This is a genomic window from Streptomyces sp. NPDC093089 (assembly GCF_044754405.1).
Lineage (GTDB): Bacteria > Actinomycetota > Actinomycetes > Streptomycetales > Streptomycetaceae > Streptomyces.
Map to the genome: position 1 here is coordinate 112,693 of NZ_JBIVPA010000006.1, position 56,806 is coordinate 169,498.

At 72.0% G+C, this 56,806-nt stretch carries 48 protein-coding genes and 2 pseudogenes (2 of these 50 running past the window's edge); 20 read left to right on the forward strand and 30 right to left on the reverse strand.

Going from position 1 to position 56,806, the window contains the following annotated elements:
• The 7 genes from ACIQFX_RS15750 to ACIQFX_RS15780 form a co-directional block, all read right to left on the reverse strand.
• On the reverse strand, positions 1-425 hold the 5' end (the start) of the coding sequence (locus ACIQFX_RS15750) for a S8 family serine peptidase (protein ID WP_402463154.1). It extends 2,905 nt beyond the left edge of the window; the window shows 425 of its 3,330 coding nt (coding positions 1-425); it begins with the start codon at positions 423-425; the stop codon falls past the left edge of the window.
• A complete protein-coding gene (locus tag ACIQFX_RS15755; RefSeq protein WP_402463157.1) occupies positions 422-769 on the reverse strand; it encodes a sulfurtransferase TusA family protein in 348 nt (115 codons plus the stop codon). Before ACIQFX_RS15755 ends, ACIQFX_RS15750 begins: the two co-directional genes overlap by 4 nt.
• A 95-nt stretch (positions 770-864) precedes the next feature.
• A complete protein-coding gene (locus tag ACIQFX_RS15760; RefSeq protein ID WP_402463159.1) occupies positions 865-4,092 on the reverse strand; it encodes an ATP-binding protein in 3,228 nt (1,075 codons plus the stop codon).
• Between the two features lie 177 nt (positions 4,093-4,269).
• A complete protein-coding gene (locus tag ACIQFX_RS15765) occupies positions 4,270-5,346 on the reverse strand; it encodes a zinc-binding dehydrogenase (protein ID WP_402463162.1) in 1,077 nt (358 codons plus the stop codon).
• 28 nt (positions 5,347-5,374) lie between these two features.
• On the reverse strand, positions 5,375-6,832 hold the full coding sequence (locus tag ACIQFX_RS15770; protein WP_402463164.1) for an aldehyde dehydrogenase: 1,458 nt from the start codon (positions 6,830-6,832) through the stop codon (positions 5,375-5,377).
• A 177-nt stretch (positions 6,833-7,009) separates the two neighbouring features.
• Complete coding sequence (locus tag ACIQFX_RS15775) at positions 7,010-7,873, reverse strand: 3-hydroxybutyryl-CoA dehydrogenase (protein WP_402463167.1); 864 nt, start codon at positions 7,871-7,873, stop codon at positions 7,010-7,012.
• Positions 7,874-7,890: 17 nt separating this feature from the next.
• A complete protein-coding gene (locus ACIQFX_RS15780) occupies positions 7,891-8,268 on the reverse strand; it encodes a Zn-ribbon domain-containing OB-fold protein (RefSeq protein WP_402463169.1) in 378 nt (125 codons plus the stop codon).
• A gap of 272 nt (positions 8,269-8,540) precedes the next feature.
• Between ACIQFX_RS15780 and ACIQFX_RS15785 the strand changes: the two genes are divergently transcribed.
• The 5 genes from ACIQFX_RS15785 to ACIQFX_RS15805 all read left to right on the forward strand — a co-directional run bounded on the left by ACIQFX_RS15785 (position 8,541) and on the right by ACIQFX_RS15805 (position 14,458).
• Positions 8,541-9,698 (forward strand): acyl-CoA dehydrogenase family protein, encoded by a 1,158-nt coding sequence (locus ACIQFX_RS15785; protein WP_402463172.1) that lies wholly within the window; start codon positions 8,541-8,543, stop codon positions 9,696-9,698.
• 43 nt (positions 9,699-9,741) lie between these two features.
• Positions 9,742-10,908, forward strand: a complete 1,167-nt coding sequence (locus ACIQFX_RS15790; protein WP_402463174.1) for a thiolase family protein — start codon at positions 9,742-9,744, stop codon at positions 10,906-10,908.
• A gap of 12 nt (positions 10,909-10,920) precedes the next feature.
• Complete coding sequence (locus tag ACIQFX_RS15795; protein WP_402463177.1) at positions 10,921-11,838, forward strand: acyl-CoA thioesterase; 918 nt, start codon at positions 10,921-10,923, stop codon at positions 11,836-11,838.
• Between the two features lie 39 nt (positions 11,839-11,877).
• Positions 11,878-12,642: a crotonase/enoyl-CoA hydratase family protein gene (locus ACIQFX_RS15800; protein WP_402463181.1), complete on the forward strand. Its 765-nt coding sequence runs from the start codon at positions 11,878-11,880 to the stop codon at positions 12,640-12,642.
• A 124-nt stretch (positions 12,643-12,766) separates the two neighbouring features.
• Complete coding sequence (locus tag ACIQFX_RS15805) at positions 12,767-14,458, forward strand: AMP-binding protein (RefSeq protein WP_402463184.1); 1,692 nt, start codon at positions 12,767-12,769, stop codon at positions 14,456-14,458.
• An 88-nt stretch (positions 14,459-14,546) separates the two neighbouring features.
• Here the strand turns inward: ACIQFX_RS15805 and ACIQFX_RS15810 are convergent, their stop codons facing one another.
• The gene (locus ACIQFX_RS15810; protein ID WP_402463186.1) at positions 14,547-15,533 is read right to left on the reverse strand and encodes an esterase/lipase family protein; all 987 of its coding nucleotides are present in this window, start codon (positions 15,531-15,533) and stop codon (positions 14,547-14,549) included.
• A 329-nt stretch (positions 15,534-15,862) separates the two neighbouring features.
• Here ACIQFX_RS15810 and ACIQFX_RS15815 point away from each other — a divergent pair, with 329 nt between their 5' ends.
• On the forward strand, positions 15,863-17,731 hold the full coding sequence (locus ACIQFX_RS15815) for a hypothetical protein (RefSeq protein WP_402463188.1): 1,869 nt from the start codon (positions 15,863-15,865) through the stop codon (positions 17,729-17,731).
• A gap of 89 nt (positions 17,732-17,820) precedes the next feature.
• Here ACIQFX_RS15815 and ACIQFX_RS15820 read toward each other — a convergent pair whose 3' ends face one another.
• From ACIQFX_RS15820 to ACIQFX_RS15860, 9 genes are all read right to left on the reverse strand, one after another.
• Entirely contained in the window at positions 17,821-18,189 is a 369-nt protein-coding gene (locus tag ACIQFX_RS15820) for a hypothetical protein (protein WP_402463191.1), read from the reverse strand.
• Between the two features lie 83 nt (positions 18,190-18,272).
• On the reverse strand, positions 18,273-20,141 hold the full coding sequence (locus ACIQFX_RS15825) for an alkyl/aryl-sulfatase (protein ID WP_402463193.1): 1,869 nt from the start codon (positions 20,139-20,141) through the stop codon (positions 18,273-18,275).
• Positions 20,142-20,146: 5 nt separating this feature from the next.
• Positions 20,147-21,145, reverse strand: a complete 999-nt coding sequence (locus ACIQFX_RS15830) for an acyl-CoA dehydrogenase family protein (RefSeq protein WP_402463196.1) — start codon at positions 21,143-21,145, stop codon at positions 20,147-20,149.
• Positions 21,142-22,263, reverse strand: coding sequence for an acyl-CoA dehydrogenase family protein (locus ACIQFX_RS15835; RefSeq protein ID WP_402463199.1), 1,122 nt, complete (start codon positions 22,261-22,263; stop codon positions 21,142-21,144). Before ACIQFX_RS15835 ends, ACIQFX_RS15830 begins: the two co-directional genes overlap by 4 nt.
• A gap of 38 nt (positions 22,264-22,301) precedes the next feature.
• Complete coding sequence (locus tag ACIQFX_RS15840) at positions 22,302-23,084, reverse strand: enoyl-CoA hydratase/isomerase family protein (protein WP_399524014.1); 783 nt, start codon at positions 23,082-23,084, stop codon at positions 22,302-22,304.
• Positions 23,085-23,098: 14 nt separating this feature from the next.
• On the reverse strand, positions 23,099-24,640 hold the full coding sequence (locus ACIQFX_RS15845) for an AMP-binding protein (protein ID WP_402463203.1): 1,542 nt from the start codon (positions 24,638-24,640) through the stop codon (positions 23,099-23,101).
• A 78-nt stretch (positions 24,641-24,718) separates the two neighbouring features.
• Complete coding sequence (locus ACIQFX_RS15850) at positions 24,719-25,486, reverse strand: SDR family oxidoreductase (protein ID WP_402463206.1); 768 nt, start codon at positions 25,484-25,486, stop codon at positions 24,719-24,721.
• 33 nt (positions 25,487-25,519) lie between these two features.
• Positions 25,520-26,284, reverse strand: a complete 765-nt coding sequence (locus ACIQFX_RS15855; protein ID WP_399524011.1) for an SDR family NAD(P)-dependent oxidoreductase — start codon at positions 26,282-26,284, stop codon at positions 25,520-25,522.
• Between the two features lie 47 nt (positions 26,285-26,331).
• Positions 26,332-27,489: an acyl-CoA dehydrogenase family protein gene (locus ACIQFX_RS15860; protein ID WP_402463210.1), complete on the reverse strand. Its 1,158-nt coding sequence runs from the start codon at positions 27,487-27,489 to the stop codon at positions 26,332-26,334.
• Positions 27,490-27,664: 175 nt separating this feature from the next.
• Here ACIQFX_RS15860 and ACIQFX_RS15865 point away from each other — a divergent pair, with 175 nt between their 5' ends.
• Positions 27,665-28,837: a thiolase family protein gene (locus tag ACIQFX_RS15865; protein ID WP_402463213.1), complete on the forward strand. Its 1,173-nt coding sequence runs from the start codon at positions 27,665-27,667 to the stop codon at positions 28,835-28,837.
• 76 nt (positions 28,838-28,913) lie between these two features.
• On the opposite strand, the gene ACIQFX_RS15870 is transcribed toward ACIQFX_RS15865, so the two are convergent.
• The 7 genes from ACIQFX_RS15870 to ACIQFX_RS15900 all read right to left on the reverse strand — a co-directional run bounded on the left by ACIQFX_RS15870 (position 28,914) and on the right by ACIQFX_RS15900 (position 35,540).
• Positions 28,914-30,023, reverse strand: a complete 1,110-nt coding sequence (locus tag ACIQFX_RS15870) for a CaiB/BaiF CoA transferase family protein (RefSeq protein ID WP_402463216.1) — start codon at positions 30,021-30,023, stop codon at positions 28,914-28,916.
• A complete protein-coding gene (locus ACIQFX_RS15875) occupies positions 30,020-31,177 on the reverse strand; it encodes an acyl-CoA dehydrogenase family protein (protein WP_402463219.1) in 1,158 nt (385 codons plus the stop codon). Before ACIQFX_RS15875 ends, ACIQFX_RS15870 begins: the two co-directional genes overlap by 4 nt.
• Positions 31,178-31,245: 68 nt before the next feature.
• On the reverse strand, positions 31,246-32,049 hold the full coding sequence (locus ACIQFX_RS15880) for an SDR family NAD(P)-dependent oxidoreductase (protein ID WP_402463222.1): 804 nt from the start codon (positions 32,047-32,049) through the stop codon (positions 31,246-31,248).
• A 26-nt stretch (positions 32,050-32,075) separates the two neighbouring features.
• Positions 32,076-32,468: a MaoC/PaaZ C-terminal domain-containing protein gene (locus ACIQFX_RS15885; protein ID WP_402463225.1), complete on the reverse strand. Its 393-nt coding sequence runs from the start codon at positions 32,466-32,468 to the stop codon at positions 32,076-32,078.
• Positions 32,465-32,923 carry a MaoC family dehydratase N-terminal domain-containing protein gene (locus ACIQFX_RS15890; protein WP_402463229.1) on the reverse strand — a complete coding sequence of 153 codons (459 nt, stop codon included), beginning with the start codon at positions 32,921-32,923 and terminating at the stop codon, positions 32,465-32,467. The genes ACIQFX_RS15885 and ACIQFX_RS15890 overlap by 4 nt, the downstream gene beginning before the upstream one ends.
• Positions 32,924-32,926: 3 nt before the next feature.
• The gene (locus tag ACIQFX_RS15895) at positions 32,927-34,114 is read right to left on the reverse strand and encodes a lipid-transfer protein (RefSeq protein WP_402463232.1); all 1,188 of its coding nucleotides are present in this window, start codon (positions 34,112-34,114) and stop codon (positions 32,927-32,929) included.
• Positions 34,115-34,211: 97 nt separating this feature from the next.
• Complete coding sequence (locus ACIQFX_RS15900) at positions 34,212-35,540, reverse strand: MFS transporter (RefSeq protein ID WP_402463235.1); 1,329 nt, start codon at positions 35,538-35,540, stop codon at positions 34,212-34,214.
• Positions 35,541-35,692: 152 nt separating this feature from the next.
• Here ACIQFX_RS15900 and ACIQFX_RS15905 point away from each other — a divergent pair, with 152 nt between their 5' ends.
• Both ACIQFX_RS15905 and ACIQFX_RS15910 read left to right on the forward strand, forming a co-directional pair.
• Positions 35,693-36,952: a PucR family transcriptional regulator gene (locus ACIQFX_RS15905; protein WP_402463238.1), complete on the forward strand. Its 1,260-nt coding sequence runs from the start codon at positions 35,693-35,695 to the stop codon at positions 36,950-36,952.
• Positions 36,953-37,064: 112 nt separating this feature from the next.
• The gene (locus ACIQFX_RS15910) at positions 37,065-38,288 is read left to right on the forward strand and encodes a TetR/AcrR family transcriptional regulator (RefSeq protein ID WP_402463241.1); all 1,224 of its coding nucleotides are present in this window, start codon (positions 37,065-37,067) and stop codon (positions 38,286-38,288) included.
• Between the two features lie 106 nt (positions 38,289-38,394).
• On the opposite strand, the gene ACIQFX_RS15915 is transcribed toward ACIQFX_RS15910, so the two are convergent.
• The gene (locus ACIQFX_RS15915; protein ID WP_402463244.1) at positions 38,395-39,312 is read right to left on the reverse strand and encodes a helix-turn-helix transcriptional regulator; all 918 of its coding nucleotides are present in this window, start codon (positions 39,310-39,312) and stop codon (positions 38,395-38,397) included.
• A gap of 221 nt (positions 39,313-39,533) precedes the next feature.
• Here ACIQFX_RS15915 and ACIQFX_RS15920 point away from each other — a divergent pair.
• The 4 genes and pseudogenes from ACIQFX_RS15920 to ACIQFX_RS15935 all read left to right on the forward strand — a co-directional run.
• A pseudogene (locus ACIQFX_RS15920) lies at positions 39,534-39,967 on the forward strand (aldo/keto reductase); the annotation flags it as partial.
• Positions 39,968-40,092: 125 nt separating this feature from the next.
• A complete protein-coding gene (locus tag ACIQFX_RS15925; protein WP_402463247.1) occupies positions 40,093-41,121 on the forward strand; it encodes an alcohol dehydrogenase catalytic domain-containing protein in 1,029 nt (342 codons plus the stop codon).
• Positions 41,122-41,156: 35 nt separating this feature from the next.
• The gene (locus ACIQFX_RS15930; RefSeq protein ID WP_401902808.1) at positions 41,157-42,008 is read left to right on the forward strand and encodes an aldo/keto reductase; all 852 of its coding nucleotides are present in this window, start codon (positions 41,157-41,159) and stop codon (positions 42,006-42,008) included.
• Positions 42,009-42,105: 97 nt separating this feature from the next.
• The gene (locus ACIQFX_RS15935) at positions 42,106-42,807 is read left to right on the forward strand and encodes a flavodoxin (RefSeq protein ID WP_402463250.1); all 702 of its coding nucleotides are present in this window, start codon (positions 42,106-42,108) and stop codon (positions 42,805-42,807) included.
• Between the two features lie 56 nt (positions 42,808-42,863).
• Here ACIQFX_RS15935 and ACIQFX_RS15940 read toward each other — a convergent pair.
• A pseudogene (locus tag ACIQFX_RS15940) lies at positions 42,864-43,272 on the reverse strand (Tn3 family transposase); the annotation flags it as partial.
• Between the two features lie 374 nt (positions 43,273-43,646).
• On the opposite strand from ACIQFX_RS15940, the gene ACIQFX_RS15945 reads away from it, so the two are divergent.
• Genes ACIQFX_RS15945 through ACIQFX_RS15965 form a run of 5 tightly spaced genes read left to right on the forward strand, consistent with a single transcriptional unit; the run spans position 43,647 to position 48,741 of the window.
• Entirely contained in the window at positions 43,647-44,510 is an 864-nt protein-coding gene (locus ACIQFX_RS15945) for an ABC transporter ATP-binding protein (protein ID WP_402463253.1), read from the forward strand.
• The gene (locus ACIQFX_RS15950) at positions 44,510-45,379 is read left to right on the forward strand and encodes an ABC transporter ATP-binding protein (protein ID WP_402463835.1); all 870 of its coding nucleotides are present in this window, start codon (positions 44,510-44,512) and stop codon (positions 45,377-45,379) included. The genes ACIQFX_RS15945 and ACIQFX_RS15950 overlap by 1 nt, the downstream gene beginning before the upstream one ends.
• Positions 45,376-46,266, forward strand: coding sequence for a branched-chain amino acid ABC transporter permease (locus ACIQFX_RS15955; protein WP_402463256.1), 891 nt, complete (start codon positions 45,376-45,378; stop codon positions 46,264-46,266). Before ACIQFX_RS15950 ends, ACIQFX_RS15955 begins: the two co-directional genes overlap by 4 nt.
• Positions 46,259-47,482: a branched-chain amino acid ABC transporter permease gene (locus tag ACIQFX_RS15960; protein ID WP_402463259.1), complete on the forward strand. Its 1,224-nt coding sequence runs from the start codon at positions 46,259-46,261 to the stop codon at positions 47,480-47,482. The genes ACIQFX_RS15955 and ACIQFX_RS15960 overlap by 8 nt, the downstream gene beginning before the upstream one ends.
• Positions 47,479-48,741, forward strand: a complete 1,263-nt coding sequence (locus tag ACIQFX_RS15965) for an ABC transporter substrate-binding protein (protein WP_402463262.1) — start codon at positions 47,479-47,481, stop codon at positions 48,739-48,741. Before ACIQFX_RS15960 ends, ACIQFX_RS15965 begins: the two co-directional genes overlap by 4 nt.
• A gap of 373 nt (positions 48,742-49,114) precedes the next feature.
• On the opposite strand, the gene ACIQFX_RS15970 is transcribed toward ACIQFX_RS15965, so the two are convergent.
• Positions 49,115-50,101 (reverse strand): esterase/lipase family protein, encoded by a 987-nt coding sequence (locus tag ACIQFX_RS15970; RefSeq protein WP_402463266.1) that lies wholly within the window; start codon positions 50,099-50,101, stop codon positions 49,115-49,117.
• Between the two features lie 361 nt (positions 50,102-50,462).
• Positions 50,463-52,178: a class I adenylate-forming enzyme family protein gene (locus ACIQFX_RS15975; RefSeq protein WP_402463269.1), complete on the reverse strand. Its 1,716-nt coding sequence runs from the start codon at positions 52,176-52,178 to the stop codon at positions 50,463-50,465.
• Between the two features lie 441 nt (positions 52,179-52,619).
• Between ACIQFX_RS15975 and ACIQFX_RS15980 the strand changes: the two genes are divergently transcribed.
• Positions 52,620-52,937, forward strand: coding sequence for a hypothetical protein (locus tag ACIQFX_RS15980; protein ID WP_402463272.1), 318 nt, complete (start codon positions 52,620-52,622; stop codon positions 52,935-52,937).
• Positions 52,934-54,517, forward strand: coding sequence for a transporter (locus ACIQFX_RS15985; RefSeq protein ID WP_402463275.1), 1,584 nt, complete (start codon positions 52,934-52,936; stop codon positions 54,515-54,517). The genes ACIQFX_RS15980 and ACIQFX_RS15985 overlap by 4 nt, the downstream gene beginning before the upstream one ends.
• Before the next feature lie 66 nt (positions 54,518-54,583).
• Here ACIQFX_RS15985 and ACIQFX_RS15990 read toward each other — a convergent pair whose 3' ends face one another.
• Together ACIQFX_RS15990 and ACIQFX_RS15995 are read right to left on the reverse strand one after the other, a co-directional pair.
• On the reverse strand, positions 54,584-56,494 hold the full coding sequence (locus tag ACIQFX_RS15990) for an alkyl/aryl-sulfatase (RefSeq protein ID WP_402463278.1): 1,911 nt from the start codon (positions 56,492-56,494) through the stop codon (positions 54,584-54,586).
• Between the two features lie 251 nt (positions 56,495-56,745).
• Positions 56,746-56,806, reverse strand: the end of a protein-coding gene (locus ACIQFX_RS15995) for an ATP-binding protein (RefSeq protein ID WP_402463281.1). The gene runs 3,299 nt beyond the window's last position; 61 of the gene's 3,360 nt are visible here — the last part of the coding sequence; its start codon lies beyond the right edge, outside the window; it ends in the stop codon at positions 56,746-56,748.

A 56,806-nucleotide genomic window follows, 5' to 3' on the forward strand; every position in this document is an offset into this window, starting at 1 on the left:
GCTCCGGCGCGGCGCACGATCAGCGGCAGCGTTCCGGCGCGGGAGTCGTCGTACCCGTCGCGGATCAGGCCGTCGACGTTGAACAGCTGCGGGTCCAGGACGGATCCCACCCTGCCGATGACGTCGCTCGGGTAGAAGTACGCGTCGCCGTCGATGTCCGTACGGGCGAGGATCGTACCCGGCGCCGAACCGTCGGCGGGCTCCGCGCTGTACGACTTCCTGCCGTCAGAGGTGGTGGTGACGGTGACCCGGTCACCCGTGACGAGGGTGACCGTACGGCTCATCGCGGCGCCGGACGGGGAGACGGCCGGGGTGACGGCCGCGTCCGGCACGGGCCCCGCGGCCGCCGACGGCAGGGCCGCGGGCGAGCACAGGGCGGCGACGGTGATCGCCGCCACGAGTCGGGCACGGGCGGGGTGTCTCATGGGGTCTCCGGGTTCTGGAGGGGGGAGGAGGTCGGCGTGCCGGGCGCGGGAGACGACGGCAGCTTGATGCAGTACGCGCTCCGGTCGTCCGTCTCGTCCTCCTGGAGCAGCACGGTTCCGGTGAGCCGGCACCACGCGCGGAGGGAGGGACGGACCTGGGGGTTGGCGCTGTGCAGTTCCAGCACGCTGCCCTCGGGCAGCTCGCACCGGCGCCGTTCCAGGAGGTCGAGGATGCGCTCCCACGGCTCGCCCCCCGCGTCGACGACGGCGCGGACCGAGTCGTCCGGAGCGGACGACTCGGGGAAGGCGGCGCCGGACGACGCTCGGGACGGGGCAGCACGCATGGGGCGGTTCTTCCTGGACGGGCGGGAGTGCGGGCACGCTCACCCCGGGGTTCCGGGGCTGGCCAGGACCGTAGGCAGCCCCCGTTACCCGCGCATTACCGCTTGTCCAGGACGGCGGGCGAACCGGCGCTCCGGGCGACGGTCCGTGTCGCGGCCATCTCCTCTCTCAGTCGTCGCATGCCTTCCAGCACCTGCGGGTCGCGGGCGAGCGGCATCGCGTCGGCGCAGGCCCTCAGCGCCTCCTCGGCCCGCGCGTGGCGCCCGCACCGCAGTTCGACCTCTGCGAGACCCACCAGCGCGTACGGCAGCACCCACGAGGCGCCGAGCGAACGGGCCAGCCGCACCGCCGCGTGGGACAGGGCCGTCGCCCGGCGGTGGTCGCCCACCAGCAGCTCGGCGCCCGCCAGATTGCTCTGGTCGAAGGCCAGTACGGCGGGGTCGCCGGTGCGCCGGGCGACCGAGACGGCACGCCGCGCGAAGTCCCGCGCGGCCTTCGGCCGGCCCTCCTCGCGGGCCAGTTCGCCCACGACGGAGAGCGCGCTGGAGATCAGCGCCGCGTCGCCGGTCCGCTCGGCCGTGCTCAGCGCCGCCTCGGCCGCCTCGCGGCTCTCCCGTACCTGCCCGGTGACGAGCAGGGCGGCGGCGCGGGTGGTGAACGTGCGGGACAGCAGCGGATCCCGCTCCCCAGCGGGAAGCCGCGCGGTCTCCGACTCCGCGCGGCGCAGGGCGACGAGCGTCTCGTCGAAGTGCCCGGCGTGGAAGCCCAGCGCGCCGAAGGCGAGTTGGAGCCGGGCACGCTCACCGGCCGTCGACCGGCCGCGCGGAGCGTCCCGGAGCACGGCGAGACCGTCGAGCGGGCGCCCGGCACGGCCCAGGGCCTCGGCCAGACCGACCGCGGCGCGCAGCGCGCCGGAGGAATCCCCGGCCGTCGTCAGATCCCGCAGCGCCCGCCTCAGCACGTCCTCGGCCTCCGGATAGCGTGCGGCCCGGCGCAGGACCTCGCCCCAGGCCAGCCGCGCCTCCCCCGCCGCCGCCCCGTCGGTGGTGTCCAGCCGGGCGACCAGTTCCCGGTAGTAGTCGCAGGCGCTGTCGTTGGCGTACAGGGCGGCCGCCCGGTCGGCGGCCGCCCGGAGGAAGACCGGTGCCCGCTCGTCGTCGGCGACCGCCATGTGGAACGCGAGGGCGTCGACGGCGTCGGGACGCAGCCGCAACACCGCGTCCGCGTACGCCTGGTGGATCCGCCTGCGCGCGGCTCTGCCCAGCTGTTCCGCGCAGGCGAGACGTACGAGGGGATGGCGGAAGGCGTAACCGAGAACGGCCCGGCCGCCGAGGACGACATCGCGTTCCTCCACGATGCCCGATCCGGCCGCCGCGTCGAGGGCCGCCGTGACTTCCGGGCCCTCCAGCGGCGGATGCAGACCGGCGGAGGCGACGGCCTCGATCTCGGTGAGCGTGACGGCGGTACCGCCGGCGACCGCCACGGCGGCCAGGGTGCGGCGGGCGTCACGGGGCAGGCGGGCGAGCCTGCCGGCGACGAGACGGCGGATGCCGTCGGGAACGGCGTCGGCATCCGGTTCTGCGGTGGCGCGGTGCCGCGGTTCCATGCGCTCCAGGTCCTCTCCCGGGGCGCTCGTCAGTTCCAGGGCGAACAGCGGGTTTCCGAGCGAGAGCCGGAAGATGCGAGAGGCCGCGCGACGCGCGTCCGCGGACTCGGCGGAGCCGAAGCCCGAGCGGCCGGCGGAGTCCGTGCCGGCCGCGGAGTCCGTGCCGACGGGGCGGCCCGCCGCGGCGGCGGCCAGTCCCGCGCAATCGGCTCGGCTCAGACGCAGGAGGTCGACCTCCACCGCCATCCGTTGCCGCAGGATCCCGTCGAGCACCTGTCGCCGCACGTCGTCCGCTTCGAGGGTGTCGTCGCGGCAGGTGGCGATGAACCGCCAACGTCTGGCCTGGGTGGTGCGGACGAGATGGTGGAGCAGGCTCAGCGAACCCGGGTCGGCGGCGTGCAGATCGTCAAGCACCACGAGGACCGGCCGGGCCGCCGCCAGGTCGGTGAGGAAACCGGCGACGGCGCGGAACAGCCGCGCCCGCTCCTCCTCGGGGCTCGCGGCGGCGGCCGGTCCCCCGCCCAGCGAGGGCAACAGGGTGGCGAGCCCCGTGTGTTCGGCGCCCACCCGGGAACGCTCCTCCGCACCGCACCCGGCGAGCAGGCCGTCGAGCGCGTCGACGAAGACCCCGTACGGCGTCTGCCCCTCCGCCTCGTGGCTCGTGCCCCACAGCACGCACACACCCTCGGCCGCCGCACGGCGTGCCGCCTCCGCGACGAGCCGCGTCTTGCCGATGCCCGCTTCGCCGCGCACCACGACGAGGGGGGCCGGCCCGGCCGCCGCCGCCACCCCGGGGTCCGGCGCGGGCCCGCGGGCGTGCTCGACGAGGAGCTCCAGCGGGCGCTCCCGACCGAACAGCGGCAGGCGTTCGGGGCAGCGGATCGCGGGCGGCAGCGGCGCGGGTTCCGGCAGGGTGCGCGCGGGCGGTGGGACGGTCCGGGCGTCGAGCGCCGCCAGGGCGGACCGGTGCAGCGCCTCCAGTTCGGCGCCCGGCCGCACGCCCAGTTCCTCGGAGAGCGCCTCGCGACAGGCGTGGTACTGCCGGATGGCCTGGCGTGGCCGGCCCATGGCGCACCAGGTCCGCGCCAGGAGCAGGTGCAGCCCCTCGTCGGCGGGGAATCGGTCCAGCGCCTCGCGCAGCACACCGACGGCGTCGTCGGTGCGGCCGTCGGCCAACAGGCTTTCCGCGAGGGCCCGTACGAGCTGTTCGCGGAGCACCTCGATGCGGAGGCGACGTTCCCGCGCCCAGTCCGCGTACCGGTCCTCAGGGAGGAGCTCCCGGTCCAGGGAGGCCAGCGCCGCGCCGAGCGCGTCGGGCGCGCCCGAATCCAGCGCGGCCCGGGCGGACTGCTCCGCCTCGTCGGCGTCGACCCGTACCCGGTCCGCCGCCAGGAAGAGCGCCTCGCCCTCCGCCACCACGTAGGAGGACGGAGTCCGGGGCGCGAGTTCCGGTTCCAGGGCGTGGCGCGCGGCGTGGAGCGTGACCCGCAGGTTCCGTACCGCCGACTCCATCGGGACGTCCGGCCACAGCAGCTCCATCACCTCCTCGCGATGGCGCCTCCGCCCCGGGGCCACGGCCAGCAGCTTCACCAGCGTCTGCGCGGTGCTGCGGCGCCAACGCCGGGGAATCTCCACGCCGTCGTCACGGACCGCCCCGAACCCTCCGAGGAGGTGCAGGGTCAGCCGTGGAGCGCGCGGGGTCTCGGCCGGTCCTGACATGGCGCACACCTTAGCGATGAACGTCCTTCCGTACGACGGTGCTGTGCGCCCCTGCCGTCGCGGGCGCGACACCGTGGGCGGTGCGTCCGGACGACGTGCTTCCGGACGTCCGCGCGACCGGGGAGCCCGCTCGTCCCTCCGTGGAGTCCCCGGTCGTGCCGCCGCCGCTGGAGCGACTCAGGCGATGTCGACGATCGTGCGCAGGGCCTCGCCGGTGTGCATCTGGCGGATCGCCTCGTTGATGTCCGTGAGCGGGACGTGGTGCGTGATCATCGAGTCGAGGTCGATGCGGCCCGCGCGCCACAGGTCGATGATCGTGGCGTACGTGCGGCGGATGTCGCCGCCGCCGTAGAACGAGGGCAGGATCGCCTTCTCGTTGAGGACCAGTTCGGCCATGCTGATGTCGGTCATGTCGGTGCGCGAACCGGCGCCGACGAGGCAGACCGTCCCCCCGAGGCGGGTGGCGTCGTACGCGGCGCGCAGCGTGCCGGCCTTGCCGACGGCCTCGAAGGCGTAGTCGACGCCGAAGCCTCCGGTGCGCCGCTTGACGGTCTCCGCAAGCTCCTCGGGAGCGATGGCCTCCGTCGCGCCGAACTTCAGCGCCCACTCGCGGCGGTTCGGCGTCGGGTCCACGGCGATGATCCGCGCGGCGCCCGCGACCTTGGCTCCCTGGAGGATGCTGATGCCGACGCCGCCGAGACCGATGACGACGACCGACGAACCGGGCTTGACCCTGGCCGTGTTGAGGGCCGCGCCGATGCCGGTGGTGACGCCGCAGCCGATGAGGGCGGCGATGTCGTAGGGCACGTCGTCGGGGATCGGGATCGCCGCGTAGGCCGCGATCACGGTCTCCTCGGCGAAGGTGCCGGCGCCCAGCATCCCGGGGACGATCGTCTCCCCGCTGCGGAAGTTGGGGTGGGCGAGGTTGCGGTAGCCGCTGCGGCACAGATGTCCGTCGCCGGCCCTGCAGGAAGGACAGGCGTCGCACGGCGGCATCCAGCAGACGATGACGCGGTCGCCCGGCTTGACGTGCGTGACGCCCTCACCGACCTCGACCACCTCGCCGGCGCCCTCGTGGCCGGGAACGAACGGGGCGGGGTGGGCGAGCACACCGCTCATGGCCGACAGGTCGGAGTGGCACAGGCCGGCCTTGTGCATCTTGACTCGGACGCGGCCGGGGCCGAAGGACACCGATTCGACGTCGACGACGTCCAGGGTCCCGTCGCCGGTCTTGTGCAGGACTGCTGCGTGCATCGTGGGCTCCTCGTGGGTGTGGCGGGGGTCAGGATCGGGCCGGGGCGGGCAGGTGGATCGTCTTGGTCTCCTGGTACGCGGCGAAACCCTCGGGGCCGAACTCGCGGCCGATCCCGGAGTTCTTGTAGCCGCCGAACGGGCCGGCGACGTCGAAGCGCTGGCAGTTGACCGAGTACGTGCCGGTGCGGATCAGCCGGGCGATCTCGGTGCCGTGCTCGTCCGTGCCCGCCCAGACGGTGCCGGCCAGGCCGTAGGGGGACTCGTTGGCGATCCGGACGGCGTCGGCCTCGTCCTCGTAGCGGATGAGGCAGATGACCGGCCCGAAGATCTCCTCCTGGGCGATGCGCATCCCGTTGTCGACGTCGCCGAACAGGGTGGGCTCGATGTACCAGCCGGTGCCCAGACCTTCGGGGACGCCGCCGCCGGTGAGCAGCTTGGCGCCCTCGTCCTGGCCGATGCGGATGTAGTCGAGGTTCCGCTGCCGCTGCCGCTCGGTGACCATCGGACCGATCTGCGTGGCCGGGTCGGACGGGTCGCCGACCCTGAGCGAGGCGACGGCCGCGGTGAGCTTCGCGGCGATCTCGTCGTAGCGGCTCGCCGGGGCGAGGACGCGGGTCAGGGCGACGCACGCCTGGCCGCTGTTGGCGAAGGCGCCCATCACGAGGTTGGGCAGGGCGGCGTCGAGGTCCGCGTCCTCCAGGAGGATCGCCGCGGACTTGCCGCCGAGTTCCAGGGTGACGCGGGTGAGGTTCCGGGCGGCGGCGGCCATGATCTGCTTGCCCGCGCCGACCGAGCCCGTGAAGGCGACCTTGTCGATGTCCGGGTGGGCGACCAGGTAGGCGCTGGTCTCGCGGTCCGCCGGAAGGACGCTGAGCACGCCTTCCGGAAGTCCGGCGGCCTCGCACACCTCGGCCAGGAGGTAGGCGTCCAGGGGCGTTTCCGGGGAGGGCTTGAGGACGACGGTGCAGCCCGCGAGCAGGGCGGGCGCGAGCTTGCCCGCGATGGTCAGCTGGGGCACGTTCCAGGGGGTGACGGCGGCCACCACGCCGACCGGCTCGCGCCGGATCAGGAGGGGACCGGTGAGGCCGGGCCGCTCCTCCTCCGTCGCGAGGCCGGCGGCGACGGCGAGGGTCGCGCCGAAGGTGGCGACGGCGCTGAGCGCCTGCGCGCGGACGGAGACGGTGACGGGGCAGCCGTTCTGCAGGGTGATCAGTTCGGCGAGCTCCTGATGACGCGCGAGGAGCCCGTCCTTGATCCGGGTGACGATCTCGATGCGCTCCGCGGGCGTCATCCGGGGCCACGGGCCGTGGTCGAAGGCTTCACGGGCCGCCGCGACCGCGCGGTCCACGTCCTCGGGCGTGGCGTGCGGCACGCGCCCGACGACCTGCTCGGTCACCGGCGACACCACCTCGATGCTGTCCCGGCCCGCGGGCTCGGCCCACCGGCCGCCGATGAAGAGGGTGCGGCGTTCCAGGATGTCGGTCATGTGCGGGGTCCTCGCTGTCATTGCGCAGGCAGGGTGATGCCGGAGGGCGGTCGGTCACACGATCGGCAGGATCCGCCGAAGTGAACGACAACTACTCGCCCAACAGGTATTACGCCTCTAAAATCCGGCTCCATCGCGGGATAAGTTAATTCACACTAACGCGACTGTCCAGAGACTTCAGTCCGTGTAGGCATAGAAGCCGCACCCCGCCTTCCGACCGACGGCGCCGGCCGCCACCATGCGCCGCAGCAGCGGCGGCGGGGCGTACAGCGGCTCCTTGAACTCCTCGTACATCGATTCGGCGATCGACAACGCCGTGTCGAGGCCGATGAGGTCGAGCAGCCGGAGCGGCCCCATGGGGTGGGCGCAGCCGAGCACCATGCCGGCATCGATGTCCTCGGCCGAGGCCACCCCGGACTCGAGCATCCGCACGGCGGAGACGAGGTACGGGACGAGCAGGGCGTTGACGACGAAGCCCGCCCGGTCGCGGGCCAGGACGACGGTCTTGCCGAGCGTGCGCTCGATGAAGGCCGTCACGTCCGCGGTGACCTCCGGGGCGGTGAGCTGGGTGGGGATGACCTCGACCAGCCGCTGCACCGGTACGGGGTTGAAGAAGTGCACGCCGACGACGCGCCGCGGCTGTCCGGTGACCGCGGCCAGGTCGATGATCGGGATCGACGAGGTGTTGGAGGCGATGACCGCCTCGCGACCGGCCAGGACGCGGTCGAGCCGCTTGAAGACGGACGTCTTGACGTCGCGGTGTTCGGCAACCGCCTCGACGACCAGGTCGCGGTCGGCGAAGCCGTCGAGGTCGGAGGTGAACGAAAGCCGGCGAAGCGCCGCCTCGCGTTCCTCCTCGGTCAGCTTGCCGCCCCGGAGCCCCCGGTCGAGCGAGGCGGTCAGCCGGGACCGGCCGGCCGCGAGGGCTTCGGCGCCGCGTTCGGCGACCATGACGTCGAGGCCGGCGCGCGCGCAGACCTCGGCTATCCCGGAGCCCATGAGGCCGCAGCCCACGACCCCGACTCGACTGAATTCACGCATCCGACGGATGTCCTCTCTCACTGTTGACGGCGCCACCGTTCACGGTCGTCGGTGTCGCACACCCCGAACACCTCGAAGACGAGCTCGCCGGCGGCGGGGTCCGTCCCGGCCACCGGACGCACCCGGGTCCCCTCGCGCACGAGATGCGGCGGGGCACCGACGACCCGACAGCGGAGCGTGAAGCCCTCCGGGAACCGCACGACCGACTCGCTGCGCATCGCCCTTCGATAGCGACTCACCACGGTCGACCGGACCACGACGCCCCGGCCGTCACTCCGGTGGGAGTCGAGGTCGCTCGACGCGCACGCCGGGCACAGCAGCCTCCGGAAGGAGGCCGTTCCGCACCACCGGCAGCGCTGGTAGACGAGCTCCCCCGCCACGAGATCCACGCTCACCCCTCGCTCTCCACCGCTGCCACCACCGCACTCCAGGGAACCGGGCCCCTCTCGTCGAGGGGCTCACTGCCGCCTCCCGGATCGGGCTCCGCCTCCCGGAGGGTACCGGGAGGCAGCGAACAGAAGCGGCAAGCGTTGCATCACCTATGCGGCCACCGAGTGCGGAAACTCAAGGGATCATGGCGCGCCAGATCTAGACTCCAAGGTTAATGCAGATTAACTTATGGGCGTCCGGTGAGTCTGCCGGACGTGCCAGGAAGGATGGGCGGACCGTGCGCCGTACCGTGTTCACCGAAGACCACGAGGCTTTCCGGGCGACCCTCCGGGCGTTCATCGCCGAGGAGGTCGTCCCCCACTACGCGGACTGGGAGCGGCAGGGCCACGTACCCCGCGAGCTCTACCGCAGGCTCGGCGCCCTGGGCGTCCTCGGCATCAACGTGCCGGAGGAGTACGGCGGGGCGGGCATCACCGACTTCACCTACCAGGCCGTGCTCCGGGAGGAGTGCGGGCGCGCCGGCGTCGGGCTCGGTGCCGAATCGGTGCACACCTGCCTCGTCCTGCCGTATCTGCTGGAGTTCGGGAACGAGGAGCAGAAGCGACGCTGGCTGCCCGGCTTCCTCTCCGGCGAGGTCATGACCGCCATCGCCATGACCGAGCCGGGCACCGGCTCCGACCTCGCGGGGATCGCCACCCGCGCCCGGCTCTCCGAGGACGGCACCCATTACGTCCTCGACGGCGCCAAGACGTTCATCACCGGCGGCGCCCAGGCGGATCTCGTCCTGGTGGTCTGCCGGACCGCCGCGTACGACCCCGCCGACCGTCGGGGCGGCCTCTCGATCCTGTGCGTGGACACGAGCTCCGAGGGTTTCGCCGTGGGGCGCAGACTCGACAAGATCGGCCTGCGCGCGCAGGACACCGCCGAGCTCTCCTTCGCGGGCGTCCGCGTCCCCGTCGAGAACCTGCTCGGCGAGGAGGGCGCGGCCTTCACGTACCTGACCCACAACCTCGCGGTGGAGCGCCTCGGGGCGGCGATCAACGCCTACGCCAACGCGGCCGGGGCGATCGGCTTCGCGACCGCGTACGTGCGCGAGCGCCAGGTCTTCGGCAAGCCGGTCGCCGCGTTCCAGAACACCAAGTTCGTCCTCGCCGAGTGCGCGACCGAGGTCGCCGCCGCCCAGGCGCTCGTCGACCGCGCCCTCACGGAACACGCGGCAGGCGTACTGACAGCCGCGGACGCCGCCCGGGCCAAGCTCTTCTGCACCGAGGTCGCGGGCCGCGTCATCGACAAGTGCCTCCAGTTGCACGGCGGTTACGGCTACATGCTGGAGTACCCCATCGCCCGCCTCTACGCGGACACCCGGGTGAACCGGATCTACGCCGGGACCAGCGAGGTCATGAAGACGATCATCGCCAAGGACCTCGGGCTCTGAGCCCGCCCCTTCCCCTCACCCCACTTCCCTCCAGGAGGACCCCATGCGTGACGCAGTGATCGTCGATGCCGTCCGTACCGCCGTGGGCAAGCGCGGCGGCTCGCTCTCGCGGCTCCATTCCGCCTCGCTCTCCGCGCACGCGCTCAAGGCGCTGGCCGAGCGCAACAGCCTCGACCCGGCCCTCGTCGACGACGTGGTCTGGGGCTGCGCCTCCGCGGTCGGCATGCAGGCCGGCTGCGTCGGCCGCGCCGCCGTGCTGGCGGCCGGCTGGCCGGAGTCCGTCCCCGGCGTCACCGTCGACCGGCAGTGCGGCTCGTCGCAGCAGGCCGTGCACCAGGCCGCGGCCGGGGTGATCTCCGGCCAGTACGACGTCGCCGTCGCCGGCGGTGTGGAGATCATGAGCCGGCTGCCCCTGGGCACCACCCGGGGCGACGGCAGCTTCGGCGAGCCCTTCGGCCCGGACGTCTTCGCCCGCTACGACGGCATCCGCTTCAACCAGGGCATGGGCGCCCAGCTGATCGCCGACGAGTACGGCATCACACGGACCGAGATGGACCAGCACGGCCTGGACTCCCACGCGCGGGCCGCGCGGGCGGTCGACGAGGGACGGTTCAAGGGCCAGATCACCCCGATCACGGTCACCGACGAGGACGGCACCGCCCGTGTCTTCGACACCGACGAGGGCGTGCGCCGCGGCTCGACCATGGAGACGCTCGCCGGGCTCAGGCCCGCCTTCACGGAGGACGGGACGATCACCGCGGGCAACGCCTCACAGGTCTCCGACGGCACCGCCGCGCTGCTCGTCACCACCAGCGAGTACGCCGCCTCCCAGGGCTGGACGCCGCTGGCCCGGATCCACACGGCCGTGGTCACCGGCACGGATCCGGTCACCATGCTCAAGGGCCCCATCCCGGCCACCGCCAAGGCGCTCGCGAAGGCCGGTCTGTCGATCGACGACATCGGCGCCTTCGAGATCAACGAGGCCTTCGCCTCCGTCACCCTCGCGTGGCTGCGCGAGACGGGCGCGGACTACACGCGGATGAACCCGCTCGGTGGCGCGATGGCCCTCGGCCACCCCATCGGCGGCTCCGGCGCCCGCCTCATGACCACCCTCGTCCATCACATGCGCGACAACGGCATCCGTTACGGCCTGCAGTCCATGTGCGAGGGCGGCGGCATGGCCAACGCCACCATCCTCGAACTCCTGTGAGGCCGAACCCCGATGCCCGTACGGCCCGAGACCGCAACCGCACATGGCCTGGGCGGGGTCCAGGCGCACAGCGGGGACTTCGTCGCCCTCCTGGACGTGGAACGGCTGGAGCGCGACCTGTTCCGAGGCCGCTGTCACGACGGCATGCCCTCGCGCGCCTTCGGCGGCCAGGTGGCGGCCCAGGCGCTCGCGGCCGCCGGACGGACCGTCCCCGAGGACCGGACCGCGCACTCGCTGCACGGCCACTTCCTGCGCCCGGGCGACACCGCACGCCCCCTCGTCTACACCGTGGAGCGGGTCCGGGACGGCTCCTCCTACCTGTCCCGCCGCGTCACGGCCGTCCAGGGCGGTGAGCTGGTCTTCACCCTCACCGCGTCGTTCAAGCGCCCGGAGTCCGCGGACGACCGACAGCCCGCGATGCCTCGGACCCCCGCACCCCCCGACCTGCCCGACATGTACGAGACCTGGGCGAGGAACAACCCGGCGGACTTCGCGCGTGCGGAGTTCTGCCGTGTGCTCGACATGCGGTACGTTCCCGGGCCTCCCGAGCCGACCACGCCCGGCCTGACGGAGCAGAAGCTCTGGATACGCGCGAACGAGCGGCTGCCCGACGACCCCGGGCTGCACGCCTGTGCCCTGGCGTACGCCTCCGACCTCTTCCTCGCGCCGGCCGCGGCGCTGTCCCACCAACTGCCCCGGATGCTGCGCGACGAGCCGTCGTCGGTCTTCCTCACCTCCCTCGACCACTCCGTCTGGTACCACCGGCCCTTCCGGGCCGACGAGTGGATGCTGTTCGCCCAGCGCAGCCCCACCTCGGTGGACGGCCGCGGCCTCGCCTTCGCCGACGTCTGGAGCATCGACGGCAGCCTGATCGCCCATGTGGTGCAGGAGACCGTGGTGCGGCCGTCGCGGGCGGCGCGCCGTCGCTGATCCCCCTCTCCCTCTCTACGCCCATCGGAGGAACACCTCATGTCCGACCTGGTCCTCACCTCGTTCGAGGACGGCGTCGCCGTCGTGACGATCAACCGTCCCGAGGCCCGCAACGCCGTCAACCGGGCGGTGGCGGACGCCGTCGCCGAGGCCGTCGACGAGCTCGACGCCCGCGACGACCTCGTCGTCGGGGTCATCACCGGTGCCGGCGGCACCTTCTGTGCCGGCGCCGACCTGAAGGCCCTGGCCGCCGGCGAGCGCTCCGGCGTTCCCGGCCGGGGCTTCTGCGGAATCACCGAGACGCCGCCCGCCAAGCCGCTGATCGCCGCGGTCGAGGGGTACGCGCTCGGCGGCGGCACCGAACTCGCCCTCGCCTGCGACCTGATCGTCGCCGCCAGGACAGCGAAGTTCGGCCTCCCGGAGACCCGGCGGGGCCTCATCGCGGCGGGCGGCGGCCTGGTGCGGCTGCCGCGGAAGATCCCGTACAACATCGCCATGCAGTACGCGCTGACGGGCGCGTTCCTCGGGGCGGAGCGCGGCCACGAGCTCGGCCTGGTCAACGAGCTGACCGGGCAGGGCGAGGCGCTCGCCGGTGCCCTGGCCCTCGCGAAGGACATCGCCGGCAACGGCCCGCTGGCCGTGCGTGCCAGCAAGGGGATCGTCGTGGACTCGGCCGACTGGCCGGCCGACGAGGTCTGGGAGCGCAACCGGGCCGCCTGCGACCCGGTGTTCGCGTCGGACGACGCCAAGGAGGGCGCGCGGGCGTTCGCCGAGAAGCGCGCCCCCGTCTGGGGCGGCCGCTGACGGCTTCACCGCCGTTCCCTCCCGCCTCCGGTGCGCCGCGTCGTCGAGCGCCACGGCACCGGGGTGAACCACAGCTACCATCCCGAGGCAACGCTCGGGCATGACCGGACAAAGGAGTTCCGCCATGACCACCCTCTGGCCGCAGGGGCTGCCCCGCACCCTCGACTACCCCGACGGCACCGTCGCCGACCTGCTCGCCGGGGCCGCCCACGCCTATCCCGACCGTGCGGCGCTGATCGACGGCGACGAGCGGCTCACCTTCGCCGAACTGCACGAGCGGGCCCTGCGCGTGGCCCAGGGGCTGCGTGAGCGGGGCATCGTCCCTGGTGAGGCCGTCGCCGTGCACATGCCCAACTCGATCTGGTTCACGGTCGCGTACTACGGCATCCTGCTCGCCGGCGCCGCCGTGGTTCCGGTCAACCCGACGCAACCGCCCCTCGCGCTGCGCCGCCAGCTCGACGACTCGGGCACGGTCGCGGTCTTCACCCACCCCTCCGTCGCGGGCCTCATGTCCGAGTCCCTGGAGAGCTCCGAGGCCGTACGGCTCGTCTGTCTCGCGCCGGCCACGGCGGCGGCCCCGGCCGGCGACCGGACGCCGGCCGCGTTCCCCGTCGCCACCGTCGCGTTCGACGACCTCATGAAGGCGGAGGCGGCGCCGGCGACGGTGGTGGACGGGGACGCCGTCGCGCACCTCGCCTTCACCGGTGGCACGACGGGCGTGCCCAAGGCCGTGCGGGTCCTGCACCGCAACCTCTTCAGGAACGTGCTCCAGGTGGCGTGCTGGCGCAGCGCCGCGCTCCCCCACGCGGACGCGGAGGGGCGTGTCACGCTGCGCCACGTGACCGAGGCGCAGACCCCGCACCACATCCCGGTCGGTGCCGCGACCGGTATCTCCGTCGCCCCGCTCTTCCACGGCATGGGCATGGTCAGCCAGAGCGTCTTCGTGGCCTCCGGACTCACCGTCGTCGTGTTCGGTCGCTTCGACGCGGTGCGGTACCTCGACACCATCGAACGACTGGGCGTCCACGCCGTCACCGGCTCCCCCGCCCTGTGCCACGCGATCCTCGCCGTACCCGACGTGCGGGAGCGCGACCTCTCGTGCGTACGGCTGGTCAGCAGCGGCTCCGCGCCGATCAACCCGGCCGCGGCCGCCGAACTCGCCGAGGTCTTCCCGAACGCCGTGGTCAGCGACGGCTACGGCCTGACCGAGGCGACGATGGGCGTCGCGATCAGCCCGCTGGACCGCTCGATGCCGCGCCCGGCGGGCAGCACGGGCCTGGTGCTCTTCGACACCGAGGTCGAGATCCGGGAGCCGGACGGCGTCACGCCCGTGCCGCCCGGCGGACGGGGCGAGCTGTGGGTCAGGGGCCCGCAGGTCACCGACGGCTACCTCGGCCACCCCGAACTCACCGCGGAGCAGTACGTGGACGGCTGGCTGCGCACCGGCGACCTGGGCACCCTCGCCCCGGACGGATGGCTGTCGCTCGTGGGCCGTGCCAAGGACATGCTCATCTACAAGGGGTACAACGTGTACCCCGGCCCGCTGGAGAACCTCCTGCGGGAGCACCCGGCGGTCGCCCAGGCGTCGGTCGTGGGCCGGCCCCACCCGGAACACGGGGAGATCCCGGTGGCCTTCGTCTCGCTGAAGGCCGAGGCCGGCGCGTCGGCCACGGCCGACGACCTGATCGCGTACGTCGCCGAGCGCGTCGCCCCGTACCAGCGGATCCGGGACGTGGTGATCGTGGACGAGCTGCCGCTCTCGGCGACGGGGAAGATCCTCAAGACGGTGCTGCGCCAGCGGGCGGCAGACTCCTGAGGCAGGGCAGACCGGCTTCGAAGCGGGATTTCCGGCGGGGCCGGGCAGAGGGTTCCTCTGCCCGGCCCCGCCTTCCTGCATCCCGGAGCTACTGGGCGTAGGGCCGCAGCGGCGGCTCCGCCGGGACCTTCGTGGCGTTGAGGATCTCCGCGGTGAAGTTCGCGGCGGTGACCGCCGTGCCCTCCACGGCCTCGTGCGGCCAGACCCCGGGAAGGTTCACGTCCAGGCACTTGCCGAACGGCAACCGGCTGGGGACGGCCGACCCGGCGTGCGACAGCGCGTCCACGACCAGCTTGTAGGTGACGGCGTCGTACAACATGCTGAAGTGCGCGACCACACGGCCGGGACAGACGTCCTGCACGGAGACGTTCTTCGCGCCGTCCAGGGGCGCGGTCGTGAAGGGCGTGATCGCCTCGTCGGTGAGGCTGTAGATGTTGGTGTACGAGATGTCGCCGGGGGTCTCGTCGTCCCGGTTGAGGGCGGCGACGAAGTCGGACCCGATGGTGAACTGGTGCAGCGCCGGTGCGCACCAGCCGATGCAGAAGAGGTTGCCGCCGGTGACCCCGTGGCCGGGATTGGCCAGGAGGACCAGATCGTCGACGCGGCTGCGCAGGTGCGGCCACCACTTCACGGCCCAGCGCGTCTCCATGTTGCCCTGGCTGTGGCCGATGACGTCCGCCTTGCGGCCGGTGGCGGCGTAGATCTTGTCGATGGCGTGGACGACGTACTCGGACGCGTCCTGGATGTCGCTCATGGACCTGTTGGGCAGCTCGACGCCGCAGACGTCGTAGCCCGCGTCGCGCAGGGCCGGGGCGTAGTTCCAGCCCCAGCTCTCCTCGTAGGTGGACGTGGTGCCGTGGACCAGCAGCACCGGCTCGTGCTCGGGGTGGGTGAAGGTGCCGGGGCAGCGCAGGGCGGCGTCGAGTGTGGCGACGGGGGTGTTCAGGGGCGGCTCGGCGGCGGCCGAGGCGGCCGGGACCGGGCCGACCAGTGCGGCGACGAACGCGACCACGAGCGCGGCGACGGCCGTACGGGCCCTCCCGCGCCGGTCGGGGGTGCTCCACCATCTGTTCAAGGACGACTCCTCTGCCGGAACGACTTCCGCGCACGCGGATGCCCCTTCGACGACACGGGTCGGGGAGGCACAACCCACCGCGCGGGCGATGAAAGGGGGGGTTGGTGGTTCACCTTGGCCGGGCCGGGGGACACCGGACAAGGCTTCGCGGTGGCCACCGGCGCCCCCGGCCGCATTCCTGTGAAGCGTCACATCGGCGCCTCTCCGAAGGCGCCGGGCGGCACAGCCCGGACGATCTCGCTTTCCCCTTGCCGCACCCGCCGGTTGCGGCCACACGCTTCTCCCACGGATCCGCGAACGCGGACCGCGAGAGAAGGAGTTCCGTTCCCATGACTGTTGGCATACGCATCGAGGCTCGTGGCGGACGCCGCATCGGGCTGGCCGTCGCCACCGCCATGACGGCCGTACTCGGTTCCGTGGCCGGCGCCGCCCCGGCCTCCGCCGCCGCCCCGGTTCCCGGGCCGATCCTCGATGTGACGGAGACGGCCCACGCCCAGGTCAACGAGTGCTACGCCGGCATCGGGCTGCACACCGCGCCGAACCCTGACGGCACCTGCCCGACCGGCTACCAGCAGAAGATCGACGGCGGCTACGTCTGGGCCGCCGCCCGCTCCGGCGACCACGGATACTTCGGCACGCTGGCCAACGTGCTCTGCGGTGGCATCTCCACCTTCACCGCCGATGTGCCCGCCGCGCACGAGGTCCCGGGCGTCAACTCCTGCGAGTACAGCCAGAGTTCGGGCGCCGCGACGTTCGGCCCGCGCATCGGCGACTCGCGCACGCCTCAGGTGCTGCGCGTGAACGCGGACAGCCAGAAGGTCGAGGACATCTCGCCCGAGGACGACCCGCTGTTCCAGAACACCACGGGTTTGCGCGGCGCCGCCGCCAACGGCGACATCGTCTTCATGATGGGCCTCAAGCAGCCCACCGCCCTCGACGCTCGCCAGGGCGTCTCCCTCTTCGCCTTCGAGGGCAGGACCGGCCGCTACCTGGGCTCGCAGCTGCGCACCGACCTGGTCACGGGCCGCGGCGGTGTCCAGGGCCCCGACGGGGGCCTCTACCTGGCGGGCCGGACGGCCAACTCCACCGGTGGCGCCTCGGGTCTCGGCGGCTCGATCCTGAAGTGGACCGGCAGCCTGGAAGACCCGTTCCAGTTCGAGAAGGTAGGCGACCTGCCGAACGACGCCGGGTACATCACGGTCGTCGGCAACCGCCTCGCCGTCTCCGGCTGGATGGGCGTCCTGCCGTCCAAGAAGTCCGCATCGTACGGCGGCCCGTCCAAGATCTGGATGAGCCCGGAGATCGGCGAGGGCGGTCTCACCACCGCCGACGCCGCCGACTGGAAGTCCCTCTTCTCGTGGGACGACTACGACCCGGACCCGGTCGTCGGCAAGTCCATCGTGTGGGGCGGCATCAAGGAGTGGCGCGGCGACCTGTACGTCGGCAGCTACAACTACGCCGGCATGACCTCGGTCACCTCGCTGTGGAACGAGTACGGCGAGCCCACCAGCGAGGCCACCCGCCTGCGTGACGTCGCCAAGGCCAACCGCGCCGCGACGATCTTCAAGATCTCCGACCCGGGCACCTCGAAGCAGAAGGTCACGCTGCTCTACGGAGAGTCGGCCCTGCCGGTCTACGACCCCGCGTCGAAGACGTGGTCGACCAAGCCGAACAAGCTTGGCCAGACTCCGAAGTTCGGCCCGTCCGGCTTCGGCAACCCGGCCAACATGTACTCCTGGACCTTCACCACCTTCCAGGACAAGCTGTACATGTCGACCGCCGACGCCACGGGTCTGATGATCCCGTCCGCGTTCACCACCCAGTACTCGTACGGCACTTCGGACGCGACCGCGACCGCGCTGGAGAAGGTCGTCGGCCCGGCCCTGTTCAAGACCATGGGCGGCGGCGACGTCTACCGCATGGACGACCCCGACAAGCCGGCCGTCGCCGAGACCCTCAACGGCTTCGGCAACCGCACGCAGCACGGCGTCCGCGTCTTCCTCCCGTTCGAGGACAAGGGCTTCCTGTGGGCGGGCATGGCCGGCAGCTACAACCTCAAGACGACCGACAAGGACCGCGGTGGCTGGTCTCTGGACAAGCTCACCCCGGGTGCCATGCGCTCCCCGCTGACCAACTACATCTCCCCGGACGCCGGCAAGGCCGTCCTGGGCGGTGTCGGTCTCGGCATGGGCCTCTGATCCGAACCCTCGCAGCACACGAGAGCGCACCGCACGAAGGCGCCCCTGTCACCGTTGATCGGTCACAGGGGCGCCTTCGTGCGGTGCGCTCAGGAAGCCTCTTCGCGCGCCCTCTGGACCTGGCGGGCCACCCGCTGGCGGGAGTTGCCGGAGAGACGGGCCATCTCGGTGAGCGTCAGTCCGTCGTCGTCGATGGCCGACCGGTACAGCTCCCTGCGCAGCACGGCCAGGCTCGCGTGGACCGTCCTGAGCGCCGAGCCGAACTCGTAGCCGACCGCCGTCATCTCGCTGCCCGGCAGCTTGGCGACCGGCAGACCCTGGCGGCGGGCTTCGAGCAGACGCGGGAGTCCGGCGTCGAGCCGGCGCGCCGCCCGCTCGACCTCCCGGCACGCCTCCACGGCCTTCTCCACCAGGTGGGTCAGTCGGTCGTCGGTCTGCTTCGTGGTCGTGGTCGTCACGTGCATTCGTTCGTCCTTCACAGAAATGAGAAGGGCCGGGGCCCGCTTGGCGCGGACCCCGGCCGGATGGTGCGGTGGTGCGGTCAGGGCAGCACGATCGGGAAGTTGCGCGCCGGCTTCTCCAGCAGGCCGTGGAAGGTGGCGAGCACGGTGACGTCGCCCTCCACCGTGACGGCGCCGGAGCCGATCGCCTCCGGGAAGGTGGTGTGCTGGGCCAGGATCAGGTCCAGCGTGGACCGTTCCAGGCGGAGGCTCAGCTGCGGAGCCTCCGCGCCGGGTGCGTCGCCCCGCATGGGGGTGAGCACCCCGTTGCCGACCAGGAGCGTCCACACCTCGTCGGTGTCGGTGAACTCCCAGCGCAGCAGCAGACGGTGGGCGGCCGCCCGCGGACCGTCGAGACGGACCGCCATCGACTCGAAGATCTGCCCGGTGGAGAGGGCGGCCAGCATGTCGACGCTCTCCTTGCCCGGGGCCCCGGTCCGGCGCCTGTCCTGACCGGCCTCCCGCAGCTCCTTGGCTCCGGTGAGGTAGATGTTGCGCCAGGTGCCGTTCTCCTGGCCGAAGCCCAGCCGTTCGTACGTCTCCGCCTGCAGTTCCCGCGCCTCGGTGTGTCCGGGCTCGGCGAACAGCACGTGATTGAGGAGTTCGGCGGCCCAGCGCAGGTCGCCGGCCTCGAAGGCCGCGCGGGCCGAGGTGACGGTGGCGTCCGCTCCGCCGATGGCGGCGACGTACCGCCTGGCCTGCTCGACCGGCGGATGCTGCCACAGGTGCGCCGGGTTGCCGTCGTACCAGCCCATGTAGCGCTGGTAGACGGCCTTGACGTTGTGGCTGATGGAGCCGTAGTAACCACGCACGTTCCAGGCCCTGCCCAGCTCGCCGGGGAAGGCCTGGATCTCCTCGGCGATCTCGGGACCCGTCAGGCCCCGGTTCATCAGCCGGACGGTCTGGTCGTGGAGGTACGCGTAGGCGTCGCGCTGCTGGGTGAGCATGCGCGTCACCTCGTCGCGGCCCCACGTCGGCCAGTTGTGGGAGCCGATGAGGATCTCGGTCCCGTCGAAGAGCCGGATCGATTCGGTGATGTACGACGCCCAGGCGTGGGCGTCGCGGACCTGGGCGCCGCGCAGGGTGAGGACGTTGTGCAGCGAGTGGTTGACGTTCTCGGCGATGAGCAGGACGCGGTGGTCCGGCAGGGAGAAGTTCATCTCCGAGGGGGCCTCGGTGTCCGGGGTCAGCTGGAAGACCAGCCGCACACCGTCCAGGACCAGTTCCTGACCCGTCTCCGTGATGGTCCGTGTCGGAGCGATCAGGCCGACGGTGCCGGTGGACAGGGCCTGTCCGAGGCCGAATCCGACCGACGCCTCCGGGCCGACCGGCAGCGAGCGGCCGTACATGTAGACGGCACGGCGCAGCATCGCCGGTCCCGCGAAGACGTTCTCGCTGACGGCGTGGTCCATGAACCCGTCGGGGGCGATGACGGCGCACTCGCCCGCCGCGACCGCGGCGTGGGTGGTGACGCCGAGGACGCCGCCGAAGTGGTCGCCGTGGCTGTGCGTGTAGATCACGGCCTTCACCGGGCGCTCACCGCGGTTGCGGGCGTACAGCCCGAGGCCGGCGGCGGCGACCTCCTTGGACGTCAGCGGGTCGACGACGACCACGCCGGTCTCGCCCTCGACGATCGTCATGTTGGAGACGTCGAGGCCGCGGACCTGGTAGATCCCGGGCGCGACCTCGAAGAGGCCCTGGGCCGTGTTGAGCCGGCTCTGTCGCCACAGGCTCGGGTGCACGGTGTCGGGGCACTCGTCCTTGTTCAGGAAGTCCCAGCGGTCGTTGTCCCAGACGACCCGGCCCGCTTCGTTGCGCACGACGCAGGGCTCCAGCCTGTCGATCAGGCCACGGATCGCGTTGGCCTGGTCGGTCGTGTCGTCCCAGTCGAGTTCGGGCAGGTCGGGCATGGTGGTCATCCCTCGCGGTCGGTGGTGGAAGCGGTGGCGGTGATGCGGGTCCACACGCCGTTCTCGCCGGCCTCCGCGGAGCGGCGGCCGAGGCTCTCGGCCCAGCGGCGCTCGGACGCGACGGCGTCGCGCCAGGACCACAGGCGGCGGGTGAGACGGTGCAGCGGGTACTCCTCGGTGATGCCCATGGCGCCGTGCAACTGGTGCGCGATCTGGGCGATCTCGGTGGCCGCGGCGGCCGTGGTGATCCGTACGACCTCGACGGCGCCGCTGTCCGGGGCGGCGTCGCGGGCCAGCGCGAGGGCCGCGTCCGCCTGGACCAGCTGGACGCGCATCCGGGCGAGGTTGCCCGCGACGGCCGGAATCCTGAGCAGGGGTGCCCCGAACTGTTCGCGCTCGGAGACGTACGACCTGGTGAGCCGGTACGCCCCGTGCGCGGCGCCGAGCACGGCGGCCGACCACAGCAGGGCGAGGCGCTCGCGGACCACGGCGTGCTCCGGCGCGCCCGCGACGGCGGTGACGGGCGTGCCCGCGAGGAGGACGGTGTCACGGGGCTCCCCGGCGATGTTGTCCACGTGCCGCACGGTGACCGAGGCGTGGGCCAGGTCGACGACGAGGGGTTCCGCGCCGGGCGCGCACAACACCAGGCGGGCGGCGTCGCGGGCCCACGGCACGGCGGTCAGCTCGGCGGTGAGCGTGCCGGACGCGGTCCCGGGCGCCTCGTCGAGCAGCACGACGGTCGCGAGGCCGTCGGTGAGACTCCCCGCGTGGCCGATGATCCAGTCCGCGGTGGACGCCTCGACGACCGGTACGCCGATGCCGTGTCCGGCGAGGGACTCGACCACCACGAGCAGATCGTCGAGGGAGCCGCCGGAGCCGCCCTCCTCCTCGTCGATGCCGACCCGGTGCAGGCCGAGCTCGACCAGGCTGTTCCACAGGTCGGACCTGCCGGACGCGGCCAGGTCGTCGACCAGGCTGCGCAGTTCGTCGGCGAACTGGCTCATGAGCGGGCCTCCTGGCGGGCGATGAGGGAGAGCAGGACCTCGGCCGCGCCGCCGCGCAGGCTGAAGGCCGGGGAGGCGAGGAGCGCCTGGCCGAAGGCGGAGTCGAAGGCGGGGTCCTGGCACAGGTCGGTGCGGCGCAGCGCCTCGATGACGTCGTGCTCGAAGGCGTTGCCGAGGTACTTCAGGGCTGCGGCCTGCTGGACCGGTGCCCGGCCCGCGTCCATCGCGCCGGCGACCTCGAAGCAGAGCCGGCGGAGCACCGCGAGGCGGGCGACGAGGGAGCCGAGCAGCGCGTGCAGCTCTCGGTCGTCCTCGTCCCGGGCGGCCGCGGCGATCAGTTCCACGAACACGGGGTAGCTGGACAGGGCGCGTTCGGCGCCGCCGCGCTCGAAGGAGAGCTGCTCGACGACCTGCCTCCAGCCCTTTCCGGCCTCACCGATGAGGCGGTGGGCGGGGACGAGGACGTTCTCGAACCGCACCTCGTTGAAGTGGTGCTCGCCCGCGAGGTCCACGATCGGGGTGACCGACACGCCCTCGGCGTCCATGTCGAGGACGAACTCGCTGAGCCCGTCGTGCTTGCGCTCCTCGCGTGAGGTGCGGGCCAGCAGATAGGCGTGGGTGGCGTGGTGGGCCTGGGTGGTCCAGATCTTGTGGCCGTTGACCAGCCAGCCGCCCTCGACCCGCTCCGCGGTGGTCTTCACCGAGGCCAGGTCGGAGCCGGCCTCGGGCTCGCTCATGCCCAGGCAGAACACGGCCTCGCCGGAGGCGATCCGGGGCACGATCTCCTCCTGGAGCGCGCGGGTGCCGTGGCGCAGCACGGCCGGGCCGATCTGCCGGTCGCCGATCCAGTGCGCGGCGACCGGGGCGCCCGCGCGGAGCAGCTCCTCCGTCACGGCGAGTCGTTCGACGTTGGTGCGCCCCGCGCCGCCGAACTCCTGCGGGTACGTCATGGCGATGAGCCCGCGGGCGGCGAGCTCCTTGCTGAAGTCCAGGTCGAAGGAGCGCAGCCAGGAGTCGCTGCGGGGGGTGTAGCGTCCGGCGTCCCGCCACTCGGCGGTCAGCTCGCGGACCTGTGCGCGCAGTGCGGCGCAGGGGTCCGTTCCCGGGGTGTGGTCCATGGTGGCCTTTCGGGCGTACGAGGCGGTGGGAAGCGGGGTCAGCGGCCGGTGAAGACGCCGGGACGCTTCTCCTGGAAGGCTGCGTACGCCTCCTGCGAGTCCTGGGTGGAGGTGATGACGGCCATGTGGGAGGAGATCAGGTCGAGCGCGGTCCGCAGGTCGTGGCGTGCGCCCTGGCGGACGGCGCGCTTGATGGTGCGGATCGCGACCGGCGGCCGTTCGGCGAGCCGGGCGGCGTACGCGTACACCGCGTCCATCAGGTCCTCGTCCTCGTGCACCTCGTCCACCAGGCCGATGCGCAGGGCCTCTTCGGCGCCGACGAAGTCGCCGGTCCACAGCATCCGCAGCGCGGTGGAGGTGCCGACGGCCCGGGGCAGGAGCCAGCAGCCGCCGTCGCCCGGGACGAGGCCGACCTTGATGTAGCCCTCGGAGAAGCGGGCTCCGCGTCCGGCGAAGCGCAGGTCGCACAGGAGCGCCATGTCCATCCCGGCGCCGACGGCAGGACCGGTGACGGCCGCGATGACCGGCTTGTCGACGTCTTCCAGGGCGAGCGCGACGCGGTGCACGTTCTGCGTCAGCAGCTCCTTCTCCCCCAGTGGCGCCCGTTCCTCCCCCTTGAAGGCGGAGAGGTCCACTCCGGAGCAGAAGGAGTCGCCCGCGCCGGTGACGACGATGACGCGGACGGCGGGGTCGATCTGGGCGTCCGTCAGGGCGTCGGCCCAGGCGTGCACCATGTCGATGGTGAAGGCGTTCTTGCGCTCGGGGCGGTTGAGGAGGATGGTCGCGATCCCGTCGCGGACCGTGTACTCGAGATCGGCCATCGCCGTCCCTTTCTCTAGTGCATTCGGGCGCGAAGCTCGCGCTTGAGGACCTTGCCGTTGGGGTTGCGGGGCAGCGCGTCGACGAAGTGGACGCGGCGGGGCTTCTTGTACGAGGCGATCCGGTCCCGGGTGAAGTCGACGAGCTCCCGCTCGGTCGGGCGGTCCGCGCCGGGGCGCAGGACCACGACGGCGGTGACGGCCTCGCCCCACACCGGGTCGGGGAGGCCCACGACCGCGACCTCGGACACCGCCGGATGCTCGGCGAGCACGGACTCGACCTCGGTGGGGTACACGTTCTCGCCGCCGCTGACGATCATGTCCTTGATGCGGTCGGTGAGGAAGAGGTAGCCGTCCGCGTCGAGGTGGCCGCCGTCCCCGGTGCACAGCAGGCCCTCGGAGTCGTACAGCGCCCGGGTCTCCTCGGGCCGGTTCCAGTAGCCGGGCGTGTTGTGGCGGGAGCGGACGCGGATCTCGCCGACGGTCCCGGCCGGAACCGGCCTGCCCGTCTCGGGGTCGGCGATCACGACGTCGACTCCGCGGCGGGGCCTGCCGACCGAGGTGAGCAGGTGCTGCTCGGGGCCGTCCGGTCGGTGGTCCTCCGGCGGGAGCTGGGTGACCGTGCCGCCGCCCTCGGTGAGTCCGTACTTGCCCATGAAGTGGCAGCCGAAGAGGGCCATCGAGCGGCGCAGCAGTACGGGGGTGATGGGCGCGGAGCCGTACGTGATGAGGGTGAGGCGGGAGAAGTCGCGGTTCTCGATGCCGGGCAGCTCGGTGAGCAGGTGCAGGACCGAGGGAACGAGGAAGGCGTGGGTGACGCCCTCCCGCTCGATGGTCTCGGCCGCCGCGTCGGGGGTGAAGTCCGGGAACATCAGGCTGGTGGCGCCGGCGGTGAGCGCCACGCGCAGCCAGCCGAGCCCTCCGATGTGGAACATCGGCAGGGCGTTGAGCGCGACCGACCCGGGCTCCCAGAGGTACTCCTCCAGCTCCGTCGTGTCGGCGTAGAAGTTGCCGTGCGTGAGCAGGACGCCCTTGGGGACGCCGGTGGTGCCGGAGGTGTAGATCTGCAGGAACACCTCGTCGGCGTCCGAGCCGGTGCCCCGGCCGGGGTCGTCGTCGGGGTGGGCGGCCAGCCAGGTCTCGTACGCGGGCACGTCCGGCTCCTCGGAGGGGCCGATGACGATCAGCCGCAGCCCGGGAAGGACCGCGCGCACGGCGTCGGCCGCGGCACGGAACTCGGGTTCCACCAGCAGGACCGTCAGCTCGGCGTCCTGGGCCACGGCGGTCAGCTCGCCCACTGCCAGGCGCCAGTTGAGGGGCACGGTGACCAGTCCGGCCTTGGCCGCGCCGACCAGGATCTCGCCCGCCTCGTTACGGGTGCGGGCGAGGAAGCCTATACGGGACCCGGCGGCCGTCTCGGCGAGCAGCGCACGGGCGATCCGGTTGCTGCGGGAGTCGAGTTCGGCGTAGCCGACGGTTCCGCCTTCGCAGCTGAGTGCGGTGGAGGAGCCGCGCTCCGTCGCGTGCAGACGGATGGCGTCGGGCAGATGCAGGCCCATGAGGGATTCCCTCCATCGTCGTGGGCAGGGGGGCGGCTGCGGGGGACGTGCGGGGCCGGTCGGCCCCGCGCCGGGAGGTCAGCCCTTCGGGCCGCCGGCGACGTAGAGGATCTGGCCGTTGACGAACCCGGCCTCCTCGCGGACGAAGAAGGAGACCGCCTGCGCGATGTCCTCGGGGCGACCTCCCCGGCGCACCGGGATGGTCTTGGCGTAGCGCTCGGTGAACTCCTCGAAGGTGATGCCCATCCGCTCGGCGGTGGCCTCGGTCATCTCGGTGGCGATGAAGCCGGGAGCCACGCAGTTGACGGTCACGCCGAAGGGGCCGAGTTCGATGGCCAGGGTCTTGGTGAGGCCCATCAGGCCCGCCTTGGCGGACGAGTAGTTCGACTGGCCGCGGTTGCCGAGGGCGGCGGACGAGGACAGGTTGACGGTTCGGCCCCAGCCGGCGGCGGTCTGGTGGCGCTGCACGGCGCGCGCCATCAGGAAGGCGCCGCGCAGATGGACGCCGATGACCGAGTCGAAGTCCCGGTCGGTCATCTTGAAGACGAGGTTGTCCCGGATGATGCCGGCGTTGTTCACCAGGACGGTGGGGGCGCCGAGTTCGGCCGCGACGCGGGCGACACCCGCCTCGACCTGCTCGGAGTCCGAGACGTCACAGCCGACGGCGAGGGCGCGTCCGCCCTCCTTCTCGACGGTCTCGACGGTCTTGGCGCAGGCGGCCTCGTCGAGGTCGAGGACCGCGACGGCGAAGCCGTCCCGGGCGAGGCGGGCGGCGATCGCCGCGCCGATGCCACGGGCGGCGCCGGTGACGATGGCGACCTTCGGGGCGGGGTGGGTGGTGGGCACGGTTGCTCCCTGGGGCAGTCGGAGGGGGACGGTCTACTTCGGGGCCATGCGGATGGCGCCGTCGAGGCGGATCGTCTCGCCGTTGAGCATGGGGTTCTCGATGATCGAAGTCGCCAGGTGGGCGTACTCGGCGGGGTCGCCGAGCCGGGAGGGGTGCGGGACCTGGGCGCCGAGCGCGTCGAGGAACTCCTGCGGCTTCTTGTTGAGCAGCGGAGTGGAGAAGAGACCCGGGGCGATGGTGACCACGCGGATCTTCGCCGCTGCGAGGTCCCGGGCGATCGGCAGGGTCATGCCGACGATGCCGCCCTTGGAGGCGGAGTAGGCGCACTGGCCGATCTGGCCCTCGAAGGCGGCGGCGGAGGCGGTGTTGATGATGACGCCGCGCTCGCCGTCGACCTCGTCGGTCCTCGCCATCTCGGCGGCGGCGAGGCGCAGCACGTTGAAGGTGCCGATCAGGTTGACGCCGACGACGAACTCGAAGTCCTCCAGGGCGTAGGGCGTGCCGTCGCGGCCGACGGTCCGGCCGCCCTTGCCGAGGCCGGCGCAGTTGACCGTGATGCGCAGGGGTGCCATGGCGGCGGCGGTCGCCACCGCGCGGGCCGCGTCGTCGGCGCTGCGGACGTCGCCGGCGACGAAGGCGGCGCGGTCGCCGAGCTCCTTGGCGACCTGTTCGCCGGCGGAGGTGGGCAGGTCGAGCAGGACCACGTGGGCGCCCTGGTCGACGAGGCGCGTGGCGGTGGCGAGGCCGAGGCCCGACGCGCCACCGGTGATGACGGCGGAGACTCCGTTGATCTGCATGGTGAGGTTTCCGTTCTCGAGGTCGAAGTCGGGTTCGGGGGAGCTGCTCAGAGGCCGATGGACTTGGCGATGATGGTCTTCATGACCTCGCTGGTGCCGCCGTAGATCCGCATGACGCGGGTGTCGGCGTACAGGCGGGCGATGGGGTACTCCAGCATGTAGCCGTAACCGCCGTGCAGCTGGAGGCACTTGTCGATGACGCGGCTCGCGGTCTCGGTGCACAGCAGCTTCGCCATGGCCGCGTAGTCGGCGGACAGCTCGCCCCGCGCGTCGCGTTCCAGGGCCTCGTACGCCATGAGCTTGGCGGCCTCGACCTCGGTGGCGCACTCGGCGAGCGCGAACTTGGTGTTCTGGAAGGCGGCCACGGGCTTGCCGAAGACCTGGCGGTCCCGGGTGTAGTCCTTGGCGAAGGCCACCGCGGCCTCGGCGGCGGCCGCCGCCTGGACGGCGATCACGAGGCGCTCGCGCGCGAGGTTGCGGCCGAGGTAGAAGAAGCCCTCGTCCTGCTCGCCGAGCAGGTTCTCCACCGGCACCCTCACGTCGGTGAAGGAGAGCTCGGCGGTGTCGGAGGCGTGCAGGCCGATCTTGTCCAGGCTGCGGCCGACCGCGAAGCCCTCGCTCTTGGTCTCGACGACCAGGATCGACAGGCCCTTGCGGCGGTTGTCCGCGGGGGCGGGGGACGTGCGGCAGACCACCAGGACCAGGTCGCACTGCGTGCCGCCGGTGATGAAGGTCTTGGCGCCGTTGAGGACGTAGTGGGTGCCGTCCTCGGACAGGACGGCCTTCGTCTGGATGCCGGCGAGGTCGGAGCCGGTACCGGGCTCGGTCATCGCGATGGAGAGCATGAGGTCGCCGGAGACGCAGCCGGGGACCCAGCGCCGCTTCTGCTCCTCGGTCCCGAAGTGCAGGAGGTACGGCAGGATGATGTTGGAGTGCGTCATCGCGGTGCCGATGGTGGCCCCGGCGCGGGCGACCTCCTCCGCGAGCACGGCACCGAAGTGGTGTCCGCTCTGGGCGCCGCCCCCGTACTCCTCCGGCACCTCCATGCCGAGCAGGCCGAGCGCGCCGAGCTTGCGGTAGAAGTCGCGGGAGACGGCCTTGGCCTCGACCCAGTCCTGCAGGTGCGGAACCGCTTCCTTGGCGAGGAAGTCCCGGACCATCTGCCGGAACGCCTCGTGCTCCTCGTTGAAAACCGTGCGCGGCATGGCTGCCTCTCTCTTGCTCTCGGGTTAGCCAGTTTTCACTTTTACGTTCCCTTACCCCCATGTCAAGGGGATCCGGATCCCAACTCAACCCTGGACATCAAGGTTAGCCTGAAATAACTTGAAGTAACTCGCGCCCGGGCGCGGGCGCCCTCCACCCCTCTTCCAGGAGCAGCCCATGCGTGACGCAGTGATCGTGGACGCCGTGCGAACCCCCGTCGGAAAGCGGGGAGGCGCCCTCTCCGGCATCCATGCCGTCGATCTCTCCGCCCATGTCCTGACCGCTCTCGTCGAGCGCAACGGTCTCGACCCGGCCTCCGTCGACGACGTCGTCTGGGGCACCGTCTCCCAGGTCGGCGAGCAGTCGGGCGTCGTCGGACGCTTCGCGGCGCTGGCGGCCGGCTGGCCCGAGTCCGTGCCCGGCGTCTCCGTCTCGCGCGCCTGCGGCTCCTCCCAGCAGTCGGTGCACTTCGCCGCGGGGCTGGTCACCGCGGGCCAGTACGACATCGCCGTGGCCGGAGGCGTCGAGTCGATGAGCCGGGTCCCGATGGGATCGGCCCGGGACGTCCCGGGTGCCGGAAGGGCGTACGGGCCGCTCGTGCTCGACCGCTACTTCCCCGGCGGTGGCACCTTCGACCAGGGCGTCGGCGCCGAACTGATCGCCGAGCGGTACGGGTTCACCCGTGAACAGCTCGACCAGCACGCCCTGGACTCGCACGAGCGGGCCGCCCGGGCCGTCGACGAGGGCCGCTTCACCGCCCAGATCTCCCCGGTCACCGTCACCGGCCCGGACGGCACCGTGCGCGTCTTCGACACCGACGAGGGGGTGCGACGCGGGTCGACCCTGGAGAAGCTCGCGACGCTGAAGACCCCGTTCAAGGAGGACGGCGTGGTGAGCGCCGCCAACTCCTCTCAGATCTCCGACGGCGCCGCCGCGCTGCTCATCACCACGAGCGAGATCGCCCGTCGCAACGGCTGGACCCCGATCGCCCGCGTCCACACCGCCGTCCTCGCCGGCGTCGACCCGGTCACCATGGCCCTGGGACCGGCCCCGGCCACCGCCAAGGCCCTCAAGCGCGCGGGACTGTCGATCGGCGACATCGGCGCCTTCGAGATCAACGAGGCGTTCGCCCCGGTCACCCTGGCCTGGCTGCGGGAGACCGGCGCGGACTACGCGCTGATGAACCCGCTCGGCGGGGCGATGGCGATCGGCCACCCGCTCGGCGGATCCGGCGCGCGCCTGATGACGACGCTGGTCCACCACATGCGGGACAACGGCATCCGTTACGGCCTCCAGGCCATGTGCGAGGCCGGCGGCATGGCCAACGCGACGGTCCTCGAACTCCTCTGAAGCACCGGACGTCACGGAGAGGGGGTGCTGCCACCGGCAGCACCCCCTCTCCGCGCGCTCGTCACGCCCCCTCACATCACCGCACGAGACCGATCTCCGCCAGGACCTCCCGGGTGTGCGCCCCGACCACCGGCGCAGGCCGCGGCGTGCCCGCCGGGGTGCCCCGGAAGCGCGGGGCGGGGGCGGGCTGGAGCACGCCGCCTTCGGTGTAGTACGTGCCGCGCGCCAGGTTGTGCGGGTGCGCGGCCGCCTCGGTCAGTCCGTACACCGGCGTGACGCAGGACTCCGTGCCGTCGAAGACGGTGGTCCACTCCTCGCGGCTCCGTCCGGCGAAGATCCCCTCCAGCCGTGCCCGCATGGCGGGCCAACTGCCCCGGTCGTGCTGCTTGGCGAACAGCGGGTCGCCTGCGAGCCCGAGGACCCGCAGCAGAGACGCGTAGAACTGCGGCTCGACGCTGCCGACGGCCATGTGGCCGCCGTCGGAGGTGCGGTAGGTGCGGTAGAAGGGGGCACCGCCGTCGAAGAGGTTGACACCGCGCGCGTCCTCCCAGCGGCCCACCGCGAGCAGGCCGTGGACGAGGGCGAGCTGGACCGCCGTGCCGTCGGTCATGGCGGCGTCGACGACCTGGCCCTCGCCCGTACGCCCGGCGCTGACCAGCGCGGTGGTGATGCCGAGGGCCAGCAGCATGCCGCCGCCGCCCATGTCGCCGACGAGGTTCAGCGGGACGGGCGGATTCTCGTCCGCGCCGCCCATCGCCCCGAGCGCGCCCGCGACGGCGATGTAGTTGATGTCGTGGCCGGGAGCCTGGGCGAGCGGGCCGTCCTGGCCCCAGCCGGTCATCCTGCCGTAGACGAGCTTGGGGTTGCGGGCCAGGCAGACGTCCGGCCCGAGCCCCAGGCGCTCGGCCACGCCCGGGCGGAACCCCTCGATGAGGGCGTCGGCGGTGTCGACGAGGGCGAGGACGGCCTCGACGTCCGCCGGATCCTTCAGGTCCAGCGCGACGGAGCGGCGGCCCCGGTGCAGGATCGGGTGCTTCGACGCGGTGCCGGCCTCGGCGGGCCGGTCGACGCGAATGACCTCGGCGCCCTGGTCGGCCAGGAGCATGCCGGCGAAGGGACCGGGTCCGATGCCGCCGAGCTCGACGACACGGATGCCGGCCAGCGGGCCGGCGGGGCCCGCCGTCACAGGCCCAGGTCCTTGGCGATGATGGTCTTCATGACCTCGCTGGTGCCGCCGTAGATCCGCGAGACGCGGGTGTCCGCGTACAGGCGGGCGATCGGGTACTCCAGCATGTAGCCGTAACCGCCGTGCAGCTGGAGGCACTTGTCGATGACGCGGCCCGCGACCTCGGTGCCGAAGAGCTTGATCTTCGCCGCGTCCGCGCCGGTCAGTTCTCCGGTGTCGTCGAGTTCGATGCCCCTGTCGACGAGGGCCTGGAGGGCCTCCACCTCGGCGGCGCACTCGGCGAGCACGAACTTGGTGTTCTGGAAGGCGGCCACCGGCTTGCCGAAGACCTGGCGCTCCGTGACGTACTCCCGGGCGAACTCGATCGCGGCCGTGGCCGTGGCGACGGCGCCCACGCCGATGGAGAGCCGCTCGCGGGGCAGGTTCCGGCCGAGGTAGGAGAAGCCCCTGTCCTGCTCGCCGAGCAGGTTCTCGACCGGCACCCGGACCTCGGTGAAGGAAAGTTCGGAAGTGTCGGAGGAGCGCAGCCCGATCTTGTCCAGCTTGCGGCCGTACCCGAAGCCCTCGCTGTCGGTCGGGACGACCAGGAGGCTGAGGCCGTGGCGGCGGTCCTCCGCGGTGGCCGGGGCGGTACGGGCCGCGACGACGCACAGTTCGGAGTTGCGGGCACCGGTGATGAAGGTCTTGGAACCGTTGAGGACGTAGTGGGTGCCGTCCTCGGAGAGCCTGGCCGTGGTGCGGATCCCCGCGAGGTCGGAGCCGGTGCCCGGCTCGGTCATCGCGATGCACAGCATGATGTCGCCGGAGGCGACGCCCGGGAGCCAGCGCTTCTTCTGCTCGTCGCTCGCGAGGTCCAGCAGGTACGGCAGGACGATGCCGGTGGACACGCCGTAGTGGCCGAAGGAGACGGCGGCGCGTGCGCACTCCTCGTTGATGATCACCTGGTACTTGTAGCTGGTCTCGCCGGCGCCGCCGAGCTCTTCGGGGATGTCGAAGCCCATCACTCCGAGCGCTCCGAGCTTGCGGAAGAGGTCGCGGTCGACGAGGTTGTCCCGCTCCCACCGCTCGAAGTGGGGCTTCACCTCCTTGGCGATGAAGTCCCGGATCATCGCCCTGAAGTCCTCGTGCTCCTGGGTGTAGAGGGTGCGCTTCATGTGTCGGTCCTGTCGTTGCTGTCGTTGCTGTCGTTGCTGTCGTTGCCCGTTGCGTGGATGAGGGGTGGTCAGCGGGAGCCGCCGTCGACGGTCACGACCTGGGCGCTGATGTAGTCGGCCTCCGGCGTGCACAGCAGGTACACGGCGCCCGCGGCCTCCGCCGGGGTGCCGGGGCGGCCGAAGGGGTTGGTACGGGCGACGGCCGCGGCGATCTGCGGGCTGACGCCGACCTTGATCCTCCGGCCCTCGATCTCGACGAACGCCTCGTCGTCGGCGGTCGCCTCGGTCATCCGGGTCAGGATGAAGCCGTACGCGACGGCGTTGACGTTGACCTTGTAGCGCCCCCACTCCTTGGCCATGGTCTTGGTGAGACCGATGACGCCCGCCTTGGCGGCGGAGTAGTTGGCCTGGCCCGGGTTGCCGTACTGACCCGACACCGAGGAGATGTTGACGACCTTGCGGTGGTAGTCGGTCGGGTTGGCCCTGATGTAGGGCTGGGCCGCCCGCAGGACGCGGAAGGGTGCCTTGAGGTGGACGTCGAGGATGGCGTCCCACTGCTCGTCGGTCATCTTCTGGACGACCGAGTCCCAGGTGTAGCCCGCGTTGTTGACGATGATGTCCAGGCCGCCGAAGGCGTCGACCGCGGTGGTGACGAAGCGGTCGGCGAAGTCGTCCTCGGTGACGGAGCCGACGCAGGCGACGGCCTTGCCGCCGGCGGCGACGATGTCGGCGACGGTCTCCTCGGCAGGCTCTTCGTCCAGGTCGTTGATCACGACGCTCGCGCCTTCGGCCGCGAGCTTGAGCGCGACCTCGCGGCCGATGCCACGACCCGAGCCGGAGACGACGGCGACCTTGCCGTCCAGGGTTCCCATGATGGTGTACGTCCTTGCGATGAGGGTCAGTCGGTGGCGGTGACGACGGCGGAGCCCAGGAGGGTCACGGTGCCGTCGGGCAGCTCGACCGTCAGGTCGAGGTGGGCGAGTCCGTCCTCGACCCGGGTGACCGTGCCGGTGCAGACGGGCGTGGCGTTGACAGGGGTGATCGCGGAGAACCTGACGCCGAAGGAGCGGACGCGCTCCTGGGGCACCCGGTCGGTGAGCAGTCGCCCGAGGTAGGCCATCGAGAGCATGCCGTGGGCGAAGACGTCCGGGATGCCGACCGCCGCGCAGGCGTCGGTGTCGATGTGGACCGGGTTGTGGTCGCCGGAGGCCCCCGCGTACAGGGCGAGCGCGGAGCGGGTGATCTTCGGGGCCTGGAGGGTGAGCGAGTCGCCCGTGCTCAGGGTGGTCATCGCCGGTCCGCCTTCGGGTCGCGCACCACGAGGGTGCTGGTGAGCGTGGCGATCGGTGCGCCGTCGCGGGTCACGTGGGTGTCGCGCACGATGAACTGCAGCGCGCCGCCCTTCTTCGCGTAGACGTCCTTCACCTCGGTGACGAAGGTGAGGGCGTCTCCGGCGTACGCCGGGGCGTGGTAGGTGAACTCCTGGCCGCCGTGGAGGATGGTGCGGACGTCGATGCCGAGGTCGGTCAGGAACCTGCCGCGGTCGGGGTTGTCCATCTCCAGGCAGAACAGGAACGTCGGCGGGACCGGGAGGTCGCGGTGTCCGGCGGCCTCGGCCGCCTCCGGGTCGGAGTAGACCGCCTCCGTCTGGCCGGTGGCGTGGGCGAAGAAGCGGAGCCGGCCGCGCTCGGCCACGGTCACGAAGGCGGGGGTGCGGCTGCCGATGAGGGCGGGGTCGATGGCCATGGGTCAGGAGACCTTCTCGAAGAGGGTGACGACGCCGGCGGTGCCGAGGCCGAGGTTGTGCTGGAGGCCGAGGGTCGCGCCCTGGACCTGGCGGGCTCCCGCGTCGCCGCGCAGCTGCCAGGTGATCTCGGCGGTCTGCGCGAGACCGGTGGCGCCCAGCGGGTGGCCCTTGGAGAGCAGGCCGCCGGACGGGTTGGTCACGACGCGGCCGCCGTAGGTGTTGTCGCCGCTGAGGATGAACTCCTCGGCACCGCCCTCGGCGCACAGCCCCAGGCCCTCGTAGGTGAGGACCTCGTTGACGGTGAAGCAGTCGTGCAGCTCGACGACCCGGATGTCGCGCGGGTCCACACCGGCCCGCTCGTAGACCTCCGCGGCGGCGGCCCGGGTCACATCGGTGCCGACCAGGGACATCGCGCTCTTCTTGTCGAAGAGACCGGCGGCGTCGGACCGGAGCGCCTGCGCCGCGATGGCGACCTTCGGTTCGAGGCCGTGCCTGCGGGCGAACTCCTCGGAACACACGATCGCGGCGGCGGCGCCGCAGGTGGGCGGGCAGCACTGGAGCCGGGTGAGGGGGCCGGCCATGTGCGGGGAGTCCAGTACGTCCCGCTCGGTGATCGGGTCGCGGAAGACGGCGTACGGGTTGTTCGCCGCGTGCCGCCTGGCCTTCACCGAGACCTTGGCGAAGGTCTCCGGCCGCATCCCGTACTTCTCCATGTACTCGACGCCGGCGGCGCCGAAGTACTGCGGGGTCATGGGGAGGGCCGGGTCGACGTCGTACACGTCCTTCAGGACGGCGGAGAAGTCCGTCAGGGGGTTCGGCCGGTCGGTCCACTTGGCGCCGAGGGCGCCGGGGGGCATCTGTTCGAAGCCGAGGGCGAGGGCGCAGTCGACCGCGCCGCTCTCCACCGCCTGCCGGGCGAGCCAGAGCGCGGAGGACCCCGAGGCGCAGTTGTTGTTGACGTTCACGACCGGCACAGCCGTCAGGCCGAATCCGTAGACCACGCGCTGGCCGCAGGTGGAGTCGCCGTACACGTACCCGGCGTACACCTGCTGGATCCGCTCGTAGGGCAGTCCCGCGTCGGCCAGGACGGCCCGGACCGCGCCGGCACCCATCTCGTCGTACGTCCCGGCTGCGCCGGGCTTGACGAACGGAACCATGCCCACCCCGGCCACCAGCACTCTGCGACCCATGCGAATCTCCCGTCACTAGGTTATTGCAGATTCACTTTCTTGCGCATGAGTGCTGGTGTCAAGGGCATCTATGGTCGATGGAGATGGTTTTAATGATTCACGCAGAGGCGAGTTTGGCGGCATCACGCGCGGGGTTGACCAGCACCAGCGCGGCGACCGCGCCGACGATCATCGTCACGCCGAGGACCAGGAAGCCGTCCCCGTATCCGAGCGCGACGGAGTCGCCACCGTCCACGAGCCGGCCGACGACCAGCGGGGCCACGACCCCGCCGAGGCTGTAGACGCCGGTGACGATCCCGAAGACCGCACCGCGCTGCTTCGCCGGCACGACGTCGGCGAGCCCGGCGAAGGCGACCCCGTACCCCGCGGAGTTGAGGCAGGAACCGAGGACGAGCAGCGCCATCTGCGGCACACCACGGTCCAGCGAGGAGAACGCGATGGTGCACACGCCGGAGGCCAGGACCATCGCGCCGGGCAGCACGCCCCGGGTCATGCGGCTCCCCACACCCCTCCTGGTCAGCGCCGCGGACAACACGCCGACGGCGATCACCGCGACCGCCGAGCCGAGGTACGGAAGCGCGACCAGGTTCCCGGCCGTGGTGGCGTCGTAGCCGAGCCCCTCCCGAAGGTAGAGCGGCAGCCAGCTGACCTTGACCGAGGTGTTCGCGTAGGCGACGAAGAACAGCAGGCACATCCCGACGAGTGTCCCGGTCGAGAAGAGACGCCGCAGCGGCACCCGCTCGGGAAGCGCCGACGCGACCTCGGCCACGCCGTGGCCGTGACCGCCCCGCGCGTCCTCCGGCCCCGCATCACCGCCGACCAGCCAGAGCACCGTGACCACGGCGCCGCAGACGGCGAGAACCCCGAAGGCGGCGTGCCAGGAGTGCGTGACGATGACCCAGGTCAGGGCGGGCGCGGCGATCAGCGGGCCGATACCCGCACCGGCGACCACGATCGAGCTGGGGACCGCCCGCCGGTGCGCCGGGAACCACGAGTGGGCCACCTGCATCGCGAGCGCCGTGGTGGGTCCTTCCGCGAAACCGAGCAGAACACGGCACGCGACGACGGTGGTGAAGCCGACCTGGGCCGCCATCGGCGCGAGGCTCAGGGCCCACAGGGCCGCGATGCCGGCGAGGAGCCAGCGCGCCCGCACCTTTCCGCCGAGCCAGCCACCGAGGACGGAGCCGACGGCGAAGAGCCAGAAGAAGCTGCTCTGGATGACACCGAACCGGGCGTCGTCGAGGCCCAGCTCCTCCTTCATGCCGACCCCGGCCAGACCGACGACGACCTTGTCGGCGTAGTTGACCAGCATCAGACAGACGAGCAGAGCCAGGACGATCCACGCCCTGCGCCGCACATGGGCCGTACGGCCCGGGGCCGCACCCCCCGACTCGGAGACGGGCGATTCCTGCTGTTCGACGGCCACGACGGCCCTCCCTTGCGCAGCGGGGCGAATGTGGCAGGAAGTGAATCACTCCTAACCCTCATGAACAAGGGTTCAAATCGATATGACCTGACACTGGACGCGAGAGTGACTCCTCTCTAACTTGACATTGTTCGACTCACGCGGAGGTGACGATGAACCAGCCGCACGCCGGCCTGCCGGTACGGCCCCCACTCCCGGCCCACCGGCCGCCCGGGCTCCCCGGTGAACCCTCCAAGGAAGGCGCCGCCCGTGTGCTGCGCCATGCGGCGGAGCTGCTCCATCCCCGCATCCCGGCCTTCGCCGAGTCGGCACTGAGGGAGCTGCGCAGCGCCAGCTCCTACTACGGGAACCCCCTGCTGGCACCGCCCGACCTCCGGGAGTCCGCCCACACCGCGCTCGAGTGCTTCGTGGGCGGGATGGTCGAGCCGAGCCGCATGGCGGAGTCCGGCGAGTACGCCTGGCACACCGGCGCCAGGAGGGCCGAGGAGGGCGTGCCGCTCCAGGCCGTACTGCACGCCTACCGGGTCGGCGGCGCCGAGGTCTGGGACACCCTGGTGGGCCTCGTCATGCGCGACTGCCCCGACCAGGGACATCTCATGGCGTTCGCCGCCAACGAGGTGTGGGGCCGGGTCGACCGCGACACCGCCCTGGTCGTCGAGGCCCATCGGCGCGCCGCCGGCCGTCTCCCCGAGGACGACGGCCGCAAGCAGCTGCCCCTGCTGAAGGTCCTGCTGCGGGGGTACACCGAGGTCACGCGCGTGTCGGCCATAGCCGTCGCGCTCGGCCTTCCGCTGCACGCCCGCTACGCGGTGGCGCTGCTCCGCGGCAGCGACGCCGAACGCTCCGTCACCGATCCCGCCCGCGAGGTGCTCGACGGGATGGAACTGCACTGGTGCCCCCAGGAGAACGGCCTGGCCGTGGTGGCCCTGCTCGGCGACCGCTCCGTCGAAGACCTCGCCGCGGCGATCCCGGCATCGCCGGGACGACGCTGCGGCATCAGTACCGTCGTCTCCGGCCTCATGGAACTCGGGCGCGCGCGAGAGTTCGCCGAGCTCGCCCTGAACAGCTGCTCGACGGACGGCGAACTCGCCCGCCTCGCGGACCGGATGCCCGGGGCTTTCGTCCTCGCCCGCCCGGACCTGGCCCGGGAGTTCGCCGTCCAGGTGCTCGGCCCCGTACTCGAAGGGGACCCGGTGGAGCGCGACCACCTGCTGGCCACGCTGGCGGCGTGGCTGGACTGCCAGGGCTCGACGGAGGAGGCGGGCAAGCGTCTGTACTGCCACCGCAACACCGTGCTCAACCGGCTGCGCCGGCTGGAGCGGCTCACGGGGCGGCTGCTGGCGCACCCGCGGGACGTGGTCGACCTGGCGTTCGCGCTGGAGTCCCACCGGCTCGCCGACCGACAGACATGAGTGAGCAGAAGTTCACTTTCCGGTACGCATCTGCTTTCCCGCGCAGGCTTGAGGGAGGACATGAGGGTGAGCAGGTGATCACCGGACTGCTCCGGTGCGGTACTTTTCCCAGATGACCGACAGCGAGGAACGAGCGGCGATGCAGACCGAGGGGACGAGGCGGAGGACCGCACGCAGGCCTCCCGACCGCAAGGCCCGGATCGTCTCCGCCGCGGCCGACCTCTTCCGTACCCGCGGCTACCACAACGTCTCGCTGGCCGACGTGGCGACCGAGGTCGGGATCACCGCCCCGGCGCTCTACCGGCACTTCCGCGGCAAGCCCGACCTGCTGCTCCACGTCGTGGAGTCCACCGTCGCCGCGGTCGCCGCGTCCGTCGCGGCGGCGCCCGACCTCGACACCTATCTCCGCAGGTCCGCTTCCGAGACCCAGGACCGCCGCGGGTCGGCCGTCCTGTGGCAGCGCGAAGCACGCCACCTGCCGGAGGAGCGCCGCAAGGAACAGCGTCACGCGCTGAACGGCGTCGCCGAGGCGATCGGCGAGCTGATCCACCATGCCCGGCCGGAACTGGACCACGCCGACCGGCAGTTGCTGGCCTGGTCCGTCCTCGCCGTGTACGGCTCCGTCTCCTGGCACCGCACGTCGCTCCCCCGCCGCCGCTTCGAGGAGCTGCTGTACCGGCTCGCCCACGCCGCGGCGTACTGCCGGCTCGGAACCAGCCCGGCCACCGGGACCGTCCCGGCGCCGGGCGGATACGCAGGCCTCGCGATGTCCCGGCGCGAGGAGATCCTCGTCGAGGCGATCCGGCTCTTCGACGAGCGGGGTTTCCAGTCGGTGAGCACCGACGACATCGGCGAGGCCGCCGGCGCGACGGGTCCCAGCATCTACAAGCACTTCCCCACCAAGACCGACCTGCTGGTCGCCGCCGTGATGCGGGGCGGCGAGCAGCGCCGCGCCGGTACGGCGCGGGCACTCTCCGAAGCGGGCACCCCGCGCGAGACGCTGGAGCGGCTACTGCGCTCGTACGTCGACTTCGCCGTCGGCCAGAGCCACCTGATCGGTCTGCTGATCGGCGAGCTCGACCAGCTGCCGGAGAAGGAACGCAAGGCGGCACGCCAGACCCAGCGCGAGTACCTCGGGCTCTGGGTGCGACTCCTCGACGAGGTGCGCCCCGGCCTCGACCCCGCCGAGGCGAGGATCACCGTCGTCGCCGTTCTCACCGTCATCGACAACGCGGCCCGGACGGGCGCTTCCGGCGATCGTCCGGACCTCGCCGATCGACTGACCGAGATCGGCTCCGCCGTCCTGCTGGCGGAGAGCACCGCCGACCCGGCGTAAGGGTGCTCCCGCGCCGCCGGTCACGGGGGCACGAGCGGGAAATGGGGGTCGAAGGTCTCGATCACGGCCCCGAGCGCGGTCAGCGCCGCCATGTCGCCCTCGGTGGTCAGGCCGTGCCGTCCGACGGCGTCGGCTGCACGGCCGGGGCTTCCTGGCTGGGCGCAGCCACGGGCGCGGTCATGTCGAGCAGGAGCAGGGCGTCGTGGTCGGGGGTTCCGGGTTCGGCGGTGTAGACGCCGATGCGCTGTCCGGGTGTGCCTTCGACGTGTAGTGACTGTGAGGTGAGGGTGAGCATGCCGACCTGTGGGTGCCGGAACGTCTTGTGGGCGGGCTTGCGGCCGGTCACTTCGTAACGTTCCCACAGCCGGGCGAAGTCGGGGCTCTTGAGGAGGAGTTCGCCGACGAGGTTGGTCAGGTCGGGGGCGTCGGGGGCGGTGCCGGCGACGGCGCGCAGGCGGGCGACGCAGGCGGTGATCTGGCGGTCCCAGTCGGTGAACAGGGTGCGCGAGGCCGGGTGGAGGAAGAGGTAGCGGGCCAGGTTGCGGTGTTTGGCGGGCCAGTCGTCCAGGCCCGCGTACAGGGCGAGGCCGCCGGGGTTCCAGGCGAGCATGTCCATGCTGCGGCTGATGACGTAGGCCGGGTTCGGGCGCAGCGACTCCAGCAGCAGTTTCAGGTGGGGGCGGACGGTGCGGCTCGGGGCCGGTGGGGGTTCGGGGGCGTAGCGGGCGGCGCGGGCGGCGAGCTCGCGCAGGTGCTGGTGTTCCTGGTCGTCCATGTGCAGGGCGCGGGCGAGGGAGTCGAGGACGGCGGGACTGGGGCGGGTCTCCTTGCCGCGTTCCAGGCGCACGTAGTAGTCGATGCTGATGCCGGCGAGGGTGGCCAGCTCCTCGCGGCGCAGGCCGGGGGTGCGGCGGATGCCGGTGCCGACGGTGAGGCCGACGTGCTCGGGACTGGTCTGGGTGCGGCGGGCGCGCAGGAAGCGGCCCAGCTCGGCGCCTTCGCTGTTCGCGCTCTGGGATGCCATGACTCCAGTTTCACCCGGTTAGGCAGCTGCGCCGCAGACGGGAGGGGGGCCCTGCCATTACCCCCGAAGAGCCCGCCCTGCCACACCCGAGCAATCCGGATGAAGGTGAATGAGCAAGACGTCGGCTTTCTTCGCTCCCGCCCGGACTTCGACGGGCACGGCCTGCCGGGTCGGGCAAGAGTGAAGAAGACCAGGCGGCACCTTGATCGGAAGAGGGCGAGATGCGGTACATCAAGCTGCGTGACCTGGAGGTTCCCGGATCGGGCTGGGCACGATGGGCATGTCCCACGGCTACACCGGCTCGGGCACCGATGACGCGGAGTCGATCCGGACCGTGCACCGTGCCCTGGAGCTGGGCGTCACGCTGATCGACACCGCCGAGATCTACGGCCCCTACACCAACGAGGAGCTGCTCGGGCGGGCGCTGAAGGGCCGCCGGGACCAGGTGGTGCTGGCCACCAAGTTCGGCCTGGTCTCCCACGGCGGAGGCGGCGCGTGGAACCTGGACTCCTCCCCGGCGAACATCCGTACCGCGGTCGAGGGCTCGCTGAAGCGGCTGGGCACCGACCACATCGACCTGTATTACCAGCACCGCGTCGGCCCGAGCACACCGATCGAGGAGACCGCCGGCGCCGTGGGCGAACTGATCGCCGAGCAGCTCGACAAGCTCTCCAGCCTGCCGCCCGTCGCCGGCGCCACCCACACCGAGGCCCAGGCCCGGATGTTCGAACGCTGACACCCAGCCCCCGGCACGACCCCCGTTTGGAGCAGCAACCCCTCATGCGTGCAGCAGTGATGTACGGAGCCGGTGACGTCCGCGTCGAGGACCGGCCCGACCCGAAGATCGTTCAGCCCACCGACGCCGTGGTGCGCGTCGTCGCCTCCTGCGTGTGCGGCAGCGACCTGTGGCCCTACGCCTCGATGCCCGCCACCGGCGCCGGTCGCCCCATGGGGCACGAGTTCCTCGGCGTCGTGGAGGAGACCGGTTCGGACGTGACCGGCCTGAAGACCGGGGATCTGGTCGTCGCCCCGTTCACCTACAGCGACAACACCTGCGACTACTGCGCCAGGGGCCTGCACATCTCGTGCCGCAGCGGCGGCCGGTACGGCTTCGACGGCGTGGACGGAGGGCAGGGCGAGGCCGTCCGCGTCCCCTACGCCGGGGGCACCCTGGTGAAGCTGCCGGTGGCCGCCGACTCCGCGCTGCTGCCGTCGCTGCTCGCGCTGTCGGACGTGATGACCACCGGCCACCACGGCGCCGTCACCGCCGGCGTCGGCCGCGGCGACACCGTGCTGGTGGTCGGGGACGGCGCGGTCGGCCTGTGCGCGGTGATCGCCGCGAAGCGGCTGGGTGCCGAGCGGATCGTGCTCGCCGGCCGTCACGAAGCCCGCACCGGCCTGGGCCGTGAGTTGGGCGCCACCGACGTGGTCGCCGAGCGCGGCGAGGAGGGAATCGCCCGCATCCGCGAGCTGACCGGCGGCGTGGCCAGGGTCATCGAGGCCGTCGGCACCCGCCAGGCCCTCGACACCGCGCTGGGCGCGGTCCTGGACGGCGGCACCATCAGCCGCCTGGGCGTCCCGCAGTACGAGCAGGGCCCGATCGGCCCGGCCGAGTTCATGCGCAACATCACCCTGACCGGCGGCGCCAGCCCTGCCCGCGCCTACATCGAGCAGCTGCTGCCCGACGTCCTGGACGGCACGATCACCCCCGGCCGCGTCTTCGACGAGACCTTCCCTCTCGACCGGACTCCGGACGCCTACCGGGCCATGGCCGACCGCCAGGTCCTCAAGGCCCTCCTCCGCCCCTGACCACCCACCCCCGCGCAGTGAAGGACATCCCGCTCATGCAGACCGTCACCCTCAACAACGGCGTCGAGATGCCGCTCCTCGGCTTCGGCGTCTACCAGATCCCTGCCGAGGACACCGAGCGCGCCGTCTCCGAGGCCCTGTCCGCCGGCTACCGCCTGCTGGACACCGCCGCCGCGTACGGCAACGAAGAAGCCGTCGGCCGCGCCATCAAGTCCAGTGGCATCGCGCGCGAGGAGCTGTTCGTCACCACCAAGCTGTGGGTCCAGGACGCCCCCGCCCAGGACAACACCCGCCGCGCGTTCGAGACGTCCCTGACCAAGCTGGGCCTTGACCACCTCGACCTGTACCTGATGCACCAGCCCTTCGGCGACGTCTACGGACAGTGGCGCGCCATGGAAGCAATCAACCGCGAGGGCCTGGCCAAGGCGATCGGCGTCGCCAACTTCTACCCCGACCGGCTCATCGACCTGATCATCAACAACGAGATCGCCCCGCAGGTCAACCAGATCGAGACCCACCCCTTCTTCCAGCGCGCCGACTACCAGGACCTCATGCGCGAGCACGGCGTGCAGATGCAGTCCTGGGGCGGCTTCGCCGAAGGCAAGAACGACCTGTTCACCAACCCGCTCCTCGCCGAGATCGGCGAGGAGTACGACAAGTCCGTCGCCCAGGTCGTGCTGCGCTGGCTCACCCAGCGCGGCGTCATCGCCATCCCCAAGTCCGTCCGCGCCGAGCGCATGGCGGAGAACTTCGACGTCTTCGACTTCGAGCTCACCGACGAGCAGATGGCCGCCGTCGCCACCCTCGACACCGGCAGCTCCCTGTTCTTCGACCACCATGACCCCGAGATGGTCACCTGGCTCGCTGGGCGCCGCCTGGACAGCTGAACGCCTCACTCCCTGCCCTTCGCCGGCCGCGGGTGCCCTCAAGGCGAATGCCCGGGGCGCCCGCCCGGCTTCCACGGTCCACCGGGAGCCGCCCACCATGATCACGCCACAGCACCACGGCGCCCTGCCGGACCGACGCACGGTTCTGCGCGGCGCGCTGCTGACCGCAAGCGCCGCCCTGAGCGCGACCCACCTCGCGGGCTGCTCACCGTCCTCACCGCGGTCCGGCACCCCCACCGCCTCCCAGTCCGCCACGACCAGCGGAAGCAACGCGAAACGAGTCCTGCTGGCCTGCTTCTCCCGCCCGGGCGAGAACTACTACTACGGCGGCCGTACCGACCTGAAGGTCGGCAACACCGAGGTGCTCGCCAACAAGATCGCCGACCGCATCACCTGCGACACCTACCGCATCCAGGCCGCCGACCCCTACCCGCACGACTACGACGCCACCGTGAAGCGCAACGTCCGCGAGCAGGACACCGACGCACGCCCGGCCATCGACGGCCGCCTCCCCTCCCTCGACGACTACGACACCATCATCCTGGCCAGCCCCATCTGGAACGTCCGAGCGCCCATGATCCTGACGACGTTCACCGAAGCCCTCGACTTCCGCGGCAAGACCGTCCACCCGGTCACCACCCACGCCATGAGCGGCCTGGGCACCACCGAACGCGACTACGCCGCCTCCTGCCCCGGCGCAACCATCGGCGAGGGCCTCGCGGTACGCGGCGAAGAGGTCAACGACGCCAACACCGAAGTCGAGGCATGGCTGCGACGCACCGGACTGCCCAGCCGGTGACCGCTCTGCCGAGTACGTCACGGTCCTGTTCCGGGCCCGGATGTCCGAGCTCACGCCTACTCGTCGTGCCCGTCCGCACCTCCGGTGGCCGGGTCCCGCAGCGGCCGCAGACCACCGCCGCCGGGGACGGCGGCACGGAAGCTGTAACGGCCCAGGTCATTGAGGTTCGCACGGCGTAGCGGAGCAGGCGGGCGATGTCCCCGTCCAAGACCTCGTACTCACGCTCACCCGCGGGCGCTGTGCGCGGACAGCCGACGGCAGCGTCCAGGTGGCGGGGGGCCAGAGCACAGCTGCGTCGGGGACGAGACCGAGCGCGCCGAGCTGGTCCTCCTGCCCTTCGTGGTACGCCTGCAGGATCTGACCGCGCTTGCCACGGCAGATGTCGCGGGCGAGCTCGTGGCGGGACCCCCGCACGGTGAGCCGCCGGTTCGTCTACCGACGGTAGGTGTCGTCGACCGGATCGAGGGCGGATCGAGGGCGGCACCGTGCTCCTCGACCAGGGCGAGCTGCTCGCCGAGGTCGCCCTGTCGACCCGGACAGCACCACCGTTCGGTCCGTCGCCACCGCGCGGGTGCCACCGGCACCGTTGTGCCACCTCCCAACGGCGCCGCCGTCGCGAGGGACCGGGCACACGATCGGCGGGGCGGGCCGGGGCATCGCCCTCCGCCTCTGGACGTCGCACGCGCCCGCGCCGCATGCTGCGGGCCTCCGGCCTGTGCGAAGCGGGGCGACCCGCTCTGATCGCCCGCCGCCACAAGGGCCCGTCACAGCGGCCCCGCGCGACGATCAGCTGTTCACGGCCGGCCTCACTCCCCGTTCCGCACAAGAAAGCGGGCCTCATGAGCTCGTCCTCTCCACCCCGTCCCCCGTCGCCGCCTCCGGCCGTGACCTCCGGCGCCCTGGAGGTCCAGGGGCTCTCCGTGACGTACGGAGGCTCGGTGACCGCACTGCACGACGTGTCGCTCCGCGTCCCCGCCGGGAGCATCGTGACCATGCTCGGCGCGAACGGGGCCGGCAAGTCCACCCTGCTTCGAGCCGTGTCCGGAACCCTGCCGCTGCACTCCGGATCCGTGAGCGGTGGCCGCGTCGACTTCGACGGAGTGCCGCTGGCCGGGCGGTCGGCGGCCGACGTCGTGGCCGCCGGCGTGGTGCAGGTGCCCGAGGGCCGCCGGGTCTTCGCCGGGCTGTCCGTCGCCGACAACCTCAGGGCCGGACGCCTGGGCGTCCCCGGCCGAGACCGCGAGGACGCCCGGCGGGCAACCGCCGAGGTCTACGAGCTCTTCCCGGTGCTCGCCGAGCGGCGCGGGCAGGCCGCGGGGCTGCTCTCCGGCGGCGAACAGCAGATGCTCGCCATCGGACGGGCCCTGATGGCACGGCCCCGGCTGCTGCTCCTCGACGAGCCCTCACTCGGCCTCGCGCCGCTCGTGGTCGCGAGGATCGCCGAGGTGGTCCGGCACATCAACGCACTCGGCACCGGCGTCCTGCTCGTCGAGCAGAACGCGGCCCTCGCCCTGGAACTCGCCGACCACGCCTACGTCCTCGACGTCGGCCGGATCCGCCTCGAAGGACCCGCCGACGAGCTGTCCCGGTCCGACGAGGTCAGACGCCTGTACCTCGGCGAGCGGCCGGAGGGAGACGACGAGCCGGGCCCCGGCGACGAGGCGAGCGCTCCCGTCCCCTCGCTGGGCAGGTGGTCCCGTTGATCCGCGAGCTGCTGCGCCACGCCGCCTCCCCCGGGACCTCGTCCTCGCAGGAAGGGGTTCCGGCGCTGACCGTGGAGGACGTGACCGTACGCTTCGCCGGCCTCACCGCCCTGGACTGCGTCGGGTTCACCGTCGCACCGGGCAGCGTGCACGCGCTGATCGGCCCCAACGGGGCAGGTAAATCCTCCTGCTTCAACGTCCTGTCGGGGGTCTACCGCGCGGCGAGCGGCAGCGTGCGCTTCGGCGAGGCGGAGCTGACCGCCCTCCCGCCGCACCGGATCGCCGCCCTCGGCGTCGCCCGGACCTTCCAGAACATCGTCCTCACCCGGGGAACGGTCGCGGACAACCTGTTGCTGGGCCGCCAGACCCTGACCCGCGCCGGCTTCACCGCGACGGCGCTGCGCCTGCCGAGCGCGGTGCGGGAGCAGCGTCTGCACCGCGAACGCGTCCGCGAGATAGCCGATTTCACCGGGCTCGGGGCGCTCTTCGACGCACCGGTCGCCCTCCTGTCGTACGGGGACCGCAAGCGCGTCGAACTCGCCCGGGCGCTCTGCATGGAGCCCAGGCTGCTGCTCCTCGACGAGCCGGTGGCCGGCATGAACACCGCCGAACGCCTGGGGATGGCCCGCACGATCGCCCACATCAGGGACGCCCTGGGCGTCTCCGTGCTGATCGTCGAGCACGACATGGGGATGGTGATGCGGATGGCGGACGAGGTGACCGTCCTGGACTTCGGCCGCCGGATAGGCGGCGGTTCGCCCGAGGCCGTCCAACGCGATCCGGCGGTCGTCCGGGCCTACCTGGGCGGCGGCCCGTCCTCCGCCACCATCCCGGCCCCCGACGGCCCTGACACGGAGCAGGCTCCATGAACACGCTCGTCCAGACCGTCTTCAACGGCATGGCCCTCGGCTCGGTCTACGCCCTCGTGGCCCTCGGCTTCTGCCTGGTCTTCAAGGTGTCCGGTGCGGTCAACTTCGCCCACGGATCGCTCCTGTTGCTGGGCGGCTACCTGGTCGCGGTCCTGCACGAGCCGCTCGGCTTCGCCGGCGCACTCGCCGTCGCCGCGCTCGGAGCGGCGGCCGCGGCGGCGCTCGAAGCACTCGTCCTGCGCCGGGTGGCGCGGGCGAACGGTCCTGCCGTACCCACCATCCTGACCATCGGCGTCGACATCCTGCTGCTCACCGAGCTCGCCCGGCGGATCGGCGGCGACGTCCTCGGCACCGGCGACCCCTGGGGAGCCGACGTGCTCACGGTCGGCGGTGTGACCGTCGCCCAGGCCCGGGTGTACTCGCTGCTCGCCGCCGCGCTCCTGGTCGGCGCGTTCCTCGCGGCCTTCCGGTGGACCGGCTGGGGCCTGTCCATGCGCGCGTACTCCTCCGACGCCGAGGCCGCCGCGCTGATGGGCGTACGAGGCGACCGGCTGCGCATGAGCGCGTGGCTGCTCGCCGGCGCGCTCGCCGCGGTGGCCGCGGTGTTCCTGGCCGCGTTCCCCGGCACCGGCATCGACCGGACCACCGGCCAGATCGCCCTCGCGGCCTTCCCCGCGGCGGTGCTCGGCGGACTCGGCTCGGTCGGCGGAGCCCTGCTGGGCAGTCTCCTCGTCGGCATGGCGGAGGCCCTGGCGACCGGCTACCAGCAGCAGTTGAGCGGTCTCGGCTCCGGACTCGCCGAGGTCGTCCCGTACGCCGTGATGGTGCTGGTCCTGATCGTCCGGCCGCAGGGCCTGCTCGGAGCCAAGGAGTCATCCCGTGTCTGATCGCCTCTCATCGGCACCCGCATCGGTCGTTCGGCGGCTGCGGGCCCTCGGCCCCCGGCGGATCGCCACCCTGGCGGGCTGTCCGCTGCTCCTGGCACCGCCCCTCTACCTCTCCTCGTTCTGGCTCCAGACCGGGCTCTTCGCGATGGTCGCGGTGGTCGCCGCGATCGGCCTGAACCTCCTCGTGGGAACGGCCGGACAGCTCTCGCTGGGCCACGCGTTCTTCCTGGCGGTCGGGGCGTACGGCTACACCTGGCTCGCCGACGACTCCCACCGCTCCGGGACGACGGAGCTCGCGGGTCTCGGGCTTCCCCCGCTGGTCGCGTTCGCCGCGGCGGTGGCGCTCGCCGGTGTCGCGGGCGCCGCCTTCAGCCCCCTCTCGGGGCGGCTGCGCGGCATGTACCTCGGGGTCGCCACGCTGGCCCTGATCTTCTTCGGCCACCACGCGATGCTCAACGCCGAGTCGTACACCGGCGGTTTCAACGGCCGGACGGTCCCCGACATGGAGATCCTCGGGCTGAGCCTGGGCGACGCCGACGACGGCCTGGCGGTGCTCGGCGTCCCCTTCGGGGGGCTGGAACGGCTCTGGTACTTCGGCCTGGTGCTGGTCGCGGTGGCCGCCCTGGCGGCCAGGAACCTCCTCAGGGGGCGTCCCGGCCGGGCACTCGGAGCCCTGCGCGACAGCGAGGTCGCCGCCGCGGTGATGGGGGTCCCCGCGGCCCGCTACCGCGCCGCCGCCTTCACCGTCTCGTCGATGTACGCGGGCGCGGCGGGCGCACTGCTGGCGCTGGCCGCCCAACGGGTCGTCCCCGACTACTTCAGCCTGCTGCTCTCCATGGACATGCTCGCCATGATCGTGATAGGCGGCCTCGGCTCCGTCGCGGGCGCGGCGGCCGGGGCGGTCTTCGTCAGCGTGCTGCCTCAGCTGCTCGCCCACTACTCCGACGCCCTTCCGCTGGTGGTGTCCGCCGGTTCCACCGAGCCGGGGCTCGGCTCGGCCGACGCGGCGCGCTTCCTCTACGGCGCCGCGCTGGTCCTGACCCTGGTCTTCGCCCCGGGAGGACTCGTGGGTCTCCGCGGCCGGCGGGCCTCCCGCGTCCTGCGGGGTCTTCCACGGCCGCGTCGTTCCACCTCCTCCTCCCTTACCACTCCTCCTCCCCCGCCTTCCGCCGGTGCCGGCACCGGCGGCGACACCCTCAAGGAGCACACACCGTGAACCGCAGAAAGACACTCGCGGCCGCCGCGACGGCCACCTCGCTGGCCGTCGTCCTGGCCGGATGCAGCACCAAGGGCGGCGAGTCCGCCGGTTCCACCGACAAGGCCGGCATGAAGACCGGCCCCGGCATCACGCAGGACAAGATCAGCGTCGGGGTCCTCACCGACCTCAGCGGTCCGGTCGCGCCCCTCGGCAAGAGCGCCCTCCAGGCCGAGCAGCTCTACCTGAAGCAGGTGAACGCCGCGGGAGGCGTCTGCGGACGCACGGTCGAGCTGGTGGTGCGCGACCACGGGCTCGACGTGCAGAAGGCCGTCGCGGCCTACGCCGAGATCGAGCCCCAGGTCGCGGCGCTGGGCCAGCTGAGCGGCTCGGCGCAGACCGCGGCACTGCTGGACGGCATCGAGAAGGACGGGCTCCAGTCGATCCAGATCGGCGCCTCCGGCACCGTCCTGGGCAAGCCCCATCTGCGGCTGATGGCCAGCACGTACGACATCGACATGGTCAACGGGGTCGGCTTCCTGGTGAAGGCCGCGCAACTGAAGAAGGGCGACAAGGTCGGCCACGTCTACATCGAGGGCGAGTACGGCGGCAACGCCGCCGAGGGCGCCAGGTTCGCCGCGCAGAAGGCCGGACTGACCCTCGTCGCGCAGACGGTGAAGCCCACCGACAAGGACCTGACCGCGCAGGTGACCGCGCTGCGCGCCGCAGGCGTCAAGGCCGTCGTGTTCAGCGGCGTCCCCGCTCAGACCGCGTCGCTCGTCGGCGTCGCCGCCGCCACCGGCCTGAAGGTGCCGGTGCTCGCCAGCGCCCCGGCCTACGTGCCCCAGCTGCTGGCCACACCGGCGAAGCCGGCGCTGGAGAAGCTGCTGTACGTGGCCAGCCCCTGGCCCGCCCTGAGCGTCGACGAGCCGTCGGTGAAGAAGCTCGTCGACGACTACACCAAGGCCTACCCCAAGGACCCGGTGAACCAGGCGGCGCAGGCCGGCAACGCGGCCGGCTCCCTCCTCGTGGGCACCCTCAAGGCCGCCTGCGAGAAGAAGGACCTCAGCCGCGACGGCATCAGCAAGGCGCTGCGCGGCCTCACCGCGTACTCCGAGGGCTTCCACGAGCCGCAGGACTTCTCCGACCCGGCCAGGGCGTCCAGCACGAAGACGTACATCGCCCGGCCCGCCGCGGGTGTCCCGGGCGGGATGACGCAGATCCAGGGCGCCACCGAGGACGCCGCCCTCGCCGAGTACCTCGCGGCGCACGGGAGCTGACACCTCGCGGATACGGTGACAGGACCGCACGGGACGCCGAAGGGCGCTCCCGTGCGGTCCTCTTGTGTGCGCGGGGACGTGCGGTCGCGTGTCAGGACGACGAGCTTCCCGCGGCGCGGTCCTGCTCAGTGTCGGCGCTGGCTCGGAGAATGCCCTCGATCGAGGGAGTACGTGTTGCCCCCGCAAGCCCGCATGCCAAGCCCCCGGTCTGCGCCGCGATCGCCCCCGGCACGCAGCCGCCACAGCGATCCGCTCCCCGGGACATGTCGGCGGGTGGACATCCACGGGACCTTCCGGGACGGGGCTGCACAGACGCGAACGGGCCCGTGCCGCTCGGCGGCACGGGCCCGTTGCCGGGTCGGGGAGGACGGGGTCAGGACAGGGCGTAGGAGCGCAGGGACGGCTCGGCCCAGACCTTGGTGGCGTTCAGGAGCTCCGCGCTCATGTTCGCTGCGGCAATCGCGGTGGCCCCGCTCGCCTCGGAGGCCGTGACGCCGGGGAGGTTCACGTCCAGGCACTTGCCGAACGGCAGCCGGCCGGGGTCGGCCGCACCGGAGTGCGAGAGCGCGTCGACGACCAGCCCGTAGGCGACGGAGTCGTACAGGAAGCCGAAGTGGGTGACGGTGCGCCCGGGGCAGACGCTCTGCATCGAGATGTTCCCGGCGCCGCTCACCGGCGCGGTCGTGACGGGGACGATGGCCTCGTCGGTGAGGCTGTAGAGGTTGGTGTAGGAGACGGCGCCGGGGGTCTCGTCGCCGGCGTTGAGGGCGGCGAGGAAGTCGGATCCGACACTGAACTGGTGGAGTGCGGGAGCGCAGGGGGCCGTGCAGAAGAGGTTGCCGGCACCGATGCCGTGGCCGGGGTTGGCCAGGAAGACCGCGTCGTCGACCTCGCTCTGCAGGCTCTGCCACCACCTGAGCGCCCAGCGGATCTCCATGTTGCCCTGGCTGTGGCCGATGACGTCGACCTTGCGGCCGGTCAGGGAGTTGATCCTGCCGACGGCGTGGACGACGTACTCGGCGGCTTCCTGGATGTCGCCCATCGACCTGTTGGGCAGGTCGACCGTGCAGACGTCGTAGCCCGCGTCGCGCAGCGCGGGGGCGTAGCCCCAGCCCCAGCTCTCGTCGGCGGTGGAGCTGGTGCCGTGGACCAGCAGCACCGGCTCACGGTCGGGATGGGCGTAGGAGCCGGGGCAGTGCAGCGCCGCGTCGAGCGTGGCGGCCGGGGTGTCGAGCCCGGGTTCGACGGCCGCGGTGGCTGCCGGGGCGGGCCCGAGAAGGACGGCGACGAAGACGCCCAGGAGGGCTGCGGCGAAGGCGCTCGACCGGCGGCGCAGCGGGGTCTTCCACGATCTGTTCAACGTGACTCCTGTGGGTGGAGGGGTGGGTGGGTGCCGTGTCCGGACACCGGCCGTTGCCGTACGCGAACGAGGTCCGGTATGGGGCGCGGGGGGAAATCGGCGAGCGAATCGGAGGATCACGTTCCAGGTCCCGACCGGCGTGGACAACCCTTCGCGCACGCCCTATTCGGCTCCGGCGCGATCTGTGTGGGCGGTCACAGGAGATGGCACCGTGTCCTGCCCCGGGACACAGAACGTGCCCGTCGGCGACCGTCGCCCAGCCGTGACGTCCACGCACCGGACCGACGAACGTGTCCACGCGCGTGGACGCGAAGGCGTCGGCGCCCCGCACTTCCCGGGGCGCCGACGCATCGGCCCGTTCTCAGTGCGCCGTGGCGGCATCCTCGGTGAGCTGGTCGCGCAGTGCCGACTTGAGGATCTTGCCGGTGGGCGTGAGCGGCAGGAAGTCGACCACGCGCAGGTCACGGACCTTCTGGTAGGGCGCGACGCGCTCGGCGACGTACTCCATCAGCTCGTCGGCCAGCTCATCCGCTTCCTCGACGCCGGGGCGCAGGACGACGAAGGCGGCCGGGATCTCGCCCGCGTTCGCGCTCGGGGCGCCCACGACCGCGGCCTGGGCCACGACCGGATGGCTGCAGAGGATCTCCTCCAGTGGCTGCGGATAGACGTTGTAACCCTTGTAGATGATCATGTCCTTGGCGCGTCCGACGAGGAACAGGTGGCCGTGTTCGTCGAGGCGCCCCATGTCACCGGTGCGCAGCCAGCCGTCGGCGAACTGCTCCGCCGTCAGCTCGGGCTGCCCGTGGTACCCGTCGGCGACCTGTGGGCCGCTCGCCCACACCTCACCCGTCTCCCCCACCCCGAGGACGGTGTGCGTGTCCGGCGAGCGGATCTCGATGCGGGTGTCGAACACCGCGATGCCGACGCTGCCCACCGGGGTGGCGACGGTCGGGTTCGGTGGGGCGCCGGCGAGCCCCATGCTCGCCTCGGTGAGTCCGTACCCCTCGCAGACCAGGGCGTTCGGGAAGACCTCGGCGAGGCGGCTCAGCGCCTTCGTGTCGATCGGGGCGGCTCCGGAGACGGCCATCAGCACCCGGGAGTAGTCGTGCTTGTCGAGGGCCGGGCTCGCGAGCAGGGCGTAGTACATCGCGGGCGACCCGGTGATCGCGGTGACGCCGTGGCGCTCGACGTCGGCGAGGAAGGCGTCCGGCTGGAAGCCGGCCACCATGACGGTGGTCTGCCCCAGGACGATGTTGACGCTCTGTGTGATCAGGCCCATGCCGTGGAAGAGCGGGGCGACGGCGATGGTGGCGCCCTCGCCCACCGGCAGCGCGTACGCGTTGAGGGCGTCGGGTACCGGCCGGAGGAACACGCCGCCCTCGGCGTCCTGCTCCGGGAGTGTCGCGGAGCGCAGGCACGCCGCCTGGAGCACGGCGGCCACGGCGTTGCGGTGGAGCACGCGCACGGCCTTGGAACGGCCGGTGGTGCCTCCGGTCAGCTGGAAGTGGGCGACCTGCTCCGGGTCCGTCGCGTATCCGGTCAGGGGGGCGGCGGCAAGCAGCTCGGCGAAGGGCACGGTCTCCTGGTGGGCCGGGGGCGGGGATGCCGGGGGCGGGGATGCCGGCGCCGGAGCGGCGGCGGTCCCGGACACGCACACCACGAACCGCACGCCGGGGACGTCGACGCCGGCGAGCGCGGCGGCACAGGCCGGATGGGTGACGACCGCTCCGGCTCCCACGTCCTGGAGCTGCTCGGTAAGCGCGCAGGCCGGTTGGGCGGGGTTGACCGGGGCGACGGTCGCGCCGGCGCAGATCGCGCCGTAGTACGCCACGACGTACCAGAGCGAGTTGGGCATGTGCATCGCGACGACGTCGCCCGGGACGATGCCCCGCTCCCGCAGCCCGCCCGCCACGCGCAGCACGTGGTCGTACAGCTCCGCGAAGGTCAACGTCTCCTCGCCGTCGCGGACGGCGATCCGGTCGGAGAAGGACCGGGCGGCGCCCGCGAGGAGCCGGTCGATCCCGGCATCCGGGTAGTCCAGGGACGGGGGCATGCTCTTCGGCCACGCTCTGGTCATGGGGAACTCCTGTACTCCTGGATTGCCTGAAGAGACGGCAGCGGATCTTGAGGGATCGGCGCGCGATCGCACGGGGCGCGGCCGAGGGAAGCGGGAGGGACCTGGCAACGACGTCACCAAGTGGCGGCCAAGTTAATCCCACATAACCACCGTGTCCAGGCATTGCTCATGCAGTCGAGCCCGAGAACACCGCAGTGAAAGGCATCGACCCCGGAAAGCCATCAGTGATGTGTCCTCCCACAAACCGACTGCTCCCCGATGGGACGACCCACACGATCCGCGCGGTCCACGAGGCCCGGCTCCGATCCGGATGGACGCGGCACCCGCGGGCCCCGCATGCTGCGGCGGCCGACGTGCGCGATGTGCCCGCGCACCGACCCTCCCGAACCCCTTGGAGCCACGTTGACGCTTCCCGGCCGGCCACGCCCCGTTTCGCCGTTCATGCCCACGTCGGCACCCCCCACCGTCGGTACCCGCGCCGCAGGCGTCGCCACCGCCGAATCCGACGCCGCGGACCTGCTCGCGGCGATCATGCGGACCGGCGGCCGGTGGGCGGGCCGGGCCGGAGCCGGCTTCGCCCTGCTCTCGGTGGCGGCTTCCGCCGCGCCGGAAGCTCTCGCCGACCCCGTGGCGGGACACCTCTCTCTCGCGCTGCTCCTGCTCTGCCCCCAGGTACTCGTGATCGCCTGGGCGTTGACGGGGCACGGGCGCGAGTCGAACCGCGTCGACGTCGCCCTGGGCACCCGGGGGCTGTCGTGAGAGCGGCGGCCTTCGACGCGCCGGAGTCGTTCTTCACCGTGTTCACGGTGTTCCTGAGCCTGTGCGGCTGCCTGTGGGTGGTCAGCGGCGCGGGCGACGACGACGCCGCGATGTTCCCCTCGCGGTCGTCTGAGGAACCGGCCTGGCGCAGCGGCCTCGTCATCAGCGGCGCCGCCCTGTCCGCCGTGACCCTGATGGCCCTCATCGGGCTCGTCGCGCTGACCGGTTACGACGGGATGATGCTCTCGCTCGGGGTCGTCATGGGCCTCGTGCTGCTGGCCCTGCTGTTCGCGGACCCCCTGCGCAGGGCGGGCGGGTACACGGTGGGCGACGCGCTCGCCCACCGCTTTCCCGAGCGCTCGGTCCGCCTGGCCATGGGTCTGGTGACGTTGGGCGTCTGCCTCCCCTACGTGGTGCTGCAGCTGACCGCGATCGGGTCGCTGTCGGCCTTCGTCCTGGGGCTGACCAGCAGCGGGGCGAAGACGGCGTGCATCCTCGTGATCGGCGGTGTCGTCGTCTCCCTGGCCGTGAGCGGCGGGGTCCGCGGCACCGGCCGTGTCCAGCTCGTCAAAGTGGTGGTCCTGCTCGTGGTGATGGCGGGCGCGGCCTTCCTCGTCCTCGACCGCTTCGACTGGGATCCCGACCGGCTGCTGGGCGCGGCGGTGAAGGGGAGCGGCCTGGGAGACTCCTACCTGGGGCCGGGTGTCCAGTACGGCAACGGATGGATGGCGGCGGCGAACCGCTTCGGTCAGCTCGTCACCGTCGCGCTGGCGGTGTGCTGCCTGCCGCACGTCACGATGCGGGTCCTCGGCTCGCCGGGCGGCAGGGCGACGCGCACGGCCATGCGCTGGGCGGTCGGGCAGCTGATCGCGATCTCGGCCCTGCTCCTCGTCGTCGGCCTCGGAGCCGCCGCGGTCCTCGGCGGACCGGCACTCAGCGGCGCCGACCCGACGGGCAGCATCGCCCTCCTCCTGGTCACCCAGGAGCTCAGTCCCGGCGGCATCCTCGTGTCGGCCGTCTTCAGCGCGGTGTTCCTCACCGCCCTGACCACCGTCGCCGACGTCACTCTCGCCGCCGCGGCCTCGGTCGCCCGCGACCTGCTGCCGCGCCGCCCACGGCCGGGCACCGAAAGCGTCCCCCGTCAGGACCGGCGTGCCCGCTGGGCGGCGGCCGCGGTGGGCGCCGCCACCGTCGGTCTGTCGCTGCCCGCCGCCGACTGGAACCTGCTCGTGCTCTCCACCCTGGCCATGACGCTCGCCGCCTCCGCCCTCGCCCCCGTCCTGGTGTACACCTTCCTGTGGCGCGGATTCACCCGGCAGGGCCTGCTGTGGTCCGTCTACGGAACGAGCGTTCTCACCCTCGTCCTGCTGGCCGTCTCACCCCTGTTCTCCGGCTCCCCCTCGGCCGCCTTCCCCGACCTGGACCTCCAGGGGACGGCTCTGGTCAGCCCCGGGCTGCTCACCGTTCCCGCCGGCTTCGCGCTCGGCTGGCTCGGCAGCGTCCTTGACCGCGGGTCGGACGCTCCCGCGCGGTACGCGGACCTGGCCGCCGCCATGACCTCTGACGACCGGGCGGCGTGAGCCCGCCGATCCGCGGCGCGGCGCGCGCGAACGGCAGGAGTCTCCCTGCCGCGTCCGTCCCAGTGATCAGGGGGTGACGATGGCGAAGTCGGGGTCGAAGTCGTCGAGCAGCCCGGCCAGGGTCTGCAGCACGGTCTCGTCCCCCTCCAGGGTGATCTTCCCCGCCTGGGCCAGCTGCGGGGCGCTCGCCGGCTTGAGGAGCGTGGAGACGAGGGCCGCCTTGGGACCGGTCACCGTGAGCTGAGTGTCGGGCGAGGGGCCGCGGCGGGCGTTGAGGACGCCTCGGCGGACCCACATCGTCCACGTCTCCTCGGCCTCGGCGCCCGTGAAGCGGAAGTCGACGCGGAGGTCGGCGGTGGCGGCCTTCTCGCCGATGAGGTGGACGGCGGCGTAGTCGAAGAGGATGTCGATCGGCATGGCCAGGATCGAGTCCGGGCTGGCCGTGGCGAACGCGGCCGGCAGGACGCCCTCGCGGAGTTCCTTGGCGGCGGTGAGGAAGATGCCCCGCCACTGGGGCCCCTCGGCCTGGTAGCCCAGCTGCTCGTAGGCGTCGGCCTGCAGGTTCCTCGCCTCGGCGTGCTCCGGGTCGGCGAACACCAGGGCGTGGAGGATCTGGGCGGCCCACCGGTAGTCGCCCGCGTCGAACGCGCGCCGCCCCTCGGCGAGGATCCTCTCGGGGCCGATCAGCTCGGTGAGGCGGCGGGCCGTCTCGACCGGGGGGTGCGGATGGAGGGAGACGGGGTCGCCGTCCCACATGCCGAGTTCCTTGGTGAACACGGCGCGGACGTCGTGGTGGAGCGTGCCGTGGTAGCCGCGGTTGAACCACGCGCGGCCCAGCTCCTCGGGCAGCTCGACCGCCTCGGCCGCCTCCAGCGGGGTGTATCCCTTGTTCGCGAGCCGGAGTGCCTGGTCGTGGATGTACTTGTACGTGTCGCGCTGCGACTCCAGGAACGAGGTCACCCGCTCGTTGCCCCAGACGGGCCAGGTGTGCGGCCCGTAGTGGACCTCGGCCTCGTCGCCCCAGCGCTCCAGCGTCTCGTCGAGGTAGCGGGCGAAGTTGCGGGCGTCCCGGGTCCGCGCACCGCGCAGTGTCTGGATGTTGTGCAGGGAGTGGTTGGCGTTCTCCGCGCACGTGAGCGCCCCGAGCTGGGGAATCCAGATGTGCATCTCCTCGGGCGCCTCGGTGTCCGGGGCGTAGAGGAACTCGAACTCCAGGCCGCCCAGTTCACGCCGCTCACCGGTTCTCGTCACCGGGTCGGTCGGTGAGATGTACGAGACGGTCACGCCGGGCACGGTGGAGATGCCGATGCCGCAGGTGACGCAGCCGGTCTCACCGAGGTCGAGCAGGCTGTTGAAGGCGTACGACGCCCGCCGGGACATGGCGTTGCCCGCGATCACGTTCTCGCCGATCGCGTGCTTGTCGAAAGAGGCGATGGTGCCCGGCGCGATGACGGGCACCTTGCCCGAGGCGACGTCCTCGGCGCTCACCACCCCCTTGACACCGCCGTAGTGGTCGATGTGGGTGTGGGTGTAGATGACGGCGGCGACAGGCTTGTCGCTGACGTGCTCGCGGATCATGCCCATCGCCTGGGTGGCGGCCTCGACGGAGGCCATGCAGTCGACGACGACCAGGCCGGTCTCGCCCTCGATGACGGTGAGGTTCGCGATGTCGTTGTTGCGGACCTGGAAGACCCCGTCGACCACCTTGTAGAGGCCGCCCTTCCGGATGAGCTGCGACTGCCGCCACAGACTCGGGTTCACCGTGTCGGGGGCGGGGACGTCGTCGCCTATGTAGTCGAACCGCGCCGCGTCGAAGATCACCCGGCCGTCACCGGCGTACAGCTTGTCGGGCAGCGGGGCGAGGAAGCCACGGTCCCGGTCGGCGAAGTCCTGCCGGTCATCCATCGCGTACCGGGAAAGCGCCTCCCGGTTGGCGGCAGCGGTCGCGGCGCTGGCGGGCTTGGACGAGTCGGCCATGGGTTTCCTCTCCGTCACGGGCGACACCGGCCGTTGCCGGCGCGCCCTGGCTTCGAGCCTCTGGCGACGGCCGCCGTACGGCGAGAGGGACTCACCCGTTCGGGTGAGTCCGGGTGCCCCCTCGGCCTCCGCCGTGGACGTACGGCAAGCCTTGGCCGCGTGAGCACGCGACCTCTCCGTGCGCGTACCGCCAGGGCCGCGCCGGCACAAAGGTTCTCAGGGGTGGCGGCTTCCAGACCCGGCCGCCCGACTCACCACCGCCTGCCGCGGGCGAGTTCGAGGCGACGGATGCCGGCCGGGTACGGCAGTCCG

Excerpts from the sequence above, each read along its gene's own strand:
- ACIQFX_RS15755 (WP_402463157.1), bottom strand. The coding sequence starts at position 769 with ATGCGTGCTGCCCCGTCCCGAGCGTCGTCCGGCGCCGCCTTCCCCGAG.
- ACIQFX_RS15760 (WP_402463159.1), bottom strand. The coding sequence starts at position 4,092 with ATGTCAGGACCGGCCGAGACCCCGCGCGCTCCACGGCTGACCCTGCAC.
- ACIQFX_RS15765 (WP_402463162.1), bottom strand. The coding sequence starts at position 5,346 with ATGCACGCAGCAGTCCTGCACAAGACCGGCGACGGGACCCTGGACGTC.
- ACIQFX_RS15770 (WP_402463164.1), bottom strand. The coding sequence starts at position 6,832 with ATGACCGACATCCTGGAACGCCGCACCCTCTTCATCGGCGGCCGGTGG.
- ACIQFX_RS15775 (WP_402463167.1), bottom strand. The coding sequence starts at position 7,873 with ATGCGTGAATTCAGTCGAGTCGGGGTCGTGGGCTGCGGCCTCATGGGC.
- ACIQFX_RS15790 (WP_402463174.1), top strand. The coding sequence starts at position 9,742 with ATGCGTGACGCAGTGATCGTCGATGCCGTCCGTACCGCCGTGGGCAAG.
- ACIQFX_RS15795 (WP_402463177.1), top strand. The coding sequence starts at position 10,921 with ATGCCCGTACGGCCCGAGACCGCAACCGCACATGGCCTGGGCGGGGTC.
- ACIQFX_RS15800 (WP_402463181.1), top strand. The coding sequence starts at position 11,878 with ATGTCCGACCTGGTCCTCACCTCGTTCGAGGACGGCGTCGCCGTCGTG.
- ACIQFX_RS15805 (WP_402463184.1), top strand. The coding sequence starts at position 12,767 with ATGACCACCCTCTGGCCGCAGGGGCTGCCCCGCACCCTCGACTACCCC.
- ACIQFX_RS15815 (WP_402463188.1), top strand. The coding sequence starts at position 15,863 with ATGACTGTTGGCATACGCATCGAGGCTCGTGGCGGACGCCGCATCGGG.
- ACIQFX_RS15825 (WP_402463193.1), bottom strand. The coding sequence starts at position 20,141 with ATGCCCGACCTGCCCGAACTCGACTGGGACGACACGACCGACCAGGCC.
- ACIQFX_RS15830 (WP_402463196.1), bottom strand. The coding sequence starts at position 21,145 with ATGAGCCAGTTCGCCGACGAACTGCGCAGCCTGGTCGACGACCTGGCC.
- ACIQFX_RS15835 (WP_402463199.1), bottom strand. The coding sequence starts at position 22,263 with ATGGACCACACCCCGGGAACGGACCCCTGCGCCGCACTGCGCGCACAG.
- ACIQFX_RS15840 (WP_399524014.1), bottom strand. The coding sequence starts at position 23,084 with ATGGCCGATCTCGAGTACACGGTCCGCGACGGGATCGCGACCATCCTC.
- ACIQFX_RS15845 (WP_402463203.1), bottom strand. The coding sequence starts at position 24,640 with ATGGGCCTGCATCTGCCCGACGCCATCCGTCTGCACGCGACGGAGCGC.
- ACIQFX_RS15855 (WP_399524011.1), bottom strand. The coding sequence starts at position 26,284 with ATGCAGATCAACGGAGTCTCCGCCGTCATCACCGGTGGCGCGTCGGGC.
- ACIQFX_RS15860 (WP_402463210.1), bottom strand. The coding sequence starts at position 27,489 with ATGCCGCGCACGGTTTTCAACGAGGAGCACGAGGCGTTCCGGCAGATG.
- ACIQFX_RS15865 (WP_402463213.1), top strand. The coding sequence starts at position 27,665 with ATGCGTGACGCAGTGATCGTGGACGCCGTGCGAACCCCCGTCGGAAAG.
- ACIQFX_RS15875 (WP_402463219.1), bottom strand. The coding sequence starts at position 31,177 with ATGAAGCGCACCCTCTACACCCAGGAGCACGAGGACTTCAGGGCGATG.
- ACIQFX_RS15880 (WP_402463222.1), bottom strand. The coding sequence starts at position 32,049 with ATGGGAACCCTGGACGGCAAGGTCGCCGTCGTCTCCGGCTCGGGTCGT.
- ACIQFX_RS15885 (WP_402463225.1), bottom strand. The coding sequence starts at position 32,468 with ATGACCACCCTGAGCACGGGCGACTCGCTCACCCTCCAGGCCCCGAAG.
- ACIQFX_RS15890 (WP_402463229.1), bottom strand. The coding sequence starts at position 32,923 with ATGGCCATCGACCCCGCCCTCATCGGCAGCCGCACCCCCGCCTTCGTG.
- ACIQFX_RS15895 (WP_402463232.1), bottom strand. The coding sequence starts at position 34,114 with ATGGGTCGCAGAGTGCTGGTGGCCGGGGTGGGCATGGTTCCGTTCGTC.
- ACIQFX_RS15905 (WP_402463238.1), top strand. The coding sequence starts at position 35,693 with ATGAACCAGCCGCACGCCGGCCTGCCGGTACGGCCCCCACTCCCGGCC.
- ACIQFX_RS15910 (WP_402463241.1), top strand. The coding sequence starts at position 37,065 with ATGACCGACAGCGAGGAACGAGCGGCGATGCAGACCGAGGGGACGAGG.
- ACIQFX_RS15915 (WP_402463244.1), bottom strand. The coding sequence starts at position 39,312 with ATGGCATCCCAGAGCGCGAACAGCGAAGGCGCCGAGCTGGGCCGCTTC.
- ACIQFX_RS15925 (WP_402463247.1), top strand. The coding sequence starts at position 40,093 with ATGCGTGCAGCAGTGATGTACGGAGCCGGTGACGTCCGCGTCGAGGAC.
- ACIQFX_RS15930 (WP_401902808.1), top strand. The coding sequence starts at position 41,157 with ATGCAGACCGTCACCCTCAACAACGGCGTCGAGATGCCGCTCCTCGGC.
- ACIQFX_RS15935 (WP_402463250.1), top strand. The coding sequence starts at position 42,106 with ATGATCACGCCACAGCACCACGGCGCCCTGCCGGACCGACGCACGGTT.
- ACIQFX_RS15945 (WP_402463253.1), top strand. The coding sequence starts at position 43,647 with ATGAGCTCGTCCTCTCCACCCCGTCCCCCGTCGCCGCCTCCGGCCGTG.
- ACIQFX_RS15955 (WP_402463256.1), top strand. The coding sequence starts at position 45,376 with ATGAACACGCTCGTCCAGACCGTCTTCAACGGCATGGCCCTCGGCTCG.
- ACIQFX_RS15975 (WP_402463269.1), bottom strand. The coding sequence starts at position 52,178 with ATGACCAGAGCGTGGCCGAAGAGCATGCCCCCGTCCCTGGACTACCCG.
- ACIQFX_RS15980 (WP_402463272.1), top strand. The coding sequence starts at position 52,620 with ATGCCCACGTCGGCACCCCCCACCGTCGGTACCCGCGCCGCAGGCGTC.
- ACIQFX_RS15990 (WP_402463278.1), bottom strand. The coding sequence starts at position 56,494 with ATGGCCGACTCGTCCAAGCCCGCCAGCGCCGCGACCGCTGCCGCCAAC.